The sequence below is a fragment of the Candidatus Omnitrophota bacterium genome (genome assembly GCA_030688425.1).
Lineage (GTDB): Bacteria > Omnitrophota > Gorgyraeia > Zapsychrales > JANLHA01 > JAUYIB01.
In genome coordinates this window covers 1-56,050 of sequence record JAUYIB010000007.1, presented here as the reverse complement: position 1 = coordinate 56,050, position 56,050 = coordinate 1, and the positions used below count along the sequence as shown (strand labels likewise).

55 protein-coding genes, 5 tRNA genes, 1 other RNA gene and 1 pseudogene are annotated in these 56,050 nt (G+C 53.5%); 41 read left to right on the top strand and 21 right to left on the bottom strand.

Annotation, left to right across the window (positions count from 1 at the left end):
- Positions 1 to 17: 17 nt before the first annotated feature.
- The 5 genes from Q8Q08_00355 to Q8Q08_00335 form a co-directional block, all read right to left on the bottom strand.
- A complete protein-coding gene (locus Q8Q08_00355) occupies positions 18 to 386 on the bottom strand; it encodes a hypothetical protein (protein ID MDP2652464.1) in 369 nt (122 codons plus the stop codon).
- A 189-nt stretch (positions 387 to 575) separates the two neighbouring features.
- Entirely contained in the window at positions 576 to 899 is a 324-nt protein-coding gene (locus Q8Q08_00350) for a hypothetical protein (GenBank protein ID MDP2652463.1), read from the bottom strand.
- Between the two features lie 57 nt (positions 900 to 956).
- Positions 957 to 1,337: a hypothetical protein gene (locus Q8Q08_00345; protein ID MDP2652462.1), complete on the bottom strand. Its 381-nt coding sequence runs from the start codon at positions 1,335 to 1,337 to the stop codon at positions 957 to 959.
- Between the two features lie 56 nt (positions 1,338 to 1,393).
- The gene (locus Q8Q08_00340) at positions 1,394 to 1,603 is read right to left on the bottom strand and encodes a class III signal peptide-containing protein (protein MDP2652461.1); all 210 of its coding nucleotides are present in this window, start codon (positions 1,601 to 1,603) and stop codon (positions 1,394 to 1,396) included.
- Positions 1,604 to 2,074: 471 nt separating this feature from the next.
- A complete protein-coding gene (locus Q8Q08_00335; protein MDP2652460.1) occupies positions 2,075 to 3,829 on the bottom strand; it encodes a helix-turn-helix domain-containing protein in 1,755 nt (584 codons plus the stop codon).
- Positions 3,830 to 4,041: 212 nt separating this feature from the next.
- On the opposite strand from Q8Q08_00335, the gene Q8Q08_00330 reads away from it, so the two are divergent.
- On the top strand, positions 4,042 to 4,281 hold the full coding sequence (locus tag Q8Q08_00330; GenBank protein MDP2652459.1) for a hypothetical protein: 240 nt from the start codon (positions 4,042 to 4,044) through the stop codon (positions 4,279 to 4,281).
- 9 nt (positions 4,282 to 4,290) lie between these two features.
- Here the strand turns inward: Q8Q08_00330 and Q8Q08_00325 are convergent, their stop codons facing one another.
- The 15 genes from Q8Q08_00325 to dnaA form a co-directional block, all read right to left on the bottom strand.
- Complete coding sequence (locus Q8Q08_00325; GenBank protein MDP2652458.1) at positions 4,291 to 4,638, bottom strand: DUF192 domain-containing protein; 348 nt, start codon at positions 4,636 to 4,638, stop codon at positions 4,291 to 4,293.
- 9 nt (positions 4,639 to 4,647) lie between these two features.
- A complete protein-coding gene (locus tag Q8Q08_00320; GenBank protein ID MDP2652457.1) occupies positions 4,648 to 6,813 on the bottom strand; it encodes an ATPase, T2SS/T4P/T4SS family in 2,166 nt (721 codons plus the stop codon).
- Between the two features lie 65 nt (positions 6,814 to 6,878).
- Positions 6,879 to 8,813 carry a TonB family protein gene (locus tag Q8Q08_00315; protein MDP2652456.1) on the bottom strand — a complete coding sequence of 645 codons (1,935 nt, stop codon included), beginning with the start codon at positions 8,811 to 8,813 and terminating at the stop codon, positions 6,879 to 6,881.
- A 58-nt stretch (positions 8,814 to 8,871) separates the two neighbouring features.
- Positions 8,872 to 9,678 (bottom strand): Flp pilus assembly protein CpaB, encoded by an 807-nt coding sequence (gene cpaB, locus Q8Q08_00310; protein ID MDP2652455.1) that lies wholly within the window; start codon positions 9,676 to 9,678, stop codon positions 8,872 to 8,874.
- Positions 9,679 to 9,683: 5 nt separating this feature from the next.
- Complete coding sequence (locus Q8Q08_00305) at positions 9,684 to 10,655, bottom strand: peptidyl-prolyl cis-trans isomerase (GenBank protein MDP2652454.1); 972 nt, start codon at positions 10,653 to 10,655, stop codon at positions 9,684 to 9,686.
- A gap of 235 nt (positions 10,656 to 10,890) precedes the next feature.
- Positions 10,891 to 11,880 carry a malate dehydrogenase gene (locus Q8Q08_00300; protein MDP2652453.1) on the bottom strand — a complete coding sequence of 330 codons (990 nt, stop codon included), beginning with the start codon at positions 11,878 to 11,880 and terminating at the stop codon, positions 10,891 to 10,893.
- On the bottom strand, positions 11,877 to 12,710 hold the full coding sequence (locus Q8Q08_00295; protein ID MDP2652452.1) for a carbon-nitrogen hydrolase family protein: 834 nt from the start codon (positions 12,708 to 12,710) through the stop codon (positions 11,877 to 11,879). The genes Q8Q08_00300 and Q8Q08_00295 overlap by 4 nt, the downstream gene beginning before the upstream one ends.
- Before the next feature lie 16 nt (positions 12,711 to 12,726).
- Complete coding sequence (locus Q8Q08_00290) at positions 12,727 to 13,374, bottom strand: glutathione S-transferase family protein (GenBank protein ID MDP2652451.1); 648 nt, start codon at positions 13,372 to 13,374, stop codon at positions 12,727 to 12,729.
- On the bottom strand, positions 13,368 to 14,405 hold the full coding sequence (locus Q8Q08_00285; GenBank protein MDP2652450.1) for an NAD(P)-dependent oxidoreductase: 1,038 nt from the start codon (positions 14,403 to 14,405) through the stop codon (positions 13,368 to 13,370). The genes Q8Q08_00290 and Q8Q08_00285 overlap by 7 nt, the downstream gene beginning before the upstream one ends.
- A gap of 197 nt (positions 14,406 to 14,602) precedes the next feature.
- A tRNA-Glu gene (locus Q8Q08_00280) sits at positions 14,603 to 14,679 on the bottom strand.
- Between the two features lie 66 nt (positions 14,680 to 14,745).
- A complete protein-coding gene (gyrA, locus tag Q8Q08_00275) occupies positions 14,746 to 17,220 on the bottom strand; it encodes a DNA gyrase subunit A (GenBank protein ID MDP2652449.1) in 2,475 nt (824 codons plus the stop codon).
- A gap of 156 nt (positions 17,221 to 17,376) precedes the next feature.
- On the bottom strand, positions 17,377 to 19,833 hold the full coding sequence (gyrB, locus tag Q8Q08_00270; protein ID MDP2652448.1) for a DNA topoisomerase (ATP-hydrolyzing) subunit B: 2,457 nt from the start codon (positions 19,831 to 19,833) through the stop codon (positions 17,377 to 17,379).
- Positions 19,830 to 20,117, bottom strand: a complete 288-nt coding sequence (locus tag Q8Q08_00265) for a DciA family protein (protein ID MDP2652447.1) — start codon at positions 20,115 to 20,117, stop codon at positions 19,830 to 19,832. Before Q8Q08_00265 ends, gyrB begins: the two co-directional genes overlap by 4 nt.
- 116 nt (positions 20,118 to 20,233) lie before the next feature.
- A complete protein-coding gene (dnaN, locus tag Q8Q08_00260; protein MDP2652446.1) occupies positions 20,234 to 21,322 on the bottom strand; it encodes a DNA polymerase III subunit beta in 1,089 nt (362 codons plus the stop codon).
- A gap of 172 nt (positions 21,323 to 21,494) precedes the next feature.
- The gene (dnaA, locus tag Q8Q08_00255; GenBank protein MDP2652445.1) at positions 21,495 to 22,832 is read right to left on the bottom strand and encodes a chromosomal replication initiator protein DnaA; all 1,338 of its coding nucleotides are present in this window, start codon (positions 22,830 to 22,832) and stop codon (positions 21,495 to 21,497) included.
- A 554-nt stretch (positions 22,833 to 23,386) separates the two neighbouring features.
- Here dnaA and rpmH point away from each other — a divergent pair.
- The 25 genes and pseudogenes from rpmH (at position 23,387) to Q8Q08_00130 (ending at position 43,130) form a co-directional block, all read left to right on the top strand.
- Positions 23,387 to 23,524, top strand: a complete 138-nt coding sequence (gene rpmH, locus Q8Q08_00250; protein MDP2652444.1) for a 50S ribosomal protein L34 — start codon at positions 23,387 to 23,389, stop codon at positions 23,522 to 23,524.
- Positions 23,525 to 23,550: 26 nt separating this feature from the next.
- A complete protein-coding gene (gene yidD / locus Q8Q08_00245) occupies positions 23,551 to 23,760 on the top strand; it encodes a membrane protein insertion efficiency factor YidD (protein MDP2652443.1) in 210 nt (69 codons plus the stop codon).
- 6 nt (positions 23,761 to 23,766) lie between these two features.
- The gene (locus Q8Q08_00240) at positions 23,767 to 25,356 is read left to right on the top strand and encodes a YidC/Oxa1 family insertase periplasmic-domain containing protein (GenBank protein ID MDP2652442.1); all 1,590 of its coding nucleotides are present in this window, start codon (positions 23,767 to 23,769) and stop codon (positions 25,354 to 25,356) included.
- A 1-nt stretch (position 25,357) separates the two neighbouring features.
- Positions 25,358 to 25,552 carry a Jag N-terminal domain-containing protein gene (locus tag Q8Q08_00235; GenBank protein MDP2652441.1) on the top strand — a complete coding sequence of 65 codons (195 nt, stop codon included), beginning with the start codon at positions 25,358 to 25,360 and terminating at the stop codon, positions 25,550 to 25,552.
- A 183-nt stretch (positions 25,553 to 25,735) separates the two neighbouring features.
- Positions 25,736 to 26,485: pseudogene (locus Q8Q08_00230) on the top strand (AAA family ATPase).
- A gap of 147 nt (positions 26,486 to 26,632) precedes the next feature.
- Positions 26,633 to 27,505, top strand: a complete 873-nt coding sequence (locus Q8Q08_00225; protein ID MDP2652440.1) for a ParB/RepB/Spo0J family partition protein — start codon at positions 26,633 to 26,635, stop codon at positions 27,503 to 27,505.
- Between the two features lie 15 nt (positions 27,506 to 27,520).
- Positions 27,521 to 28,057 (top strand): nucleoside-diphosphate kinase, encoded by a 537-nt coding sequence (locus Q8Q08_00220; protein ID MDP2652439.1) that lies wholly within the window; start codon positions 27,521 to 27,523, stop codon positions 28,055 to 28,057.
- A 27-nt stretch (positions 28,058 to 28,084) separates the two neighbouring features.
- Entirely contained in the window at positions 28,085 to 28,906 is an 822-nt protein-coding gene (locus tag Q8Q08_00215; GenBank protein MDP2652438.1) for a YicC/YloC family endoribonuclease, read from the top strand.
- 92 nt (positions 28,907 to 28,998) lie between these two features.
- Entirely contained in the window at positions 28,999 to 29,577 is a 579-nt protein-coding gene (gmk, locus tag Q8Q08_00210) for a guanylate kinase (protein ID MDP2652437.1), read from the top strand.
- A 128-nt stretch (positions 29,578 to 29,705) separates the two neighbouring features.
- Positions 29,706 to 29,996 (top strand): DNA-directed RNA polymerase subunit omega, encoded by a 291-nt coding sequence (gene rpoZ, locus Q8Q08_00205; GenBank protein ID MDP2652436.1) that lies wholly within the window; start codon positions 29,706 to 29,708, stop codon positions 29,994 to 29,996.
- A 34-nt stretch (positions 29,997 to 30,030) separates the two neighbouring features.
- Positions 30,031 to 30,585 (top strand): flavoprotein, encoded by a 555-nt coding sequence (locus tag Q8Q08_00200; protein MDP2652435.1) that lies wholly within the window; start codon positions 30,031 to 30,033, stop codon positions 30,583 to 30,585.
- A gap of 31 nt (positions 30,586 to 30,616) precedes the next feature.
- Positions 30,617 to 30,688 (top strand) — tRNA-Cys (locus Q8Q08_00195).
- 91 nt (positions 30,689 to 30,779) lie between these two features.
- Positions 30,780 to 30,862, top strand: a tRNA-Leu gene (locus Q8Q08_00190).
- Between the two features lie 31 nt (positions 30,863 to 30,893).
- A tRNA-Val gene (locus Q8Q08_00185) sits at positions 30,894 to 30,971 on the top strand.
- 299 nt (positions 30,972 to 31,270) lie between these two features.
- A complete protein-coding gene (gene thrS, locus Q8Q08_00180) occupies positions 31,271 to 33,001 on the top strand; it encodes a threonine--tRNA ligase (protein MDP2652434.1) in 1,731 nt (576 codons plus the stop codon).
- Between the two features lie 78 nt (positions 33,002 to 33,079).
- Positions 33,080 to 33,616, top strand: coding sequence for a translation initiation factor IF-3 (infC, locus tag Q8Q08_00175; protein MDP2652433.1), 537 nt, complete (start codon positions 33,080 to 33,082; stop codon positions 33,614 to 33,616).
- Positions 33,617 to 33,778: 162 nt separating this feature from the next.
- Positions 33,779 to 33,976, top strand: a complete 198-nt coding sequence (gene rpmI, locus Q8Q08_00170) for a 50S ribosomal protein L35 (protein MDP2652432.1) — start codon at positions 33,779 to 33,781, stop codon at positions 33,974 to 33,976.
- The gene (gene rplT, locus Q8Q08_00165) at positions 33,969 to 34,349 is read left to right on the top strand and encodes a 50S ribosomal protein L20 (protein ID MDP2652431.1); all 381 of its coding nucleotides are present in this window, start codon (positions 33,969 to 33,971) and stop codon (positions 34,347 to 34,349) included. The genes rpmI and rplT overlap by 8 nt, the downstream gene beginning before the upstream one ends.
- Before the next feature lie 40 nt (positions 34,350 to 34,389).
- Entirely contained in the window at positions 34,390 to 35,037 is a 648-nt protein-coding gene (locus Q8Q08_00160; protein ID MDP2652430.1) for a TrkA family potassium uptake protein, read from the top strand.
- A gap of 54 nt (positions 35,038 to 35,091) precedes the next feature.
- Positions 35,092 to 35,754, top strand: a complete 663-nt coding sequence (locus Q8Q08_00155; protein MDP2652429.1) for a TrkA family potassium uptake protein — start codon at positions 35,092 to 35,094, stop codon at positions 35,752 to 35,754.
- A 144-nt stretch (positions 35,755 to 35,898) separates the two neighbouring features.
- Positions 35,899 to 37,407, top strand: coding sequence for a TrkH family potassium uptake protein (locus Q8Q08_00150; protein MDP2652428.1), 1,509 nt, complete (start codon positions 35,899 to 35,901; stop codon positions 37,405 to 37,407).
- A gap of 16 nt (positions 37,408 to 37,423) precedes the next feature.
- Entirely contained in the window at positions 37,424 to 37,966 is a 543-nt protein-coding gene (locus Q8Q08_00145; protein MDP2652427.1) for a hypothetical protein, read from the top strand.
- Positions 37,967 to 38,001: 35 nt separating this feature from the next.
- The gene (gene pheS / locus Q8Q08_00140; GenBank protein ID MDP2652426.1) at positions 38,002 to 39,036 is read left to right on the top strand and encodes a phenylalanine--tRNA ligase subunit alpha; all 1,035 of its coding nucleotides are present in this window, start codon (positions 38,002 to 38,004) and stop codon (positions 39,034 to 39,036) included.
- 79 nt (positions 39,037 to 39,115) lie between these two features.
- A complete protein-coding gene (pheT, locus tag Q8Q08_00135) occupies positions 39,116 to 41,152 on the top strand; it encodes a phenylalanine--tRNA ligase subunit beta (GenBank protein MDP2652425.1) in 2,037 nt (678 codons plus the stop codon).
- Between the two features lie 49 nt (positions 41,153 to 41,201).
- The gene (locus Q8Q08_00130) at positions 41,202 to 43,130 is read left to right on the top strand and encodes a radical SAM protein (GenBank protein MDP2652424.1); all 1,929 of its coding nucleotides are present in this window, start codon (positions 41,202 to 41,204) and stop codon (positions 43,128 to 43,130) included.
- Here Q8Q08_00130 and Q8Q08_00125 read toward each other — a convergent pair.
- On the bottom strand, positions 43,127 to 43,777 hold the full coding sequence (locus Q8Q08_00125) for a hypothetical protein (GenBank protein MDP2652423.1): 651 nt from the start codon (positions 43,775 to 43,777) through the stop codon (positions 43,127 to 43,129). The two genes, Q8Q08_00130 and Q8Q08_00125, sit on opposite strands and share 4 nt — an antisense overlap.
- A 237-nt stretch (positions 43,778 to 44,014) precedes the next feature.
- Here Q8Q08_00125 and ssrS point away from each other — a divergent pair.
- The 15 genes from ssrS to Q8Q08_00050 all read left to right on the top strand — a co-directional run bounded on the left by ssrS (position 44,015) and on the right by Q8Q08_00050 (position 55,703).
- A non-coding RNA gene (gene ssrS, locus Q8Q08_00120) (6S RNA) lies at positions 44,015 to 44,167 on the top strand.
- Between the two features lie 252 nt (positions 44,168 to 44,419).
- Complete coding sequence (locus Q8Q08_00115) at positions 44,420 to 45,682, top strand: replication-associated recombination protein A (protein MDP2652422.1); 1,263 nt, start codon at positions 44,420 to 44,422, stop codon at positions 45,680 to 45,682.
- A 98-nt stretch (positions 45,683 to 45,780) separates the two neighbouring features.
- Positions 45,781 to 46,389, top strand: coding sequence for a 5-formyltetrahydrofolate cyclo-ligase (locus Q8Q08_00110; protein MDP2652421.1), 609 nt, complete (start codon positions 45,781 to 45,783; stop codon positions 46,387 to 46,389).
- Between the two features lie 156 nt (positions 46,390 to 46,545).
- A complete protein-coding gene (rny, locus tag Q8Q08_00105) occupies positions 46,546 to 48,123 on the top strand; it encodes a ribonuclease Y (protein MDP2652420.1) in 1,578 nt (525 codons plus the stop codon).
- Positions 48,124 to 48,173: 50 nt separating this feature from the next.
- Positions 48,174 to 48,959 (top strand): TIGR00282 family metallophosphoesterase, encoded by a 786-nt coding sequence (locus Q8Q08_00100; protein MDP2652419.1) that lies wholly within the window; start codon positions 48,174 to 48,176, stop codon positions 48,957 to 48,959.
- A complete protein-coding gene (locus Q8Q08_00095; protein ID MDP2652418.1) occupies positions 48,956 to 49,339 on the top strand; it encodes a PilZ domain-containing protein in 384 nt (127 codons plus the stop codon). The genes Q8Q08_00100 and Q8Q08_00095 overlap by 4 nt, the downstream gene beginning before the upstream one ends.
- Positions 49,340 to 49,399: 60 nt before the next feature.
- Positions 49,400 to 50,674: a glutamate--tRNA ligase gene (gene gltX, locus Q8Q08_00090; GenBank protein ID MDP2652417.1), complete on the top strand. Its 1,275-nt coding sequence runs from the start codon at positions 49,400 to 49,402 to the stop codon at positions 50,672 to 50,674.
- A gap of 22 nt (positions 50,675 to 50,696) precedes the next feature.
- Positions 50,697 to 50,819, top strand: coding sequence for a hypothetical protein (locus Q8Q08_00085; GenBank protein MDP2652416.1), 123 nt, complete (start codon positions 50,697 to 50,699; stop codon positions 50,817 to 50,819).
- Between the two features lie 210 nt (positions 50,820 to 51,029).
- Positions 51,030 to 51,103: transfer RNA gene (locus Q8Q08_00080), tRNA-Gln, on the top strand.
- 412 nt (positions 51,104 to 51,515) lie between these two features.
- Positions 51,516 to 52,145: a nucleotidyltransferase domain-containing protein gene (locus tag Q8Q08_00075; GenBank protein MDP2652415.1), complete on the top strand. Its 630-nt coding sequence runs from the start codon at positions 51,516 to 51,518 to the stop codon at positions 52,143 to 52,145.
- A complete protein-coding gene (locus Q8Q08_00070) occupies positions 52,142 to 52,549 on the top strand; it encodes a hypothetical protein (protein MDP2652414.1) in 408 nt (135 codons plus the stop codon). Before Q8Q08_00075 ends, Q8Q08_00070 begins: the two co-directional genes overlap by 4 nt.
- Before the next feature lie 18 nt (positions 52,550 to 52,567).
- Positions 52,568 to 53,305, top strand: coding sequence for a hypothetical protein (locus Q8Q08_00065; GenBank protein ID MDP2652413.1), 738 nt, complete (start codon positions 52,568 to 52,570; stop codon positions 53,303 to 53,305).
- Between the two features lie 107 nt (positions 53,306 to 53,412).
- Positions 53,413 to 54,042 (top strand): hypothetical protein, encoded by a 630-nt coding sequence (locus Q8Q08_00060; GenBank protein MDP2652412.1) that lies wholly within the window; start codon positions 53,413 to 53,415, stop codon positions 54,040 to 54,042.
- A gap of 12 nt (positions 54,043 to 54,054) precedes the next feature.
- On the top strand, positions 54,055 to 54,837 hold the full coding sequence (locus Q8Q08_00055; protein ID MDP2652411.1) for a hypothetical protein: 783 nt from the start codon (positions 54,055 to 54,057) through the stop codon (positions 54,835 to 54,837).
- Positions 54,838 to 54,932: 95 nt separating this feature from the next.
- Complete coding sequence (locus Q8Q08_00050) at positions 54,933 to 55,703, top strand: hypothetical protein (protein MDP2652410.1); 771 nt, start codon at positions 54,933 to 54,935, stop codon at positions 55,701 to 55,703.
- Positions 55,704 to 56,050 lie beyond the last annotated feature (347 nt).

The window sequence follows — 56,050 nt, the reverse complement described above, 5'->3', positions numbered from 1 at the left end:
TGTCATAAACGTTTAAACTAATCGCCCATACGAGGGGATGCTTGGTTGCTAACCCCGCTCATCGCGGACCTTGATTCGCTACCGGCATCGCTGAAAACGTCAATGCTCGTGTTAAAGGTTCCTGTCCAGGTTTTGACTTCTGCGACATCTGTTAACCGATAATAGGTCGTGTTCGTATAATAAGGTTCGTATTGCGTATACATTCTACCGTTGTAAACATTGTCCACAGTCATCAGCGAATAGAGCGTGGCGTCCCGAATGCGCCCCTGGATCGTCCGCTTGAAATACACCGTCATGCCCGTCAGGACCCCCACAACAAAGAAAAAAGTAATGGCGTATTGAACGGCAAACCCTTGCCCTTTATTTTGGCGAAGCGACCGGAACATTGTTTTATCCTAAAGACTACATAACAATATAAATAATATTTCTAATTAAATTATAACATTTTTATTGGCTTATGGACAGACAATCTCTCCAAAAACATAAATTATCAGCCATCACGGGCTATAAAAAAACATGGCTTGCCTGGAGATTCCTCCAAGCAAGCCATGTTTTAAACCAACAGCAGCAACGTGTTATTTGCCCCAGAACTCCTGTTCAGCATTCAGGATTTCCGAGTTGCGCTCCACATACGTCTTTTCATCCGCTAACAACTTGGATTTCGTAACACCGTTGACGAAAGTTTCAGCCGTGTTGCTCTGAACTCTCGTGGTTTTACGGACGTTGGTGTTGCCAGGAGAGTACTGGTCGCCGATGTCGTCGGCGGCGCTCTTCAGGCGGCCTTGCACGCCGCGCTTGATGTACACCTGGATGGACAGGAGAGCACCAATGACAATGATGATCAAGACAGCATACTCAAGGGTGCTCTGCCCTTTCTTTTTTCTCAAGAATTTAAACATTGACCTTTCCTCCTTAATAATAAACGGCTCTTCTGTTGCTGTTTAACAAACAGAACATTAGATTCCGTTAATGAGCCCGTTACCGAACTGTGTGCCGTATTTCGATTCCTGGAAACCGTCTCTAGCGCGGGTTCTGACGGAGTTGTCTTCCATCCGGAACAACCCGCTGTTGTCAGTTCTCCTGTCCTGGATTTCGTCGGTTTCATCATCGCGCAGAACCTGGTAGTTCGTTTCAAGATAATAAGGTTCATACTGCGACGTGGCGCCAAGGGCGCTGGTCTGATCCGTCAGGTATTTCGACGCATCGCGGATACGGCCCTGGATAGTACGTTGTGCATACGTCTGCATCGCGATAATAGCCGCAACGACGAGCGAAATCAAAAGCGCATATTCCGCTGTCTGTTGGGCCTTTTTGTTTTTAAGCAATTTTTTAAACATTGATCACACCTCCATATGACAATTTAACGATTTTATGCTTATCATGCTCCTGGCGCTTACGGCGACTTCGCACGGGAGTTTGCCAAACGATTGGCAAGGTCCTCCATGCCGTTTGTACCAGATGACAGCGTCTTGTTGAATGCCGTGTTAAAAACGCCGGTTTTTGGATTCAAGAAGACAATCAGGATGGCAATAACACCCGTCACCAAGATGATGTACTCCAGGGTGCTTTGCCCTTTCTTCTTTCTTTTCAGGTGTTTAAACATTATAGACTCCTCCTTAGAGTTCTCTTCATAGCAATTCTTGAATATGATAACCTACTGATTTGCGTACTCGTTTTGAATCACCTGCTGGGTTGCCTGGACAGACCGAAACACGTAGGTGCTCATGGCCAGCATCGCAGAAGCCACTAAGGCAACGACAAGGGCATATTCGATTAGGTTTTGACCGTGATTTTTCGGATTTTGAAAATGCCTCATTCGTGCCTGCACCTCCCGTGCCCAGATGATTCGTGCCCACCCCCAAAAACCTCTGGAGTAGAGTCTGCACATCGGGCTTTATTGCCGGAAGGTTTTCCTTTCCGGCATCCACAGGGTCCCTGGACAGCTTTCAGGGTTTTTGTGGAAGAACCCCGCCAAAGGCGGGGATAACTTCAAATGAAAAAGAACTCTCACAGTATTGTGAGGACACAATACATCAGGTAAGAGTATAACACGCCACCCTTTGGTGTCAAGTCTTTATTCCGGAAGTATTAATATTAATTTCTTGTTCCTATAATTATGTATTCCCGTCTCATTTATTTTTTTAACTGCAAAACGGAAGTGATCATCTGGAGCCCCATTAAATTTTAATATAAATTCATTTTCTGTTTCCCGGACAGATCCCCTTTGGGAAAAATATGCCGAAAAATCAAACCCATGCCTATCATAAACATCTGTAAATACTGTCCTTACAAATACAGTAACGAACGAAGACATCATTCGTTGAAAAACCTCATAAACACTAGCGCTCTCATAAATACTTGATATTGATGATGTTATGCCGTGCTCGATTTCCTTTTGCCAAATATGGTTTGTTAGACACGAAATCGCCGAACGGTCTTTCACAAATGAACTATCACCCAATTCTGGCCATCGCTGAAGAAATGCAGTAACAATATCCCTGGTGGAAACGGCTTGGGGAGCATTCGACAAGAGAAAGACAAGCGGTTCGCCTGCAGATTGGCCAAAAACAACCATAAGTCTCTTTTTTGCAATGACTTGATGAATTTTTGATTTTTTTTCAACCGAAACGTCCCGATAATACACCTTTCGTCCCCAGGGCGTTAAGGTTAACGGTGCCATAGTCCCAGAATTACCCAACGAAGACAGCGCATCAAAATCTTCATGAAAAGGCCAAATTCCCGCAATAAACATGCGTCTCTTTTGCGGAATCATGCTGAATGCCGCGATTTCCTGATTGGCGGAATCGATTAGAGAAATGCTACTAATGTCGTATCCTTCTTCCTGATCAAATGCCTTGACCAAGGCACTAAAAGCGTCCATGGGTGCCGCCTGCCAAGGAAGAGAGAAAATGAGGCATGGGTATGCCGCATTTAAAAACCGGGCCGTGACATCTGATAAGATTTTGTTAACAGGCAAAGTGGCCGGCCGAGGGATCATCGGCTGTTCCCACGCGGAAATAAATTCCCCATCCAAGTAAATTTCCATTAAATTCTTCAGCTGAACACGGACGGATGATATGGAGGTATAGAAATACGGGAGGTCGCAGGACAGCTTCAACGCCAGAGATCTGGGCTCGCCCAAAGCCGTAATCGCCTCCTTAAACTGCTCGGCGGGGATAGGCCACTTGCAGCCATGGAGAGCCCACAAACCTTGCCCGCCATAGCCTTGAATATCTGCAACATCATTAATTCCAAATGTTTGCAAATATGGTAAAATTTCGCAAATCTTTTCGAATTCCGGGATGGAAGTCCCCCACCCCGCATCTTGGGCAATGTGCGCCAGGATCGGCCGGTCAAAAACAGCCCATTCAGCGGCTTTAAGAAAAATGCATCCTGCGTGATCACAGACTTGACTAAAGCCTTCGCTTTTTACAACGATGCCGGAATTTTTTTCCGTTTTAAGAGCACTGGGGGGCTTCTGCGGAGAATGGCCATGGACACTTGCGGTTGACTTGCCAGGACCCTTTGTTGCAGGAATATCTATGACAGCATCCGCTTTTTGAGGCGAACCAGGCCCAAAGAGGTGCTTTTTCCTCTCTGCTGGGATCTGAAATTTCTTCCCTCCCTTCCCCCCCCTTGGCGTTCGTCCCACGGGGCTGCTCAACTGAAATTCCTGAAAAACGGCATTCACGGAGGATTTAGAAACTTTAACCTGAAAATTTTCATGGATAATGTCCACGAGGCCACGGCAACTCAATCGCGGATTGCTTCTTTTGCGATCAACGATAAAAGCAACAAGGTTTTCCGTAACTTTATATACAACACCCATTTAAAGGAATCCTTCTGCGAAAAAACTCAGTTTGGACATTTTTACGCCTTCAGTATATCACACTTTTTTTTACAAAAATGATTTATCTCCTGAAAAATCATCCGCCATCCAGAAAGAAAAATGATATTTCCATGACAAAACAGGACACAGGATAGTATAATAAAATAAGAATACATCAATTGCGTAAACCACGCGCTTTGGCGGAGAACAACATGCTCAAATGCCCCTACTGCTACGAACCTTTAACCGAAAAGGTATTAAAGTGCCCCCATTGCGCCCAGTTCATCATCGACGAACCAGTCAACATGGAGTTCCCAAGCGTAGATAAGAAGAGTTGTATTTTCTGCGGGAAAAAGATTCTGCTGGAAGCCAAATTCTGCCGCTTTTGCCGCCGCTGGATTGACGAAGTCAATCGCGCCGCCGGAGACATTGATCCCAAGGATCTGGTTTAACCCTTCCCGTTACCCCTTCACAAAAACAAGCTGATCGCCCTTCTGGGTCCGGCTTGATGCGATAGCCCCTTCCGGCAATTCCACGGCATAACTCGCACGAAAAAAATACGGACTCATGCAAAACGGCTTGATCCGGGAAACAAGCCCCACCGCGCGGTCATGCCTGTCGGCAAAAATGACGTCGATTGCAAACTTCATAAAAAACATGTGAATCGAGCGGCATTGCGTGATGACCAGGGCTTCGCGAGACCCGATCTCCGATCGACCGAGGAGTCCTTTCAGGCGGGAGAAAGCGGTATCGGCCATCACGGCGTTTTCGGCGACGGTCGTGTTGCGGGTTTGATTGAGGATCTGCACGGAGAATGACTATGTCTTGGTGAAAAGATTTTTATCGATTTTGAGGCCGATGGACACAAAATCGTGATAACACTTGGGGACATACCCCGTCGGCTTGTATTCCCCGAGGATGCGCCCGTCCTCGTCGCGCCCTTTGGGGTCGAACATAAAAATATCCTTGACGTCCACCTGGAAATCGGGCGTCAGCCCGATCACCTCGGTGATCCCGGTGATCTTTCTTGATCCGTCGGAAAAACGAGCGATATGCACAAGCACGTCGATGGCGGTGGCGATCATTTCATTGATCGCGCGCACCGGCAGCTCGATCCCGCTCAGCAGAATCATGGAGCTCAAGCGCACCAGCGCGTCCTTGGTGGAGTTGGCGTGCAGGGTGGTCATGGACCCGTCGTGGCCGGTGTTCATGGCCTGGAGCATGTCCAAGACCTCGCCGCCGCGGCACTCGCCGATGATGATCCGGTCAGGCCTCATACGCAGAGAGTTGACAAACAGGTCGCGGATCGTGACGGCGCCCTTGCCTTCGACGTTTGGCGGACGGGATTCCAGGCGACCCCAATGACTTTTTTTCAATCGCAATTCCGCTGCGTCCTCGATGGTCAGGATGCGTTCGCCATCGGGAATAAATTGAGAGATGACATTCAAAAGCGTGGTTTTGCCGGCGCCGGTCCCCCCGGAAACAATGATGTTCTTGCGGCCGAGAACGGCACAATTCAAAAAATCAAACATGGCGCGGGACAAGCTCTGGTATTGTTCCAGCAACTCCTCCGCCTCCAGGCGCTCCACGCCAAATTTACGGATCGTGATCATGGGTCCGTTCAAGGACAGAGGCGGGATGATCGCGTTGAAACGTGAACCGTCGGGCAAACGGGCGTCGACCATCGGCACGGACTCGTCGATGCGGCGGCCCAGGGGAGCGATGATGCGGTCAATGATCGAGCGCATCTGCTGATTGGAAATGAATCGGCGGTTGGTCAGGATCAGTTTACCGGACTTCTCAACGTAAATCTCGTTACGGTTGTTCGCCATGATGTCGGTCACGTCCGGGTCGGCGAGGAATTCTTCCAGCGGCCCTAGCCCCAGGGCCTCGTCGACGATCTCCTTGACCAGCCGGGACCTTTCCTCATGAGACGAAATGATCCCGCCTTTCTCCTCCGCCAAGAGATTGCCGACGATCTGCTGGGCCGACGCCTTGAGCTCCGCAGCTTTTTGAGGATCGCTCAGCGTTTCCGGGGTCATGTCCTCGACATGAAGGCGGGCGACCAGACGTTCATGGATTTTCTTTTTCAAGCCGCTGACTTCATCATCCTCTTCCTTGCCGTAAAGCTTGGCCAGGGGGTTAACGCCCTGCTGCCCGACGCCGAATTTTTCCCAGAACTGCCCCGCCTGCTGGTCGATCTTTTCCGTCGTCCGAACGCGGGCGATTTCCGTCGGCTGAGTGTAGATATCCTCTCTCTTAAGGTCCGTGACCATTTTCAAAAACGCCTCGGCCACCTTGCTCTTGGGGCTGTCGATGACGCAGGGAACCCCGCGGTTGAGGGCCATGCCGACCACCTTGCCGTCGGACGGAATGCGGGCAAAAATCTCGACGGACAGGGCCGTGTGAACCTCCTGCCACCGCACCCCGCCGTAACTCTCGGCCCGGTTAAGGACCATTTGGACCATTTTCATCGGGTAATGCATGCTCTGGAGCAAATCCAGGCACCACTTCAACTGATATACGGCGAGGATGTCCGGGGTGGCCACGAGCAAAATCAAACTGGAATGATCCAGAACGGTCAGCAAGGTTTCGCTGAACAGATTGCCACCGTCCACGATAATAAACTCATAGATGGCCGGGGCCTTCTTGAAAAATAGTTTGACGTTGTCCGGGGTGATGTGTCCAACCTGCTTGGTCTGGAGAATGGCGGGAAGAAAATCCAGGCCCGAAGAATGGGAGGTGACAAATTTCTTGATGATCTCCGGGTCATCGGTTTTCTCGATCTCCGAAAGGAGATTGACCAGGCAATGCGGCGGGGCGACGTTGAGCATCCGCGCCATGTCCTGGCCGGCCTGAAGATCAAGGTCCACCAGCAGGACCTTCCGTCCGGAAGAGGCCAGGGCGGCGGCCAGGTTCACGGCCACGAAACTCTTCCCTACACCGCCTTTATTGCCGAAAATCGTAATGGTTCTTGCGCTCATGGGGGCTTTCAAAAAATGCAACGGCTTTTCCGTCGCGGCGGATTTTGGTTGAACCGCAGGTCCGCTTATTCCTCGAGAGGAGATTCTTCCATCTGGTCGAGCATGGCGTTCTGGCTGTACACAATGGGGACCGTCACAACGATCTCTTCCAGGTCCATTTCGGCGGGAAACGGATCGAACGGCGCCAGGATTTGGGCCGTGTTTTTCGCGTCATTGTCAAATATCATGTGCCCGGAAGACTGCTTCACGTCAACGTCCTGCAGGGTGCCGTCGCTCAAGAGGGTCATGGTCAGGTGCACCGTCCCCTCCCACCCCTTTTCCTTGGCTTCGTACGGAAAAGAAATTGATTCTGAAATTTTCTTCTGGACGGATTTGACATAATCGGTAACGGCCTTCTGGCCGGCCGGGTCCTGGCCCGGGGCTTCAACCATCCATTCTTCCTGTTCAACGGCCATGTCGTCCGCAGAAGAATCGCCTGCCGCGGGGGCCTCGACAGAGGAAGGAAGAACCGCAGCGGGTTTCTTGTCAAAAGCCGGGGCTTCCGCCGGCTTTACGGCGTCTTTCAAGGAGAGATTTTCCTCGCCCATCTCCGGCGACAAGTCTTCGCCCTCCGCCACCGCGTCAGTGACCACGTCCGGCTTGACTTCCAAGAAGCGGTCTTCCTCCCCAGGAGAAAGGGTGGCGGGTGCGGGTTCCGCAGCTGGTTGCGGGACCACCGAAGCCGCCACATCTTTTTTCTTAAATGGGTTTTCTTCCCCCCGCTGAATAATCGTCGGGGTGATGATAATCACAAGTTCCTGGTCAAGGTCCGCGGATGGCGTAGAACGGTTGCGGAACAATGCCCCGATGATGGGGATGGACCCCAGAAACGGGATCTTTTTAAGGCTCTCGCTGCGGTTCTGCTTGATCAAACCGGCAATAACAATTGTCTGCCGGTCGTCTAAGAGGACCTTCGTATTGGTCGACCGGCTGACAAACGCCACGTCATCGCCGACGGCGTTTGAAGCGTCGATATCACTCACGGTAACGCTGATCGTCAAATCAATTTTATTTCCGTCCTTGATGGTCGGGACCGCTGTGAAACTGACGCCGTAAGATTGGTAAGCCACATTCTCCTGGACGCTGCCGCCGCCGACAGCCGTTGTCGTGGTGCGGGTCGGGATCTGGCCGCCGACTTGCACGCTGGCGCTTTGCCCGCTTTGAACAACCAAGCTGGGCCTGGATATGGACCTGGCCCGGCCTTCGGCCTCCAACATGCTCACGGTTAGGGCCAACTCGCTTACCCGATTAAAATCGCCAAGCCTGTACCAATCCGCCGGATAATCCCCGCTAAAAGTCGGCAATGTTTCCGGATAGGTGATGGCCAAACCGCTGTCGCTTCCGGAAACCCAGTCAAACCCATATTCCTTGGCAAGGGTGGTGCTCAATTCCGTGATCTGCACATCGATCTGGATCAGATCCTCCCTCTTTTCCTCCGTTGTCAAATTGATCAGGCTGTCGCTATACCGGGCGACAATTTCATCCCAGGCCGACTTTTTCCGCTCCGGAATCATGCCGGAAGCGACCACCTTACCCTCATAATTATTTTTTTCCAGGGAAACTTCCGTGATATTCGTCACTTCCATCATCCGCTTGAGCTTGGAAATCAAAACATCCAGATCTTCCTTCAAAACCGTAGCCAGGATTTGCCGCTTGCCAAGCTCATCCCAAATATAAATCGGAGTGGACCCCAACGTCTGTCCAACCAGTAGGATTTCGTTGACGTCCGCGTTGGCGATATCAACGATTTCCGGGTTGACCACCGCGATCCGGGTTAAGGAGTAGACCTTAACGACCATGAGGTCGCCCTTATAGATAAAGACCTCCGTCTCGGTCTTTGTGTCGACCTCCTCTTTCATCTGGGCATAACTCAGGACGGGGCGGGAACCGCCGTTAAAAAGAAATCCCCCCAGAACAACGGCCCCTGTCAGCGCCTTCCAAAAAGATAAATTCCTTTTCATAAATAACGACTCCAATGTTTAAAAATCCTCAAGGTGCGTGAAGTTCAGGCCGCCGCGACTACAGCTCACGGCCTCCCCTGAAAATTTGAATGAAAGGCTTGACCTCTTCCTTCCCTTCGGTCTTGACCGGTTCGAGATTGACCTTCCCGCGAGGAATCACAAGCTCCGTGCCCTGCTTCTCAAACACATAGTCCGCCAGAGAACTCCAGCTGGCCGCCTGCATCATCTGGGTCTCCGTCTCGGACGGGGCCCGTAAAATAAACTGCATCCGGCCATGCTTCTGAATAAAAGACATCAAGCTGCACTCTTCCGGGCTCAGCGCGAGCGTCACTTTCAGGGCCCCGGACGCCATCTGTGTTTCATAGCCGCCCGGCTCCTGAAGATTGGTTCCAACCGCCAGGAGCAAAATGTTTTGAAAAACCATGGCCGTGATGTTTTCCGTCTTGCTGTTGACGGGGTCCGGCATGTCCAAATGGCCAATGATGTCTACGTAATCTCCGGGATTGATCAACCCCCCGACGGCCGACAAAGAGTCGAGATTGATCGTATAGGCACGCTTGCCGGCCGGTGTGCGCAGCGCCAAAGAAGACTTGGGGACCGACGGGGTCTCTGTCTTGACCGCCTCTGAAGGTTTTTGCGCGGCGATCTGCTGTTGCTGGGCCGCCAGCTTCTGCATCTCCTTGCGCAGGGAATCGATCTCGCTAACCAGGGGGGCAATTTTTTTGGTTTCATATTCCTGGGAAAGGCGGGCCGTTTCCTGCTTGATGCTCTCCTGGATATGGTTCCCGGTCAAGACCGCAGCCATGAGACCGAGCCCCACAGCCAGGGCGATGATGGCCATCTGTTTTTTATTCTCTAAATTCATATGGACTATTCCTCCAATGCTTTTTCGTTGATTTCGACAACCGTTTTCTGGCGGAGGGTCTCAAGATATTCCATGATTGCCTGCTGCTGTTTCACCAGCGTCAACCCCGCCCTGATTTCTTCTTTGATCTCCGAGAATTCCCTGGGGACTTCGCCGCGCTTTTCTTCGAGCTTCACGATATAAAATCCGTCGGGCCCCTTGAAAACCTTGCTGGCCTGCCCGACCTCCAGAGAGACAAGCTCTTTTTCCATCTGGGGAAACGGAAGCTCGGCAACAAAGCCGGCATCCCCGCCCTTGGCTGCCGTCATGGACTTTGATTTTTCTGTGGCCGTCTGGACAAAATCAGCCCCCTTGAGGATATCCACCAGGATCGACTTGGCGGCATCTTCGTCATTCACCACAATTTCGCGAAAACGCCACTCCACCGGGCCGGCAAAGTCCGCCTGATTCGCCTTGTAATATTCCTCCGCCTCTTGGTCGCTCACCTGGATGTTCTGCGTCAGATTCACGGCGATCTCCCTCACCAAAAGCGTCCGGCGGAACTCTTCGACCGCGTCCACGACATTTTTCTTCTGCGCCAGACCCTGCCGCTCGGCGTCCGCAACCATCAATTGCTGGCGGACAATCTCGTCCAGAACAAGCCGCCGGGACTGTGGGTCATCAACGTTGAACTCCGGGACAAATTCCTTAACCGCCGTGAGCCGCTCGTTAAATCCGTCCCTGGTCAGGGTCCAGTCACCGACCTTGGCGACAAAATCTGATGAAACGGGGGCCGTCACGGCAGAAGATGGCGCGGGGGCAGACGATCCCGTCTCGGGGGAGGAAGACGAATCAGGGGCAGCGGGAAGGGAAACGCGCTGTTCAGGGGAAGGCTTGGAAAATATCCGGTCTTTATACTCTGAAATTTTATCGCAACCGCTCACAGCCGCGGCAAGAACACCGACGCAAATCAATGCCATGTGCTTGGAAGGACGCATTTCGGACAAAGAAAACTCCTTAAATCCTCGTCGGATTTTATACAATATTTTAATTATAATTAAAAGTATACCTTTGTGGCCATTAAAACACAAGAAAAAAACTCTTTTTTTAACCTCCTGTCGGCCAAAGGACAAATAAAAAATCCTTGCTCAGGCCCGGCTTTATCGAAATTCGCTTCTCGCGAAAAAAACGTATCCAGCCCAGAAGGAAACACCCGGAATTCGCGGCCCCGGGTTACTTGAGGACCAGCTCGTGAACCGCCTTGCGCTCGGCCAGCAGCTCCTGATACGTCGCCTCAAATTTTTCTTTGGCAAAAGCGTTGTGTTCGATGCCCTGAACGATCTCCCAGTCACGGCCGTTGCTGCGCAACGGGAAGCCGAACATCACGCCTTTCTCCACCCTGTAACTGCCGTCCGAGGCGACCGCCGCCGAAAAGCATTCGCCGGGCCGCGTCGGGGTCGTCAGGGCCCTCACGGTGTCAACGACCGCGTTGGCCGCGGACGCCGCCGAAGACAGCCCCCGTGCCTGGATGATGGCCGCCCCGCGCTTTTGAACGCTCTCGATAAACGCGGTCTTCAGCCATGCCTCGTCCTTGATCACAGACAGGGCCGGCTGACCGTTGATGGCCGCATGGTAAAAATCCGGAAATTGTGTCGCGGAATGATTGCCCCAGATCACAGCGTTTTTCACCGCCGTGACAGGCGCCCCAGATTTGATTGCAAGCTGGGCCACGGCGCGGTTCTGGTCAAGCATGGTCATGGCGAAAAAATTTCTGGAAGGAATTTTTTTGCAGGTCTCTTTGGCGATATAAGCGTTCGTGTTGCACGGATTCCCGACAACAAGGACCCGGCAGGACGGTTTGGCGTTCGCGTCCAGGGCTTTCCCCTGGCCGACAAAAATCCCGCCGTTGATCTTCAGAAGATCAGACCGTTCCATCCCGGCCTTGCGCGGCACGCTCCCCACCAAAAGCGCCCAATCCGCGCCTTCAAACGCCACGTTCGGGTCCGATGTCCTTACAACGCCGCGCAAGAGGGAAAACGCGCAATCCTCCAGTTCCATCCCGACGCCGTTAAGCGCCGGCAGGGCGGCTTCAAGTTCGAGAAGACGGAGCTCGACGGGGACGTCCCGGCCGAACATCTCTCCAGCCGCGATCCTGAACAGTAAAGCATACCCGATCTGGCCGGCCGCGCCGGTCACAGCGACTTTCAGCGTCTCTTGGCTCATGAAAAGGACTCCTTGTGATGGCGTTTTGGCGAATGAGTTTTTCCAATACCAGGCAAAACATCGCGGCTCTGTTTAATGACGGCGCTGTCCACATCTGCATAAATGACCTGTTCTCTGTCCCCCGAGGCCCTGGCCAAAACCTCTCCCCATGGGCTGACGATCATGCTGTTGCCGTACGAGACAACGCCGCGGTGGTCGGCCCCGACCTGATTCGGCGCCAGGACATAACACAGGTTCTCGATCGCGCGTGCCCGGAGAAGGATTTCCCAATGGGCCTGCCCCGTCTTGCGGGTGAAGGCCGACGGGACAGTCAAAAGATCACAGCCGAGGCGGGAATATCTCTCATACAGCCACGGAAAACGCAGGTCGTAACACACGGTCAACCCGACCTTGAACCCTCCGGCAGCGGCCGCAGCCGGAGCCCGGCCGGCGACAAATCTCAGGGATTCCCGGATCTTCGTTCCTCCGAGCGCCGCATCGAAAAGATGGATCTTGCGGTATTTCGCCGCGATTTTCCCGCGGCCATTGATGAGGACCGATGTATTGTACCCCTTGCCCCGGACAGGGCTTTTTTCAATCACGGATCCGGCAAGAATAAAAATTTTCTTTGCAGCCGCAAACTCACACAACGGTTTCAGCGATTCGCCGGGAATCCTTTCGCACACAAACGGCATCGTCTCGTCGGTCAACGGACCGCGGTAAGAAAAGACCTCGGGCAGGGCGACAAACCTCGCCCCGCGGCCGGCCGCCTCCCTGACCAGCGCCAGCGCCCGGCGGACATTCTCGGCCTTGTCCGGCCCGGCCCCCATCTGCACCGCAGCGACTTTCATGGCCACCCCACCGCTGTTATTTCTGGTTAAATTGTTTCAGTCTTTCGCCGTATGCCTTAAAACATTTCGTGTAAAATTCTTGTTCCTTGAGTTTTTTGCGCCAGCTTACGATCGCCGGGTATTTCGACACATCGATCCCGGCGATTTCCACCGGATCCAGCACCGACAGGAGACAAAAGTCCGCCAGCGTCATGTCCGGGCCGGCCACATACGCGTGCTTGTTCAGCTGCGCCTCGATGATCGGCAGAAACCGGCCCAGGAACGACAGCCCGTCCTGGACGGAACGCTCGTCCGGCTCAACCCCGATGAATTTGACAAAAACCCGGTTGTATAAAACCCGGTCAACCCCGCCGCCGACGTGAAACGACACAAAATCCACCCATTGGTCCACGACAGCCCGCTTTTGCGGATCCGCCGGATAAATGGCGGCCCCGTCCGCATGGGACAAGTACCTGATGATCGCGTTGCTCTCGAACAAAACAAAGCCACCATCGTCAATGGCCGGAATTTTGCCCGCCGGATGCAATTTTAAATATTCCGGTTTGCGGTTGTCTCCATCCCGGATGCTCACCAACTGATATTCGTAGGGAAGATTTAAATAATTGGCCACAAACCGGACCTTGTTCGACGGCCCCGACAGATCGCCTCCGTAAATTTTCAGCATAACTCCTCCTGTGAAGACGGTCTCCGTCCGCCGGGAACCGGCAAAAGGAATCGCCCTGTTTTCAAAAATGTTGTCACGGCCTTTACGGTCTCCGCGGACTTGCGCTCGACGGATTCCCGGGTATTGAACGCGTTGTGCGGTGTCAGGATCACATTGTCAAGTTTTTGAAGACGCGCCAGCGCCGCGATGGATGGATGAGATTTCTTGATGTTCCCGCGCAGACACTCCGCGACCCTGTCCTCGTCTTCAAAAACATCCAGTCCCGCGCCACCCAGGCGGCGTTCCTGCAAAAGCCGGGCCAAGTCCGCCATCGGCGAAACCTCTCCCCGCCCGACGTTGACAAAAACAGCGCCGGGACGAACCTTTCTCAGGGAACGATATCCCAGCATCCCTTTCGTCCGGGTCGTCAGGGGAAGGGCGCACACCACGGCGTCGGCCCACGACAGACCGGTCCCCAGCGGTAAATACTTGAGATCCCGCTCGCGCTTTTCAAGATCGACGCCACGGACATCCATCCCCAGGCCGCGGCCCAGAGCGACAGCCCTCCGGCCGATCCGGCCGACCCCGACGACAAGCAGGCGCGCTCCCCGGAGCTCGCGGCCGGTCATTCCCTCCCGCCGGAAATTCTCAAAATTCCTTGTCTGCGTGGGAAGCTTGCGAAAAAGCGCCAGTGTCATCAAAATCGCTTGCTCAGCCACGGCCCGGGAGCAATATTCCGGGAGGGAACCGCAGGGAACAGCCGCATCCGCCAGGTGGTCATAGCCGGTGCTGCGCGTCAATATTCCGTCAAGAAGAGGGGCCCAGGATTCGGGGATCCGGGATTGGGTGCGGGTGCTGACCAACGGGGCTGGAGGGGTCTTCGCGCAATGCGACTGAACGGTCCGCGCCGTATATCCGGCCTTGATCTTTCGGGGCAGTAACCGTCGGAGGCAATCCTTTTCTTCGTCAAACACTTCATAAAACATGACGTCCACGGCAGCCTCCTGGAAATCCCTCGCCGCGCCGGCGGCTCCATCAAAAAATAAAATCATGCCCCCCGAAGGAAACATGATTGATGAAAAGCGGCAACCCGGTCCGGGGCCTCGGGTCGGATGACCCAGCGGGATTTGAATGGTCTCGCTTTCGCTCAACCACTTCCTCGCTTCGCTCGGTCGCCCGCTATCTCCGCTGGCGGATCAACCGTGAGATCGTCATGATTTTGAGTCCCCTTTCCGGGGACTCAAAATCATGGCGACCCCAGCGGGATTTGAACCCGCGCTGCAAGCTTGAAAAGCTTGTGTCCTGACCAGGCTAGACGATGGGGTCGCGAAATTCGTAAGCAAGATGCCTTATTATAGACAACAACGCCCGACGGTCAAGAGAAAAGAAGTCTCACGCCTCGGCCCCGCCGCCGTTGTCCTCGTCCCTGGCCACAACGTTCGCCACCGAGCTGACCAAGTCGTCCTTGTCCATCGATATCAACCGGACGCCCTGGGTGCTGCGGGACGATTCACGGATGTCGCCGATGGAGCAGCGCACGATCATCCCCTTTTTGGTGACGGCCATGATCTCGTCATCCGCCATCACCGCCAGGGTGCCGACCACGAGCCCGTTTCTGTCGGTCACCTTCATGTTGATGATGCCCTTGCCGCCGCGGGACTGAGTGCGGTAATCGTCGAACGCGGACCTCTTGGCGAACCCCAGTGAGGAAACCGTCAAAAGCGTGCTGCCGGTCTTTGAGATGTCGGTCGGGAAGACCTGCATGCTCACCACGACATCGTCCTTGGACAAATTGAGGCCCCTCACGCCGCGGGCGCCGCGGCCCATGTCGCGGATCTGTTTTTCCGAGAACCGAAGGGCCTTGCCCTGCCGGGTGGCCAGAAGGATGTCATTCTTGCCGCCGCTGAGGGCGGTCCCGATCAAGTAGTCGCCCTTGTCCAGCGTGATCCCGACGATCCCGCCTTTCCGCGGATTGCTGAACGCCGCCAGGCTGGTCTTCTTGATGTTGCCTTTGGCGGTCACCATGACCACAAACTGGTCGGGGCTGAATTCCTTGACGGCCACGATCGAGCTGATGCTCTCGTCGTTGCTGAAAGAGAGCAGATTGACGATGGCCTTGCCCTTGGCGCTGCGGGACGCGATGGGAATTTCATACACCTTGAGCCATCGCACGACCCCTTTATTGGAAAAGATGAGAAGATAATCCTTGGAGGACGCCACAAACAGGTGGCTCACAAAATCTTCCTCCTTGGTGGTCATGGCCGTGACCCCCTTGCCGCCCCGCCGCTGTTTGCGGTAGGCGTCCACCGGAAGGCGCTTGATGTACCCGGTGTTGCTGATGGTGATGGCCATGTCCTCTTCGGCGATCAGGTCCTCGACCTCGATCTCTTCGGCCTTGCCGGCGATCTCCGTGCGGCGCTCGTCGCCGTATTTTTCCGTGAGAAGGGCCAGTTCGTCCTTGATGATACCGTCGATTTTTTTTTCCGAGGCCAGGATGGCGCGGTAATTTTCGATGTCTTTCAAAAGCGCCTTGTATTCCTCCTCGATCTTGCTGCGTTCGAGGGCGGTCAGGCGCTGTAGCTGCATTTCCAGGATCGCCTGGGCCTGGATCTCGGAGAGCTTGAACTTTTTCATTAAGCTGACCTTGGCCTCGGGCGCGCTCTTGGAGGCCCGGATCGCACGGATGATCTCGTCGATCGCGTCGATCGCGATGCGCAGCCCCTCGAGGATGTGCGCGCGCTTCAGGGCGCGGTCCAGGTCAAACTGGGTCCTCCGGCGGATAATGACGCGCCGGTGCGCCACATAATACTGCATCAGCTGTTTAAGATTGAGCGTGCGCGGGCTGTTGTTGACCAGGGCCAGATTAATGATACCGAACGTCGTCTCCAGCTGGGTGTGCTTATAGAGGTAGTTGAGGATGATCTGCGGCTCGACTTCGCGCTTGAGTTCGATGACGATGCGGATCCCGTCCTTGTCCGATTCGTCCCGGATGTCGGAAATCCCCTCGACGCTTTTGTCCTGGACCAGGTCCGCGATCGCGGTGATCAGGTTGGACTTGTTGACCTGATACGGGATCTCGGTAACAACGATCGTGTCCTTGTTCCCCTTTTGCCGCTCAATGACCGCCTTGGCGCGCAGGGTGACCTTGCCGCGGCCCGCGGTATACGCGTCCTTGATCCCGTCGCGGCCGCAGATGATGCCGCCCGTCGGGAAATCCGGCCCTTTCACAAATTTCGCCAATTCCTGAATCGTGGCCTCGGGGTTGTCGAGCAGGTGCGCGATCCCGGCGCAGACCTCCCTGAGATTGTGCGGCGGCATGTTGGTCGCCATACCGACGGCGATCCCGCTCGATCCGTTGACCAGAAGATTGGGAAGGGTGGCGGGAAGAAGAAGAGGCTCCTGGAGCGACGCGTCAAAGTTCGGGCCGAAATCCACGGTCTCTTTTTCAATGTCCCCCAACACGTTTTCGGACACCGCGGCCAGCCGCGCCTCGGTGTAACGCATGGCCGCGGCCGCGTCGCCGTCGACCGAGCCGAAGTTTCCCTGCCCGTCAACGAGGGGATATCGCAGCGAAAAATCCTGGACCATGCGCACCATGGTCTCGTACACCGCGGCATCGCCGTGCGGGTGATACTTGCCCAGGACCTCCCCGACGATACGCGCACTTTTCTTGTAGGGCTTGGTGTGCTCCAGATTAAGCTCTTTCATGGCGTACAGGATGCGCCGGTGGACAGGCTTAAGGCCGTCCCGGACGTCCGGCAAAGCGCGGCCGATAATGACGCTCATCGAATAAGAGAGATAGGAACGCTTCATCTCTTCTTCGATATAAACCGGGATAATTTTTTCCTGTGTCGTTAAATCTTTCATAACTTGGTGGCCTTTCTCTGCTTCGCTAAAATCCGAACTCGCGCCAACAATGCGCTCATTATCCCCTGCTGCCCTAACCGCGCAGCAGGGCAAGGCGGCCGGGGTTAATTCCGGCGTTGACTTGCGTTCGCTCTCGCTCCGATAGTCAAGCCGTCATTAAACATCTAAATTCTTAACATCATGGGCGTTGGACTCGATGAATTCCCGGCGGGGCTCCACCTCATCGCCCATGAGGATGGTGAAGGTCTTGTCCACCTCGACCGCGTCTTCAAGGGTCACCTTGAGCAACGTGCGGCGGGCCGGGTCCATGGTCGTCTCCCACAACTGCTGAGGATTCATTTCCCCCAAACCTTTATACCGCTGGATGTGCATGCCCTTCTGCGCCTGCTCCCGGACAAAATCCAGGGTTTCTTTCAGGGACAAAAACTCATGCGCATCATTCTCCGCCTCAATGGCGAACAGCGGTTTTAAAACAGCTTTTTTCTCGGTTCCCCTGGAGGCCTTCTTTTTGTCCTTTTCCGTAGCGTACGATTCCGGAACATCCACTTTTTTGAACTGCTCGAGACCCAGTCCCCACTTTTCAAACTTGGCATGGATCCCCTGAAGCTCCTGGGACTCAAAAATCTCTATATACTGGGCTTCTTCATCGTCTTTGGTGAGCTCAGCGAGCTCCTTGTCATTATAGACGAAATGGGTCTTCCCACCCACTTTTGCCATGTAAAAAGGAAGTTTTCTGGTCTTTCGATCATAAAAACGAATATATTCTTCGAAATCCACTCCCCTTTTGTGCATAATCTCCGTAATCTTCTCAAGTTCGACCAAACACTGTAAAATATCCTTAAACTGCGCGTTGCTATAATCCTGCCCCTTGATGCGGCTGAACTTCAAGCCCTCCATTCCCAGGTCCAGGACCAGGGCGTTCATCTCCTCTTCGGTTTCAATGTATTCCTCCCGCTTGCCTCTCTTGATTTTATAAAGAGGCGGCTGAGCGATATAGATAAAACCGCCCTCAACAAGCGGCCGCATCTGTCGATAAAGAAGGGTCAACAGCAGGGTGCGGATGTGCGAGCCGTCCACGTCGGCGTCGCACATGATGATCAGCTTGTGGTAACGCAGTTTTTCAATATTGAACTCCGTCCCCACGCTGGTTCCCAGGGCCGTAATGATGGTGCGGATCTCTTCGTTGCTCAAAATTTTGTCCAGGCGGGATTTCTCGACATTGAGGATCTTCCCCTTGAGCGGCAAAATCGCCTGAAAAGTCCGGTCGCGCCCCTGCTTGGCTGAGCCGCCGGCGGAATCCCCTTCCACCAAGTATAGTTCGCACAGAGACGGGTCCCGCTGCGAGCAGTCGGCGAGCTTGCCCGGCAGGCCGCCGCCATCCAGGGCTCCCTTGCGGCGGGTCAGTTCGCGGGCCTTGCGCGCGGCCTCACGGGCCCGGCAGGCCACGATGACCTTGTCCGTGATCTTGTTGGCGACCGACGGATTTTCCTCAAAAAAACTGCTCAGGGCTTCAAACGTCGACGAGGCGACGATCCCCTCGACCTCGGAATTGCCGAGTTTGGTCTTGGTCTGTCCCTCAAACTGCGGATTGGGGACCTTGACGCTGATGACCGAAGTCAAGCCCTCGCGCGTGTCGTCCCCGGCAATGCTCAACGCTTCCTTCTCTTTAATAATGTTTTTGGCCTTGGCGTACTGATTGATGGCCCTGGTCAGCGCCGAGCGAAACCCGCTCAGGTGCGTGCCGCCCTCGGTTGTGTTGATGTTATTGGCGAACGTATAAACATTCTCGGAATATCCGTCTTCATACTGGATGGCCACCTCGATGCCAATGTCATCCTTCTCTTTGGCGAAATAGACGATCTTGTGCAGGACGTTTTTATTGGTATTCAGATATTCCACAAAGGAAACGATCCCGCCCTTGAACTGAAAAATCGATTCTTTTTCCTTGTCGCCGCGCTTGTCGACGAGCTTGATCCAGAGCCCCTTATTGAGAAAGGCCAGTTCGCGCAGGCGCTTGGCCAGGATATCGTAGGAATAGGCGGTGGTCTTGGTGAAAATGGTCTTGTCCGGCTTGAAGGTGACCTTGGTCCCGGTGGCCTTGGTTTTGCCGATCACGGTCAGCTTGGTGACGGTCTTGCCCTTCTCGTAGCGCTGGTGATAAATTTTGCCGTCGCGCTTGATCTCGACCTCCAGCCATTCCGAAAGGGCGTTGACGCAACTTACGCCCACGCCATGCAAGCCGCCGGAAACCTTGTAGGTCCGTTTGTCAAATTTGCCGCCGGCATGAAGCGTCGTCAGGGCCACCTCCACCGCCGGCTTTTTTTCCGTCGGGTGAATGTCCACCGGGATCCCGCGGCCGTTATCGACGACCGTCACAGAGTCATTTTCATTAACGATCACTTCAATCTGCGTGCAGTGTCCGGCCAAGGCCTCGTCCACGGAGTTGTCCACAACTTCGTACACCAAATGGTGCAACCCGCGGCTGAACGTGTCGCCGATATACATCGCGGGCCGCATGCGGACCGCCTCGGTCCCCTCAAGAACCTGGATGTTGGTGGCGTCGTAAGACCCGGCCTTGGACTTGCCCTTTTCTTCAGTTTCGGCTTTGCTCATTGGACCTTCCCTATCTTAAAATAAATTTTTTTGACGTCGGGGACGCTTTTCTGCATGTCTTCCGTGATTTTTTTCCTTTTGAGGTTCAGCTGGTACAACCAGGCGGGAGAATCGATGTGGATATTCAAAACGCCGTCGTGGAATCCGGCGACCCGGGCGTGCTTCAATCCCTGATCTTTGACAATCCTCTCCCAAGCTTTCTGAATTTCCTCCTGAACCGTCGGCTGCGTCCGGGAAGAAAGATTTTTTAAAACAGAATCAACGATATTTCTTATATCATCCACTTCCCGATGTGTCCATAGGGGAATTGAATCTTTTCCGCTTGTCCGAAAATCGCGGCCTCATAAAAGAAACGAAATCCCCAGTCTCCGCGAGGATTTCTCTGTGCCCCTTCCCGCCTTCAAATCCGCATCGGCAGAGCGAGATAAAGATAGTCCGGCATGCGGATGACCCCCGCCTTGTCGGGCCCCAACAACTCCAGGTCGATCGTTTCCGCGTCGATGTTTTTCAACGCGTCGATGAAAAATTGCGGATTGAATCCGACGATCAATTCCTTGCCGCCGTACTCAATCGGGACCTCTTCGCGCGATTCTCCCAAATCCGGCGTTGTCTTTGAAAGGACAAGTTTATTGGTAAAAACCTCGAATTTGACCGCCTGGAAATCCGGCGTCGTCAAAAGGCTGGCGCGGCGGATGGCGCTTAAAAGCGCCTGGGTGTTCACTTTGATTTTTGGCATTACCGGCTTGGGAATGACCTGCTGATAGTTCGGGAATTCCCCTTCAATGATCCGGGTTGCGATCAGAATTTTTTCGACATCCAGGAGCACCTGGTTCGTCCCCACAATAAAGGAGATGTCCTCTTCCCCGTTCAAATTCCGGAAAATTTCCTGAACAGCCTTGATCGGGATGATCACGGAGATGTCTTTTTTGGCCGGGGTCTCCAGCTTTTTTTCGCTTTTCGCCAGCCGGCGGCCGTCCGTGGCCACCACACGGATATCGGCCCCGGAGATTTCCAATAAAACACCGTTGAGCACATACCGTGATTCTTCGTGCGAAACCGCAAACGACGTCAGCCGTAACATCTCTTTAAACATCGGCTGGTTGATTTTAACCACTTCTTTATCTTTAAATTCTGGAAACTTAGGAAACTCTTCCTTGGGCATTCCGATCAGTTTGAACCGGCATTTTTCCCCTTCAATATCCACCTGGTTATTTTTTTTGGCACTGATCACGATATCCCCAGACGGCAGTTCTCTAATTATGTCGCTAAAGCGTTTCGCCGGAATGGTTATAGCACCTTCTTCAACGGTATTCACAGGTATTTCACAGGATATACCGATATCTAAATCTGTTGTGTTCATTTTCATCACGTTGCTTTTTGTCTCCACCAACATATTGGAGAGAATGGGCAAAGTCGCCTTGCTGGATACAACATTCTGTACTGTTTGTATCCCGTTCAATAGGTCGTCTTTTGAAAGTTTTATCTTCATAATTAACAAGCCCTCCGATTTGCACAACCAGGTTGTTTATTTAAAATCTCCCCCAAATAGTCGCCGTCGTTTTAATAGGCGGTGTGGATAAGTGGAACAAATTCGAAAGACATTAAGAAGTCGTTGTTTATGAATAAAATCCCTGTTAATTTCCGGCTAAGTTGCTGTTCACTTACTGTTTGAGCGCAACCATAAGCTGTTCAATAGTATTTTTCAACTCTTTGTTCGTTTGTAAATCTCGATCGATCTTTTTAAGAGAATGAAGAACCGTGGTGTGATCCTTCCCCCCAAACGACTGTCCGATTTCCGGCAATGAAAAATTTGTCAAATGGCGGATCAGATGCATGGCGATTTGCCTGGGAAGTAAAATGTTTTTACTCCGGCGCTTGGCTTTCAAGTCCGAAACGCTCAATTTAAAAAATTCGGCAACCTTTTTCTGGACCATTTCGATACTGATGGTGGGAATCGTTTCCTTCACCATGTCTTTAAGGACCGCCTTGGACATGTCCAGGGAAACCGGACGGTCTTCCAGAAGCGAATATGCCACCACGCGGATCAGGGCCCCCTCCAGCTCGCGGATGTTGGTCTTGATCTGATCGGCGATAAACGTGATGACGGCGTCAGGAACCGGCACGGGTTCTTTTTCGATTTTTTTACGCAGAATGGCGACCCGGGTTTCAAAGTTCGGCGGCTGAATGTCAGCCACCAGCCCCCACCCAAAGCGGGACACAAGCCGTTCTTCCAGGTTTGCGATCTCTTTGGGCGGCCTGTCCGATGAGATAATAATCTGCTTGCGGTTGTTGTGCAGGGCGTTGAAGGTGTGAAAAAATTCCTCCTGGGTGGACTCTTTCCCGGCGATGAAATGAATGTCGTCAATCAGCAAGACATCGATGTGGCGGTATTTTTGGCGGAATTGGCTGGTCGATCTGTGGCGGATGGCGTCGATGAGCTCGTTGGTGAATTTTTCCGATGAGATGTAACAATGCTTGACGTCCGGATGATGGACCTTGATCTGGTGGGTGATCGCCTGCATGAGATGCGTTTTTCCGAGACCCACGGGACCGTAAATGAACAGCGGATTATAGGCCTTGGCCGGCGATTCGGCGACCGCCATACTGGCGGCGTAGGCAAACCGGTTGGACGGGCCGATCACAAAATTGTCGAACGTAAATCGCGGGTTGAGATCTACGGTGCTGCGATCCGCCGGCGCGGCCCCCCTTTTGTCCGCCGGGATCAGGGGATCGTCGATTTTTTCCTTAAGGACATGCGGATCGATCTCGAACTCGACGCGGACGCTTTTTTGCGTCAGATCTTTGAGCACGGCCTCCAGGGAGGACAAGTAATGATCCACAATCCAGTTTTTGAAAAACGTGTCGGGGGCGATGATCGTGAGGGTTTCCGAGTCTTTCTCCTTGACGAGGAGAGTCGAAAACCACGTGTCGTATGTTGTCGGACCGATTTTGTCTTTAAGGAGAGGCTTGGCTGTTTCCCAAATGGTCGATAGGGTCATGGTCAGGGGTGAATATCTTTTTGCCGGGGGGTCATGAAATCAGTGGCCTGGCCCAGCAATAACACAAATCAATGATATTCAAAGGGTTGTGGTATAATTGTTTTCCACAGGTTTTCAACATCTGTGAATTTTGATTTCCGCTGGAGCCAATCCCATTAATATTTCATGGGTTTAAATAGGATCCGGTCGTCCGGCCTTTTTAAGGCCAGGGCTCGCTCTCTTCGCTGGTATTCAGAGGACAGAAAAACTTGCGTCAGGAGTTTGCCGTTCTCGAAGGAAGACGAAAAGCGCAGGTTCATATGCAATGGGATCTCATCACGCCAAAAGTGTTTTTATTATAGCAAACAAAACTGGTATTTCAACTCAAATTTCTGACGGCCTCCAGCAGCGGCGTTCTGGCAGGGGCGGCCGCGGCCGCATTCCCCGGCCCACCCCCTCCCCTCGCCGTCGAGCCCGGAGCCGCTTTTTCACAAACCCTTGCGACACAGAAAATTTTAACTCTGTGAGGTGAAAAAACTTGACTATCGAAAGTTGCGTGTTATAATTTACAAATTATGAAAAAGCATCTTAACACGCCTTCGATCATCAAGGGAAAAAGACGCCACGGGTTCCGCAAAAGGATGTCCACCTCCGACGGCCGGAAAATTCTCAAGCGTCGCCGTGCCAAGGGACGAAAACGCCTGACGGTTTAATGGCCGGCGGTCGTCACAGCGCCTTCATGGGCAAAATTTCCATATCGTTGATAGGTGCATATCAGGTTTTTGCCAGGCATTTTTTGCCGAGGACCTGTCGCTTTTATCCAACGTGCTCTTCCTATGCCAAAGAAGCCATTGAGCGCTACGGCTTCTGCAAAGGCTCTCTGAAGGCCCTCTTTCGCATTATACGCTGTTCCCCCCTGTCTAAGGGGGGTCACGATCCGGTAAGGTAATATTTCATGGAAAAACGATTTTTACTCGCCTTTTTGCTGTCCTTTTCTGTCCTGTTCTTGTGGAGCGCTCTTTTCCCGCCCCCCAAGCCCGCGCACAAGCCACAACCCGTTGTGAATAATGAAGATATTAATGACTCCCGCCCTGTCGTAGATCAGGCTCTTTCGTCCCCCCCGTCCCCTCTGCCGACCGTCCAGGAAATTCCTGTTGAAACCAAACGGCTGGAAAATGATAAACTGATCGCTGAAATTAGCTCACAGGGCGGATCCCTGCAACAGGTCATCATTAAGGATTATGGCGCGCAGCTTCCCGTCAGCGATATTATGGCCATTGCCGGATATGAAAATGCGCATTTTCGTGTGTCCGAATTTACCGATGAAGCAATTTCCCTTGTCTATGAAGATCAGGATATCCGGATTACAAAGGAATATTTTTTGGCCGACAGCGGGTATTTGATGGAAGCCCGGATAAAGTGGCGGAATCTTCGCGAAATGTCCAATCTTAAAGAAATCAAAGCCTTCACATTGGACATTTCCAGATTGGACAAATCAAGCAAGGCTGAGCAAGAAAAAAGATTGTTTGAATATGCTGTTATTTCCAGCGGGAAAACATTTCGTAAAGAAAATGCCAGTAAATTTCATTCTAATGAACAGAGAGACTTGACCGGGGTTGATCCGATTCTTGGTTTTCGCGATCGATATTTTTGTATCGGAATTAAGCCCGAATTTAAAACAGACAAAATTCAGGTAATTCCTGTAAATGAGGAGGTTTTAACCCTGTCGATGCACATCAATGAATCTGATGTTCCACGTGAAGCGGGCATTGGCGCAAAGATATTCTTTGGCCCGCAGAAGTATGACTTGATGAAAAGCTATGAGCTGGGCTTTGAGCAGCTCATGGTTTTCAGTAGCTGGAGGTGGCTGGACGCGATTTCAAAAGCCATCAATTCCATGATAAACTTGTCCTACAAATTCATTCCTAATTGGGGGGTTGCAATAATTCTTGTCAGTTTGCTCATCTATTTGGCTTTATATCCGTTGACGCTGAGCGGCATGTCATCCATGAAGAAGATTCAATTCTTGCAGCCGAAAATAAATGCCCTTCGGGAGCAATATAAGGCTAATCCACAGAGATTGAACAAAGAAATCATGGAATTATACAAGGAAAACAAGGTCAATCCTTTTGGTGGGTGTTTGCCGCTTTTTTTACAAATGCCGATTTTCTTTGGTTTGTATCAAGTTTTGTGGCGATCTGTTTCTTTTAAAGGGGCTCATTTTTTGTGGATTAAAGATTTGTCGGAGCCGGATCGCCTGGTGGTATTTTCATCAAGCCTCCCGTTGGTTGGAAACGAATTGAATATTCTGCCGATTTTAATGATGGTCATCATGTTTGTACAGCAAAAACTTTCGACAAAAAACATGGTCACCACAGACCCATCTCAGGCTGCCCAGCAAAAGATGATGGTTATGATCATGCCCCCGATGATGGGAATTTTGTTTTATAAATTTGCCAGCGGGTTGACGCTTTATTTTACGATTTTTTATTTAATGTCCACTCTGACGCAGTTTAAAATGTCCAAAATGACAAAGGCAAGCTAAGATGGAGCGAAAGAAAAGAAACATCATTGAGGTTGAGGGGGCCACGGTCGAGGATGCGATAAAAAAGGCCATGGATGCGCTACGGGTGAAGAGAGAGGACCTTAGTATAAAAGTTGTTTGTGAGGAACAAAAAGGGCTCTTCGGCATGAGCGGAGCAAAGCCTGCAAAAATCAAGGCCAGCGTTAAAAACCAATAAATTTTCCCTCCGTATTTCTGTTTTCTGATTCTTTGTCGAAATCACTTTTTGAAAAGACATAAATCACCTCGATTTTTTAAAATAAATTCGCTATAATAAATTTAAGAAACTTCTTGATTTACTATAAAAATCGTAGAAAATAGTGTTATGAAGTGTTTCACGTGAAAACCATCACAAAATGATATGGGAAAAACTATAGCAATTTGTAATCAGAAGGGTGGAACCGGGAAGACAACAACAACGGTAAACCTTTCTCATGCCCTTGCTTCAATCGGGAAAAGAGTCCTGATCGTCGATACGGATCCCCAAGGAAATGCAACCAGCGGGGTGGGGGTTAACAAAAGCGAAATTTCCAAGTCCGTCTACGACGTCATTTTAAGCAAGAGTTCCATTGAGGACGCTATTATTTCCGGCGTCTATCCAAACCTCGATATTATCCCCTGCAACATCAATTTGACCGGCGCAGAGATTGAGCTCGTCGGAGCTCTGTCGCGGGAAACCCGTTTGCGCAAGGCCATTTCCTCAATAAAAGAAAATTATGATTTTATTTTCATTGATTCGCCGCCGTCGCTGGGATTGCTTACGCTGAATGCCTTGGTGGCCAGCGACTCGATTATCATTCCTATCCAGTGTGAATTTTATGCCCTGGAGGGAGTTTCTCAATTGCTTAACACGATCAATCTTATCCGCGATGGGCTTAACCCGTCCTTGGCCATTGAGGGGGTCTTGTTAACAATGGCAGATTTCCGGACGAATCTGACGACAGAGGTCATCAATGAAATTAAGAGTTATTTCAAAGAAAAGGTTTATAAAACAGTTATCCCGCGTAATATCAAATTGAGTGAGGCGCCGAGTTTTGGAAAGCCGATCTTGCTTTATGACCGTCATTCGATTGGTGCAAAAAAATATTATGAATTTGCCCACGAAATTATCGGAGATAAAATATATCATAAATCATTTAATGGCAGCGACTTAGATTCTTCGCGGGGAGAGCCAATCCAGCAGCCGCAACCTGCCCCGGAAGCCGCATAACATTAAGACAAGGGTTGATTCCCGTAAATCTTCGTTAGGAGATAAAATATGGAACATCGGGCATTGGGGAAGGGGTTGTCGGCTTTGATTCCGGAGAGGGCCAGCTTACCGGAAGAGTTTTCTGCCCAAGGGAAAGCAGTCCAGACAATCAAGACGGAAAAAATCAAGGACAATCCTTTCCAGCCCAGAACCAGCTACCCGCAGGAAAAGCTGGAGGAGCTGGTCGCGTCGATCAAAGAGAAGGGGGTTCTTCAGCCCATCCTGGTGAGGGAGTCTTCCGACGGAAATTTTGAGGTTGTCGCAGGGGAGCGGCGCTTGAGGGCCGCGCGCGCATTGCAACTGACCGAAGTCCCGGCGGTCGTAAGAAATGTTTCGGATAGCGAGGCGCTTGTTCTGGCGCTGGTGGAAAACATTCAGCGCGAAGAGCTTAACGCTCTGGAAGAAGCGCAGGCCTTCCAGCGGCTGATCAGCGAGTTCCATCTTTCCCAGGAAGACGTTGCCAGGTCCGTCGGGAAAGACCGGTCCACGGTGAGCAACACTCTCCGGCTTCTCAATCTCCCCGAAGAAATCCAGCAAAGCCTTTTATCCGATGAAATCACCATGGGGCATGCCCGGGCGCTTTTGGCCGTTTCCGACGGGGAGGAGCAGAAGCAGATTTTTGAACTGCTTCGCACCAAGAAGCTTTCCGTGCGGGAGCTGGAGAATTTGATCAAGACCGGGCTCAGGCATCCTGCCCGCCGGAAAAAAACCAACCCCGCTGACCGGAATCACGACCTTGTGGCGCTCGAGGAAGATCTGCAGCAGGTTCTTGGAACAAAAGTTCGGATCCAGCCGCAGAAAAAGCGGGGGAAGATCGTTATTGAATACTATTCTCTGGACGATCTGGACCGCGTGCTCAGCATCATCAAAGGTCAGCCCTAATCCACCGCCGATCCCATGAAAAAGACATCACAGGCCCGTTCTTTAAAAAAGAAGGAAAGTGTTCTTGTTTTTATCAAGCCCGACGGCATGTCCCGGGGGCTGGCGGGAATCGTTCTTGAAAAGTTTTTCGCCGCTGGTCTGGAGCTTGTCGCGGCCCGGCTGGTCACCGTTTCCCGGCGGATGGCAGAGGAGCACTACCGCCATCTTCGGGGGAAGCCGTTTTATGAGGGCGTGATTCAGCATATTCTGGGCACGGGGTATCCGGAGAAACGGATCTTGGCCTTTGTTTTTGCGGGGCCCGGAGCGGTTTCGCGCTGCCGTCTCATCGCCGGAGCCACCAATCCGGAAGAGGCCGACCTTTTGTCGATCCGCGGGGCCTTCGGGCGGATCACGACCAAGGGGGTTTTTGAGAACGTGATCCACGTTTCCTCGGACACCGTCGAGGCCGAAAGAGAAATCAAGCTGTGGTTTGAGCCGGAACAGATCGATGCGCGGCTGTATCCCGTCAAGACGATCCCGGCCGGGAAATTTTCTAAAAAAGTTTGGGCGTAAGAAAAATACGTAAGGAAAGAGGACGATATGATCACAGGCATGACAGGGTTTGGGAGTTCCGCTTTTTCCGCAGGCAAAGTCAAGGGCGGCATTGAAATCCGGACGCTGAACCACCGGTATTTCGATTTGGTCTTTTATCTTCCCGTCGGATTCGGGGCGCTGGAAAACAAGATCCGCGAATTGGTCAACAAACAGATCGACCGGGGCCGCGTCACGGTTTCCGTCAAGATCATGGAAAAAGAGGCGATTTCCCTGACTTTTAACAAGGCGGTGGTCAAAGAATACCTCAAGTACGCCCGCGAGCTGGAAAAGGAGTACGGGTTTGACAATGATCTGGCGCTTTCGGATCTGATCCGCTTGCCCGGCGTTGTGGAGGCCAAAGATTCCACCCTTGATCCGGAGCAGCTTTGGCCGGCGGTCGAAAAAGCGCTCAGCCGTTCGTTAGCCAGCGTTGTTCAGATGCGGGAGAGGGAAGGCAAGAGCCTGGCCAGCGACATTTCCAGCGTCCTCAAACGCATGGCCCACCATATTCAGAAGATCAAGGCCCGTTCCGAAGCCATTTTGAAGGAGAAGAAGAGGAAGCTCACCGACGACGAATTCATGTCTTTGCAAAAAGGCAACGACATCAATGAGGAGCTGGCCCGCCTGGAACATTATATCGACGAATTCAAAGCGCTTCTGCCCGCGAACGTTAGCGTCGGGAAAAAGCTCGACTTTGTGGCCCAGGAAATGCAGAGGGAAACCAACACGATTGGCTCCAAGCTTCAGGACAAGATGGTGGCCAACGCCGTGATCGCCCTGAAAAGCAAGGTGGAAAAATTGAGGGAGCAGGCGCAGAATATTGAATAAGACCGGCGCAACTCTTTGCCGCAAGCGAAGTTTGCGTCCGGCGTTACGCATCCTCCGCCGTTTCGGCGGGGGATGTGTTCTTTAGGAGAGTCATGAAAAAAGGCCGCATCGTCATCATCTCCGGCCCCTCGGGATCGGGAAAGACGACTCTTCATAAAATGCTTTTGGAAAGCCCCCGTTTTCGGGGCCGGCTTGTGAAGTCCTTGTCCGCGACAACGCGGGCGAGGCGTCCCGGCGAGCGCCATGGGCGGGATTATCTTTTTTTGACCGAGAAAGAATTTTTAAGGAAGATCAAAGCCGGCCAGTTTCTTGAGTTTCAGAAGGTTTTCGACCGTTATTACGGTACGCCGCGCAAAGCGGTCATGGATTTGTTGCGCCGGGGAAAGCATGTCCTTCTGTGCATTGACGTGAAGGGGGCCCGGGTGGTCTGGGAACAGTATCCGCAGGCCCTGAGAATTTTTGTCAAGACCCCGTCTTTGACGGAATTGAAGCGGCGGCTGAAGAGCCGGGGGACGGAAAACCCGAAAGACCTTAAAATTCGTCTTCAAACAGCCCGGGAGGAGTTGCGGGAGACCAGGCATTATGACCGGGTGGTTGTCAATGACCGTTTGGCGGCTGCCTATAAAAGGCTTGAAAACATTGTTTGCCGGGAATTGTCCCCTTTGGGGTAATCCGGATCCGGCCTTATAAAAATTGACAATACGGGCCTGCTGTGATATAAGTATTTTTCGCATTTCATTATGAAATAACCAGTTAGATATCGAATTCAGTTCAAACAGACAGGGGAGGTCGAATGGTTATGGGATACCAACCGTTAGAAAGACTCTTGCCAAAAACCGGTTACAGCATTTACCGGCTTGTCCGCTTGGCTGCCAACCGCGCCATGGAATTGGCGGACGGCCAGCCCAAGCTCGTTGAGAATGTCTCGTCGGAAAAGGTGACCACCATCGCCCTGGAAGAGATCATGCAGGGCAAGGTCGTCCTCAAGGACGTCGCCGACAAATTCAAGCCCGAAAAGACGAAAAAAGCCGAATCAAAGCCCGAAGATGAGTCCGCGGATCTGGTCGCCAGCGAAGAACCCAAGGCCTGAGCCCCTCGCGAGGCCGTCGCGGCAGGGACAAAACGTGAGCTCCCCGAAGAAACATGTGATTTTAGGCGTGACCGGAAGCATTGCGGCTTATAAGGCCGCGGACGTGATCCGGCTTTTGCAAGAGCACGGCTTTGAGGTCTCGGTTCTCATGACCGGGGAAGCCAAGAAATTCATTGCGCCGATGACCCTGGCCGCCCTGTCCGGCCGGCCGGTTTTAAGCGACATGTTTTCCGGCGATGAAAAAGGCTGGGAGATGCCGCACATCCGGCTGGCGAAAGAGGCGGCCGCCCTGGTGATCGCCCCGGCGACCGCCCATACGATTGCCAAGCTTGCCTGCGGGATGGCCGACGACGTGTTGACGTGCACGGCCCTGGCCACGCGGGCCCCGTTGGTGATCGCCCCGGCCATGAACGAAGAGATGTACCTTCATCCGGCTGTTAAGGAAAATTGCCTGAAGCTCAAAAAAATGGGCGCGCGCTGGGTCGAGCCGGTCAAAGGGCTTTTGGCCTGCGGCATCGTCGGCCAGGGGCATTTGGCCGCTGTCGAAGACATTGTCAAGGCCGTCGTCGCGGCGGTCAAGGCGAAGTGATTTTTGAAATATCCGCGGTTCCGGACTTCCCGGCGTGGTAGCCAAGTGGTAAGGCAGAAGTCTGCAAAACTTCTATTCAGCGGTTCGATTCCGCTCCACGCCTCTGATTGGTGCACAGGACGGTTGGTGGGTCATTTTGCGTGTTTCCAATTCTCGCGTGAATGGGTGTGCGCTTCATGAATTCAGCGCTCATTGGGCAAGTGGTGGAATGGCATACACGCAGGACTTAAAATCCTGTGACCGCAAGGTCGTGAGGGTTCGATTCCCTCCTTGCCCATTTGGCAAGATAATGGTTCGAATAGATACGTGGGTTCATAGCTCAGCTTGGTTAGAGCGCTTCCTTGACATGGAAGAGGTCAGAGGTTCGAGTCCTCTTGAGCCCACCATTAATTTTGGTACGTTTTCGTCGAGGGGAGTTCGCAGACGAGGACAAATGCCGGGTTAAGGACGAGAACCCAGGGGTGCGGGGACGGAGTCCCCGCGCTTTCGGGGTAACACCCCTGCGGATTCGTTTTGATGAGCCGTGCGAATCAAAACGGCAGGGGGCCATAGGGGCAGAGCCCCTTGGGGAGCCCCGCTCCTGGCGAAGCCGCGGGGCGACAGGTTCGAGTCCTCTTGAGCCCACCATTGATCTTAAGCAGAAACCCCGTCGGTAGCATGCGGGGTTTCTTTTCTGAAGGAAACCATGGACTATAAAACAGATCTTGATAAACTGCGGCACAGCTGCGCGCACGTCATGGCCCAGGCGGTCAAGGAGCTTTGGCCGGAGACCAAGATCACCATCGGTCCGGCGATCGACAACGGGTTCTATTATGACTTCGACAAGCCCGAGCCGTTTTCCAATGACGATTTGAAGAAAATCGAAGATGCGATGCGCAAGATCATCCGGCGCAAGCCCGTATTCCGGCAGAGTTCCATGCCGCGGGACGCGGCGATGGCGCTTTTCGCCGGAATGAAAGAGGAGTACAAGGTCGAGCTCATCCAGGGGATCCCTGATGCAGAGGTCTCGATCTACAAAACCGGCGACGAGTTTCTGGACCTCTGCAAAGGTCCCCACGTGGACAACGCCGGGGAGATCGGCGCGTTCAAGCTGTTGTCCGTGGCCGGCGCTTACTGGCGCGGCGACGAGAAGAACAAGATGCTCCAGAGGATTTACGGGACCTGTTTTTTCAAAGAAGAGGAATTGAAACAGTTCCTTCACATGCTGGATGAGGCGGAGAAGCGGGACCACCGCAAGCTCGGGACCCAGCTGGACCTGTTCAACATTTATCATGAAGCCGCCGGCGCGGGGCTGGTGTTTTATCATCCCGACGGCGCGATGTTACGCAAGGTCATTGAGGATTATCTCCGCGAGCAGAACATCAAGCGCGGCTACGATCTCGTCATGACCCCGCACATCCTCAAAGGCAAGCTCTGGGAGCAGAGCGGCCATTCCGGGTATTACCGCGAGAATATGTATTACTTCAAAGTTGACGACGAGGAATACGCGGTCAAGCCCATGAACTGCCCGTGCCACATTTTGATTTATAAGTCGAAACTGCGCTCTTACCGCGATTTGCCGATCCGGTTTTTCGAGCTCGGCACGGTCTACCGCCAAGAGAAGGCCGGGGTCTTGCACGGGCTTTTGCGCGTGCGCGGCTTTACCCAGGACGACGCGCACATCTTTTGCCGGGAAGACCAGATCCAGTCCGAGGTCATGCGGGTCATCGATTTTGTTTTTGACATGATGAAGGACTTCGGGTTTAACAACCTGGAGATTGAGCTCAGCACCCGTCCGGCCAAATATATCGGTTCTTTAGAGGCATGGGACACCGCCACCCGGGCGCTGGAGGCTTCTCTTAAAGAAAAGAACATCAATTTTCAGATCAATGAGGGTGACGGCGCTTTTTACGGCCCCAAGATCGACATCAAGCTCAAGGACGCCATCGGCCGCTCCTGGCAGTGCGGGACGATCCAGTGCGATTTCGCGCTTCCCCAGCGTTTTGAGATGTCTTACATCAGTGAAAGCAACGCGCCCAGCCAGCCCGTCATGATCCACCGGGCCATTCTGGGCAGCGTGGAGCGCTTTATCGGGACCTTGATTGAGCACTATGCCGGCGCGTTCCCGGCGTGGCTGGCCCCGAACCAGGTTTTGATCATTCCCATCAAGCCCACCCACGAGGAGTACGCAAATCGGGTAAAAGTTGATTTACAAGGCCGGGGATTGCGGGTTATAATTGACGCAAGAAACGAGAGTCTTAACAGAAGAATCCGGGAAGGAACGATGAAGAAAGTGCCCTACCTGTTGATTCTCGGCGACAAAGAGGTTGCCGGCGGCACTGTGGCCGTGCGCAAGCGCGCTGCGGGCGACGAAGGCAGCAAGCCTGTCGGGGAATTTATCAAGCAGATCCTGCAGGAAGTCCAGGATAAAGCCTAAAGATCCGCGGTTTAGCCCGTCCTGCCGGGCGGCGGATCACATTTCAGGGAGGTGGTTCTTATTTACAAGAATATCCGCGTGAACGAACGGATCCGGTGCCCGGAGGTGCGCGTCATCGGCCCGAATTCGGAGCAGTTGGGAGTGGTCGTGATTAAAAGAGCCCTTGAGCTGGCCCAGGAACACGAACTGGACCTGGTGGAAGTGGCGCCCATGGCGAAACCGCCGGTGTGCCGCATCATGGATTTCAGCAAATATAAGTACGACCAGGAAAAGAAAGAGCGCCGGGTCAAGAAACACCAGCACGTCGCCCACTTGAAGCAGATCCGCATCAAGCCGCATATCGACGAGCACGATTATCAGGTAAAATTGCGCCAGGCGATCGGTTTTCTGGAGAAGAAGGACAAGGTCAAGATCAACCTGTTTTTCCGGGGCCGCGAAATGGCGTTCCGCGACTTGGGACAGAAGGTTGTGGACCGTTTTGTCGTGGATCTGGGTGAGCACGGGCTGCCGGAAGGGTCCCCGAGTTTTGAAGGGCGCGTTTTGTCGATTTCAATCACCCCCCGCGCGGAGAAGGGGAAGGTCCCGGACAAGGAAAAAGCCGATTCGGTGAAGTGATATAAGGGTGCTGTTTGTAAAGGCAATGAACCCCTTCCATAATTCAAATTTTGGAGAAGGGGTTCATTCCCTTGTGGATTGCCGGTCATTCGGCATAAAAGATAATGCTGCCAACCCAAATAGATTCGGCAGAGCCACACAGTTAAAGGAAAGGAATCACAGATGCCAAAATTGAAAACAAACCGTTCGGCTGCCAAGCGGTTTAAGATCACCAAAAAAGGGAAGATCAAATACCGCAAGGCCGGCCGGCGACACATCCTCGGAAAAAAAACCCGCAAACGTAAACGCCAATTAAGGCACAGCGCTTACGTCTCCAAGACGGACGTGAAGCGTTTAAGGAGGTTGTTGCCCTATGGTTAGAGTCAAGCATGCAGTTTCCACGCGCCGCCGCAAGAAGCGCGTTATGAAGATGGCCAAAGGGCAATTCGGGCATCGGAGCCGGCGTTTCCGCCAGGCCAAGAAGTCCGTTGTCAAGGGGCTCGTTTATGCGTACCGCGACCGCAAGGCCAAGAAGCGCGTATACCGCAGACTGTGGATCGCCCGGATCAACGCGGCCTGCCGCGGCGCCGGCATCGCCTACAGTCGTTTCATCAAGGGCTTGACCGCGGCGAACGTCGAGATCGACCGCAAGATGCTCGCGGACCTGGCTGTCAGATCGCCGGAGGGCTTCAACAAGCTTGTGCAGATCGCGAAGAATAGCGTCGCATCAAAACCCGCCGCCAAGACAGCCTGAGCCGAACGGGGCCTTGAGCGTTTGAAAGCGAGTCTTTGGCATGTACATCATCATCGTTGGATGTGGACGTGTTGGAGCTGAGCTGGCGCGACTGCTCTCCTCGGAAGGCCATGATGTCGTCGTTATAGACAAGAAAGACGGCTCTTTTGAGCGGCTGGGTGAGGCCTTTAACGGCCTCACCGTGAAGGGCAACGGCGTCTATCCCGGCGTCCTGCAGGAAGCCGGGGTGGAGAAGGCCGACATCTTCTGCGCCCTGACCAATTCCGACAACATCAACATCATGGCCTCGCAGGTCGCCAAGGGGCTTTTCAAGATCCCCCGCGTGATCGCCCGCGTTTATGACCCCCGCAAGGCCGCCATCTACCGGACCCTGGGGCTCGACGTCCTGTCGGAGACGTCCCTCTTCGCCTCCATGATCCGCGACAAGATCACCGACAAACTCCTTTCCAGCTTCCTCATTGAAACCAACGAGCTCGGCATCCTTGAATTTCCCGTGCCGGAGGATTCCATAGGCAAGACCGTGAGCGCCTTCAACGTTCCGGGCGAAAGCATCATCGCGACGGTGCGGCTTGGCGGAAAATCGCCGATCATTCCCGAGGCCACCACCAAGCTCCGCAAGGGCGACGTCCTGGTCGCGGTCGTCAAGGTCGGGCATATTGACAAAATCAAACGGATGTTCAATTTGTAAGCCGTCCCGCGGATCGCGGGGAGGAGTCTTTTTGAGACCAGAAGGAATGGATCTATGCATATCGTGATCATCGGCGGCGGACGGATCGGGATGTTCCTGGCCAAGCGGCTGCTGAAGGAAAACCACACCCTTGTGATTGTCGAGAAGGAAGAGGAGCGGGCCCAGGAAATCGCCAAGGAGCTCGATCTCCTCGTCATCCACGGTGACGCCTGCGAGCCCAGCATCCTCGAGCAGGCGGGCATCGAGCGCGCGGACGTGATGGTCGCCGCCACCGGGAAGGACGAGGACAACTTCATTGTCTGCCAGATCGCCAAGGAGCAGTTCAAGGTCAAACGCACCATCGCCCGCGTCAACGATCCGGAAAACGAACGCGCGTTCAACGAGCTGGGGGTCGACGTTCCCATCGGCGCCACCGTGATCCTCGGCAAGATCATCGAGGAGGAAGCTTCGTTCGCCGACGTTGTGGATCTGTTCAGCTTCAAGCGCGGCAAGCTGGCCCTCATCCGCGTCGACCTTCCGGAAAACTCGCCCGTCATTCACAAAAAACTGCAGGAATTGCAGTTCCCCGCCAACTCCGTGCTGGTCTCGATCATGCGCGGCGATGAGATCATCGTCCCCAAAGGCGACACCACCCTGCAGCCGATGGACGACATCCTGGCCCTGACGTTTGTGGAACAAAAACAGCAGCTGCTGAATTTTTTGATCGGGAACGTTTGATCCCCCGTCAGGAATCCTTCTATGTTTGAGAAAATGAAAAATATTGCCCTGGGTATTTTCACGGAGTGCCTGTACGCGGCGTTGATCATCGCCGGGGGATTTATCCTGGGAGCTGTTTTGCTTTGGCTGCGGTGAGGAGAGCCGATGCTGCTTAAGCCGGATGTTGTGAAAGACGTCAAAATCGTCGGGTTTTATCTCGGCCGCGTGATCTCCGGGATCTCAGTGTTCATGGCGGTTCCCCTGGCCCTTTCTTTGTCGCTGGGGGAGACGGACCCGGCCGCAGATTTTATCATCGGGATACTGTCGTGTCTGTTCTTTGGGCTGCTGATGTACATCCTCTGTTACACCAAGCAGGAGCCCCGCTGGATCCACGGGATGATGGTCGTGGCCCTGTCCTGGCTGGCGGCGGCGGGATTTTCGGCTGTGCCGCTGTTCTTGAGCGGACACTTCGCGTCGTTTCTCGACGCGTACTTCGAGGCCATGTCCGGCATCACCACCAGCGGGCTGTCCCTGGCCAACGATCTTTCCCACATGTCGTACGGTCATAACCTCTGGCGGCATTTGATCATGTTCATGGGCGGCCAGGGGATGGTCGTGGTTGTCTTGAGTTTTTTCTTGTTCGGTTCGGCCGGGGGGTTCCGGCTTTACGTCGGCGAAGGCCGGGACGAGCGGGTGATGCCCAACATCCGGCAGACCAGCCGCGCGATATGGACGATCAGCATGGTTTTCCTTGTCCTGGGGACGGCGCTCCTGGCCGCGATCGCGTTCCAGGATGGGATGTCGTTCAAGAACGCCCTGTTTCACGGGGCCTGCATCTTCATGGCCGCCTTTGATACCGGAGGGTTCTCTCCCCACCATCAAAGCATTGTGTACTATCACAGTTGGACATTTGAGCTGGCCACCATCCTGATCATGGTCTTGGGCGCGATCAATTTCCGCGTCCATTATGTGGTCTGGATGGGCAAGCGGGCTGAGATCTGGAATAACGTGGAGTTGCGGGCGCTGTTGACGACGATCCTGGGCGCGTATTTCCTTGTGGCCCTGGGGCTGACGTTCCATTGGCAGGTCTATCCGGACGCCGTCTCTTTGTTCCGGCGGGGATTTTATCAGTTGATCTCCGCGCACACCGGGACCGGGTTCCAGACGATCTATTCGGACCAGTTCCTGGGGGAATGGGACCAGCTGTCCCTGTTCGCGCTGATCGTGGCCATGGTGCTGGGCGGGGCGATCTGCTCGACCACGGGCGGGATCAAAATGATCCGGCTGGCGATCATTGTCCAAGCCTTTGCTCTGGAGATCAAACATTTCATTGCGACCGAGGCCTCTGTTTTTTTCAAGAAGGTTCATCATATCAAGACGGTGATCCTTAATGAGAAGCAGATGTTGTCTTCCTGTTTGATCCTACTGGCGTATGTGGTCACGGTTTTCATCGGCAGCATGGTCGGGATGATGTGCGGGTATCCGTTCCTGGACTCGTTGTTCGAATCGGCGTCGGCCACGGGCAACGTGGGCTTGTCCTGCGGGATCACGGCCGTGACCATGCCGTGGGTTTTGAAGATATCTTATATTGTACAAATGTGGGCCGGCCGCTTGGAATTCATGTCGGTCTTCGCGGTGCTGGGGTTTGTGTTCGCCCTGTTCCGGGGGCGATGAAGGAGGAGGAGCTGGAATGCGAGGGGATGTGCTCAGATGGGAACGAAGCGGATGGATCGCCGGGATGATCGGGTGCTTTTGCCTATTGTTGGTCTGCCGGGCGGCGGCGTCGCAACAGGACGCCGCGGTCCCGCCGCAACGTTTTTCCAGCGCGCAGTTGATCAAAAACGCCAAGGCCGTTGACGGCTTTTCTGTTGTATTTTCCGGCGAGGTTGTGGGTGATGTGTTGCGCAGAGACGATCACGCCTGGGTCAACCTGAGAGATGATGCCGGTTTTATCGGTGTTTGGATGCCGCTGGAACTGGCGGACAAGGTGGCTTTGCCGGGGGACTATTTTCATGCCGGAGATACGGTGGAAGTCACCGGGCGCTTTTTTCGGGCGGATGAAAGGCTGGGCGGGGAGCTTTGCATCCGCGCCGATACGCTGACCGTGCTGGCCCCGGGCTTCGCGATCCCTCGCTCCCTCAATGCAACCAAGATCCAGGCGGCGGCCGCATTGTTATTGGGAATCGCGGTCTTGGGGATTTTTCATTTGATAACCAAGAAACGTTACGTATAATAAAGTTTTCCATCTTTATCTAAGGGCGACGCCTCATGAGTTGGAATTTTGAACAAATCACGCTGGAAGCGGAAAACGATGTCCAAAGCGCCGCGGATCCCAAAGGCCTGGAAGCGGTCCGGGTGAAATACCTTGGGCGCAAAGGCCTGCTTCCGCAGATCTATGCCGCCCTGGCCGAGATCCCCGAACAGGACCGTCCCCTGGCCGGGAAAAAGGCCAATGAATTCCGCGCCTCCCTGACGCGCCTTTTGGATGAAAAGAAAAAAGAACTGGAATCCGCGCCGGTGCAGGGGGCTGCCGCGGGCGGCCGCGATGTGACCCTGCCCGGGGTCGCGGCTCCTCTGGGGCACAAGCATGTCTTGACGCAGACCATCGAAGAGATCTGCCGGATCTTCGAGGGTATGGGGTTTGCCGTCCAGGAAGGCCCGGAGATCGAGACCGAGTTTAACAATTTCACGGCCCTCAATATTCCCGTTGACCATCCGTCTCGGGACGCGTTCGACACGTTCTATTTACAGAAGGAAGACCCGTCCAGCAAAGGCCGGAGCCTTCTTCTGCGCAGCCAGACCTCGCCGGGCCAGATCCGCGCCATGCAGGCCCACAAGCCGCCGCTGGCCGTGGTGATTCCGGGCAAGGTGTACCGTCCCGACGCCGTTGACGCCACACATTCCTTCATGTTCCACCAGATCGAGGGGCTTCTGGTGGACAAGGATGTCAAATTTTCTGACCTCAAGGGCCTCTTGACGGTTTTTTGCCACCGCTTTTTTGGAGAAAATATCAAGATGCGGTTTCGGCCTCATTTTTTCCCTTTCACCGAGCCGTCCGCCGAAGTGGACATCTCCTGCGATTTTGGGCTCGGCAAGGGAGCTTCGACGAGCAAGAAATGGCTCGAGATCATGGGCTGCGGCATGGTGCATCCGCGCGTCTTCGAGCACGCAGGGTACCCCAAAGGCAAATACTCCGGGCTTGCGTTCGGGATGGGGGTCGAACGCATCGCCATGCTGAAACACGGCATCACAGACATCCGTTTGTTTTTTGAGAACGACGTGAGGTTTTTAAAGCAGTTTTGACAAGAAGGACACACGTCACAAGGACACAGGTCACATGGTTAAGCGTGTGACGTGTGTCGTGTGACATGGGACGTGCCATATGAAAGTTTCCATCAACTGGTTAAAAGATTACGTTGCCATCGGCCTCCCGGCCGAGAAGCTGGCCCACCGTCTCACCATGGCCGGACTCGAGGTCGAGCACGCCGCGGCCGTCGGCCACGACACCGTTTTTGAGATCGAGGTCACGCCCAACCGCGTGGACTGCCTGAACGTCTTGGGCATCGCCCGGGAAGTCTCTGCGATCCTCAACAAAAATTTGAACCCGCCCAAGGTCCGCAAGATCCATTATCCTTCGCAGAAGTGTGACATTGAGATCCTGGACCGGGACGCCTGCCCCCGCTACATCGGCACGGTGATCCGCGGAGTTAACGTAACACCGTCGCCGGAATGGCTCGCCAAGCGCATCTCCTCCGTGGGCTTAAGGCCGATCAACAATATCGTGGACATCACAAATTTCAGCCTGCTGGAGAACGGCCAGCCCCTGCACGCTTTTGATTATGACAAGCTGAACGGCGGCAAGGTCATCGTGCGACGGGCCCGGCAGGGCGAGACGATCGTCACGATCGACGGCGTGGAACGCAAACTCGATCCTTCGGTCCTGGTCATCGCCGACAGCAAGCGTCCGGTCGCCGTGGCCGGCGTCATGGGCGGAAAAGACACGGAAGTCACGTCCGCGACCCAAAATATCCTTCTGGAGAGCGCGTATTTTGAGCCGGTCTTGATCCGCAGAGCCTCGCGGCTTTTGGGTCTGTCCACGGATTCCAGCTACCGTTTTGAGCGCGGGGTGGACGTCCATACCGTGGAAAGCGGCGCCAACCGGACCGTGGCCCTGATCCGCGAGCTGGCCGGCGGACAGATCGAAAGCCGGACCGACCTGTTCCCGGGCAAAAAAGGCACGGCCCGCCGGCAGATCCTGATCTCCAAGAACACCATCGACAGCGCTCTGGGAGAAACGGTCACTCTTCAGCTGTGCAAGACCATCCTCAAGCGGCTCGGGTTCGATGTGGAGATCGAGAACAAAACATTGATCAAGGCTGTCCCGCCGACGGTCCGTCTGGATATTAAGGAAGGCGTGGATATCATTGAGGAGATCGCGCGCGTCATCGGTTACGACAATTTGTCCCAAAGTTTGCCGACGGTGAACATGGGGAAGGCCATGACAAGCCCCCAGTATCTGTTCAAGTCCCGCCTGCGCGAGGCGTTGACCGGGCTGGGGCTGGACGAGATCATCACTTACACCATGACCAACCGCGGCGCCCTGGCCAGGGCCGGCCAGGACGGGCTTGAGGGGATCGCGATGAAAAACGCGCTGACATCCGAGCACGATCTTTTGCGCCCGAGCCTTCTGCCGGGCGCCCTGTCCGTCGTCCGGTTGAACTTGAACCGCGGGCAGCGTGACCTGCGTCTTTTCGAGATCGGCAAGGTCTACGGTCCCGACGGGGAAAAAGAGGCCCTTTCGTTGATCTTGACCGGGACCCGGCAGGACGACTGGCGCGCCGCGGACCGGGAGCCGGTAGATATCTATGATCTCAAGGGGATCATCGAACGCGCCCTGGGGCGGTTCGGTCTGCTGGAGCACATCCGTTTTTCTTCCGAGGACGCCTCTGATGTTTTTTCATCCGGTGAAGCCGTCCGGGTCCTCTGGGGCACAACACCGGCCGGCCATCTCGGCAAGGTCCGGCGCGACATCCTTCAGGGATGGGACATCAAACATGAGCCGGTCTTGTTCGCGCAAATCTTGATTGAAGGTCTCGCCGCGCGCCAGCCGGCTGTCCGTCCGTATGAGCCGCTTCCGGAATATCCGACGGTTGTGCGTGATGTGAGCCTGGCTGTCCCGCAGGGCGTGACGTTCGGCCAGATCAAGGAAACGGTCGGCGCCCTGGGCCAGGGTTATGTGGCGGACGTGAAATTCCTCGAGCAATACCTCGGCGAGAAAATCCCGGCCGGCCAGCGGGGACTGGTGTTCTCGGTCGTTTACCGCTCCTTCGAAAGAACATTGACCGAACAGGAAGTCCAGGCCGTCCATGAGCGGATCTGCCGGGCCATTCAGGAGCGGTTTTCGGCGGCCCTGCGGTAAGCTTTTTTGAAGATCGCCTTGCCGGTGGAAAGGAAGGCGCTGCGAATCCATGTCGACCCACCGTTCGTCTTTCGGAAAATCATTCGACATCTTCCTCTCGTTTTTTTCTCCTATTGTTGTCGTTTTTCTTCTGGAACCGTCCGTTGCCACGATCTACTTCGGCGATGCCGTGGCGCAGTCTCCCTGGGCTGGACTCGTGTTCATCCTGCTGTTTTTGGCCAAGACGCTGTTTGTGGCCGGTGTTTACGGCGTCCTGGTCCGGATCGCGGCGGGGGAGGACGACCTTTTCAATTGGAAGGTTTTTTCCGGTCAATTTTTGAAGAACTGGCCGGTTTGCCTGGGGGTCGGCCTGCTGCCGCTGGTCCTTCACTTTTTGGCGTTTGGGCTTTTCCCGGGGCGGGACATTGAGTTGGCGTCGATCCAGACGTTCGGGGACCTGGTCTTTTGCTATCTGTTGGCCTCGGCGGTTGTCTCCTCGGAATATCTGCGGCCGATGGGGCAGGGCCGCAGACGCATCCTGATATCGTTCCGGGAGGCCGGCGTTCTTCTCGGGCTGTTCGGCCTGTCCGCGGTTGTTTACGGGGCCGCGAAGGTCCCGGCCCCGGGGCTCGTGGATTATCCCCGGATCGCCTTCCTTCCCCTGAAGGCCATCCATTTTTTTACTTTTATTTATCTTGCGCAGTTGATCCTCGACGCTTATCCGGAGATCCGGGCCCGGTTCCTGTCCGACCGGGAACTGGTCCTCATCAATCCCGTCGGGCCGGGGATACTGGAAGGGATCGCCTCGCTGGTCGTCTATTCTCGGACCTACCCCCCGGTGTTTGTTGTCCTCAGGGCCCTCACGCCGAAGAGTTTTCGTGTCCGCGAATTCAATCGCGCCCTTTGGAATGACCGCTATTACACCGACCACGGGCTTGTGGCTATTACAGCGTTTACGTCCAACTGCAGCGAAGCTTACAAACTGGCCAAGGAGTTTAAGCGCCGCGGGGCCAGGGTGGTTATGGGCGGACCGCATGTTAGCTATCTGCCGGACGAGGCCCTGGAATACTGCGACAGCGTGGTGACCGGCGAGGCCGAGGGGATCTGGCCCCAGGTGGTCGCGGATTACGAAGCCGGAACGCTCAAGCCCCGCTATGACGGCGTTCCTTCCGAGGAAAACCATCAGATCGTGCATCAGGAGCTTTTGAATTCTCCTCCGGCGGTGATCAAGGATTTTCTGGAAACCACGCGCGGATGCAAATTCAAGTGCCATTTTTGCACGATCCCGTCCTTCAGCGGAGAGCGGGTCAGGAAAAAGCCCGTTTTTGAGGTCGTCGAGCTTCTGGAAAAGGTGCGGACAAAATACCGGAATGTGACGTTCATCGACAACAATATTTATTCCGACCCTGCCTACGCCCGGGAACTGTTCAGGGCGCTCAAGCCGCTGAGGATGCAGTGGAGCACGCAGTGCACCATCGACATTGCCAAGAACGACGAGACCCTGAAGCTGGCCAAGGAGGCCGGGTGTACGGGGTTTCTCTTTGGATACGAAATTTACGACAAGTCGCAGGAGCATCAGCAGGGCGGGAAATACGCGATGGCGGAAAATTATCTGCGTTATACCGAGAAGATCAAGGCGGCGGGGCTCCTGATCAAGGCACATTATATTTTTGGTTATGACACCGACACGTTCCGGAGCCTGTTCTCCATGTGGAGGTTCTGTTTTTCGGTCATGCCGTACATGACGGTCGTTTCGTTGCTCACGCCTCTGCCGGGGTCGGCGCTGTATGTCGACATGCTCAAGGCCAACCGCATCACGGACCTCAACTGGCACAACTACACGTGCCATTCCCTGGTTTTCCGTCATGAGCGGATGAACAACGCGGTCCTGGCCGCGGTGTACCCGTTCATTTACGTGTTTTTTCTGTCGACCACGTCCCAGGAAGGGTTTGTGGTCCTGTGGCTTTTGATCGCGGCCAACGTGATTTACTTTTTCTAAATTTTGTGGGGGAGAGGGGCCAGAAGAGTTTTGAGAAGGGATATCGTGTTGATCGCGTGGAATACGATATAGGCCGCCGTGACGATACCCAGGAACACGGGAAAGAAGGGGGCGCGGTCGATCTTGAGGATGACGGCGATCAGGCACGCGGCGATGATCCCGGCGGAGATGACAACGATCCTCGCACCGTAGTCCCACCGGTAAATGTGGTCCACCAGCGAAGGGATGCTGTAGGCCCGGCTCAGGTGTTCGCTGATCTGGTAAAGGGTCTTTTCCCGGAGGGTTTTGTCGCCGATTTCGCGCAGGACCGTCCGCATCCCGATATCACGGACGCAGGACTTGAAGGGCTTGCGCGTCAGAAGGGCGCCCGCCCCGCAGAGGCCCGCGGCCAGGATTCCCCAGGGACTGCGTGTCGCCGCCGCGACGGCCAGCGCTGTCCCGGCCGTGACGACGAGGAGCGCGCGCGCCCAGAGGAGGGACGAGAGCGTCCGGTACCGATTTTCCACCGCGTCGTCGCCCGCCCAGCTTGCCCTGACCTCTCTCCGGGCAATGAGGAAAGAGAACCACCTCAGCGAATAGTGGTCGTTGCCGATGGTGTTCCTCAAGGCCTCGGGCGATGTGACGGATTTATAGGAAGAGATAGACATATTTGTGGGCGAATTTGAAGCCAGTTCATTGTATCCTGACGCTATGGTTGGTGCAAGCCAAAAGGGGCTAACGGTGAAGCCCGCAGCCGTTTGAGATCATGGGGCCGTGGCGTTCGATGACGCCGCCTTTTCCACCCGTCAATCCGCCTCTCCGCATAAAGATTTTTTATTCAAGGATTGAAGCCGATCCGGCGCAATGCCTGTTTGAAGAATCACGCGAATCGTGTTAGACTGATTTTGTCCCTGCGGTGCGCGTGAGGGTCAAGTTAAAAAGAACCAACACTCTAAAAATGGGAGCTAACGTCTAATTGCCCTTGGGCACTTTAGCCATGTTCCCACCTGGTGACTCGGTTCACCTTTAACTTTTCCCAACGGCATTGCGGGGATTTTCTATGACGGCTTAACTTGCGGAGCGATAGCGAACGCAAGTTAATGCCGGAACAGACCCCGGCGTCTTGCTTCGTCTCCGAAATCGGTTTTTGATTTCGGAGCGGTTGAAGCAGCCGGGGTCAATGAGTTCGTAACCCATCGCAGGATCTTCTTCTCATGAAAAAGAAACTTCCCGCCAGAGATAATTCCAACACCATCTTCTCCGAAATCGAGAACGAAGTCCTCTCCAAAGACGCCCCCCTGAGCGCCCGGATGCGGCCGCGGTCGCTGGAGGAGTATGTCGGGCAGGCGCATATCCTCGGCCCCGGCAAACTCCTGACGCGCGCCATCGAAGCCGACCGGCTGAGTTCCCTGATCCTTTATGGCCCGCCGGGGTCCGGGAAGACAACCCTCGCCCAGTGCATTCAGCAAAAAACGAGCACGGTTTTTGAACGGGTCAACGCTGTCTCGTCCAATGTGGAAGAGCTCCGCAAGATCATCGCCGGGTCGCAAAACCGCCGCCTTGCCACCGGCCGCAAGACCGTGCTCTTCATCGACGAAATCCACCGTTTCAATAAAGCCCAGCAGGATGTGCTTATGCCCGACCTGGAGGAAGGCCACTTGATCCTGATCGGCGCCACAGTGTTCAATCCGTTTTTTTCGCTGGTCGGGCCGCTGTTGTCCCGGTCGCTGGTCTTTGAGCTCAAGCCGTTGTCCCCGGAAGATATCAAGACCATCTTGACCCGGGCCCTTCAGGACAAGGAGCGCGGGCTGGGGAACATGAATATCCGGCCGGAGGCCGAGGCGCTGGATTTCCTTTCCAACATTTGCGACGGCGACGCGCGCAAGGCCCTCAACGCCCTGGAGGTCGGCTGCCGGACAACCCCGACGGACAAAGACGGCGCGGTGCATCTGGACATCGCCGTTGCCCAGGAATCCATCCAGCGCAAACAGGTCAATTACGACAGAGACGGCGACGCGCATTACGACACGGCATCGGCCTTTATCAAATCCATGCGAGGGTCAGACCCGGACGCGGCCCTGTACTGGATGGCCAAGATGATCTATGCCGGGGAAGACCCCCGGTTCATCGCGCGGCGCATCTGCATCTGCGCGGCCGAGGACGTGGGCAATGCCGATCCCCGGGCCCTGATGCTGGCCACCGCCGCCATGCAGGCCGCGGAATTCATCGGGCTTCCCGAGGCCAGGATCCCGCTGGCCCAGGCCGCGGTGTATGTTGCCTGCGCGCCCAAATCCAACGCGGTCTACCTGGGAATCGATCAGGCACTGAAGGACGTTGCCGGCGAAAAGACCCAGGAGGTCCCGGCCCACCTGAAGGACGCTTCGTATTCCGGCGCCAAAAAGCTCGGCCGGGGCAAGGATTACAAATACGCTCACGACTTTCCCGGGCATTATGTGGACCAGGAATACATGCCGGAGAAAAAAACGTATTACCAGCCAACCGACCAAGGCCTGGAAAAAGCGGTCAAGGAACGCCTGCAAAGCCGTTCCCGGCCCTCGCCCCCGGCAAAATAGGGTTGCCCGCTTTTATAAAAAATGATAGTATATAAAGGTTTACAATTTCTAAAAATTCGGTGTTCAGAGGGTTTTGTCATAACCCGACCGGATATCTTATGTTGCGTTTGTTGTGTTTACCCGTTTGGGCCAGGTTCTTGAATGTGGTCTCTGAAACCAAAACAATAATTCGAAATCGCGCACTCAACTTATTAAGAAACCAGAAGGAGGAAGATCGTCGCCATAAAAGTCTGGTGATTTTAGAAAAGTTGTTTGCCCTGAAAGAGTTTGTGAAGGCAAACACGATTCTGTTTTATGCGGCGTTTGATGGCGAAGTGGAAACCGTTGAGATGATCAATCGAGCCCGGAAGTTAGGCAAACAAGTGGCAATTCCGACAATCATAAAAGAACGCACAATGATCGTTCCCACATTGATCGACGATTATGAGAAAGATTGTGAACCCGGCCCGTACGGCGTGCCTGTTCCCAGGCCCGAATGCGGCCGGGTCCTTTCTTTGGAAGACATTGACCTGGCGGTCGTGCCCGGCGTCGCTTTCGACGCGGCCGGCCGCCGCCTCGGCCGAGGCGCCGGTTATTATGACCGGTTCCTGGCCCGTCTTCCCAAGGACACGCCCACTGTCGGACTCGCCTTTGACTTCCAGGTGGTTGACTCCCTACCGCGGGACAACCACGACCTCCCGGTTTCCATCCTCGTCACCAATTCCTGATTTTGAAAAAACGGTCACGGTGTGATCGTCAGGGCCATGACCTTGGGCCCTGGAAGCTGTCTCGTTTGCATTCAACGAAGGCCGAGCAATCTTAGTTTCAACCATATCCGTGGAGCAGGGCGGTTGTCCTGTTCCTGACATAGAGGGAGAGGAACCATGTTCGAAGATCAAAATATCTATATCCAAAGCTTTGTCATGTTTTCCCTGTTCTGCCTGGTGTTTTTCGCGGGGTATTTGATCCGGTCCTTTTTTGCCGGCAAAAAACTCCGGGAAGCGGAACAGAAGGCAAAAGAATTGACGGAATCCGCTTCGCGTGAGGTCGAAAGCCGCCGCAAAGAGGCGGAGCTGGCCGGCAAGGAATTGATGCTGAAACTCCGGCAGGATTTCGAGCGCGAGACCAAGGAGCGCCGCGACGAGCTGGTGCAGACCGAAAAACGCATTCTGCAGAAGGAGGAAAACCTGGACAAGCGGGTGGACCTCCTGGAGAAGAAAGAAAAGGATATCAACGCCCGCCTGACCCAGGTGAGACAAGAGGAGGACTCCCTGCGGGGCCGCAAGGACGAATTGGCGAAGATCATCGAAGAGGAAAAGAAGCGGCTGCAGACCATCTCTTCCATGACCTCGGAAGAGGCCAAGGCCCTGCTTCTCGCCAAAATGGATGAGGAATTGACCCAGGAAAAATCCACCCGGATCCGCCGGGCCGAGGAAGAGGTCAAGGAAAACGTGGACAAGATCGCCCGCAACATCATCGCCACCGCCATCCAGCGCAGCGCCTCGGACCACACGGCCGAGACCACGATCAGCGTCGTGGCCCTGCCCAGCGATGAGATGAAAGGCCGGATCATAGGGCGCGAGGGCCGCAACATCCGCGCCCTGGAAATGGCCACGGGAGTGGACGTCATCATTGATGACACGCCGGAAGCGGTCACCATCTCGGGTTTTGACATGATGCGCCGCGAGATCGCCCGCATCGCCCTGGAGAGCCTGATCGCTGACGGACGCATTCATCCGGGCCGCATCGAAGAGGTCGTGGAAAAGGCCAAGAAGGAAATTGAGAACAAGATCAAGGAAGAAGGCGACAAAGCCGCTTTTGAACTGGGGATCCACGGCATGCACCCGGAGCTCCTGAAACTCGTCGGCCGCCTGAAATACCGCACCAGCTTCGGACAGAACGGTCTTCAGCACACCAAAGAGGTCGCGCACCTCATGAACCACATGTCCGCGCAGCTGGGGCTTGACCCCAAACCGGCGATCCGCGCCGGGCTTCTTCACGACATCGGCAAGGTTGTCAGCCAGGAAGTCGAAGAAGGCACACACGCCATTGTCGGGGCGAACCTGGCCCGCAAGTACGGTGAGATCGAGATCGTGGTCAACGCGGTGGCTGCGCACCATAACGAGGTGGAGTCCAACTCCATTTACGGGACCCTCCTGTGCGCGGCGGACGCGATCAGCGCCGCCCGTCCGGGGGCCCGCGCCGAAACGCTGGAAACCTACGTGAAGCGCCTGGAGAGCCTGGAGAAAATCGCCAACTCGTTCAAGGGCGTGGAAAAAGCCTTCGCCCTGCAGGCCGGCCGCGAGGTCCGCATCATGGTCATGCCGGACAAGATCAATGACGACGAAGCGATCGTGATGGCGCGCGATATCCGCAAGCGCGTCGAGCAGGAAATGGAATATCCCGGGCAGATCAAGGTCGTGGTCGTGCGCGAGACCCGGGCGATTGAATACGCGAAATAGAAAGTCCGGATTTTTCTGTTTGCCATTAACCATTAGCCATTGGCTGGTCCATGAACATCCTTTGCATCGGTGATTTGGTCGGCAAGGCCGGCCGCCAGGCCCTGATCGAGCTGTTGCCGGCCGTGAAGCAGGAGTACAGCATCGACCTGACGATCGCCAACGCGGAAAATTCCGCCGGAGGCGCCGGGCTCACCCCCCGTATCGCCGAACAGCTCTTTCGCGAGGGGTGCGATATTCTGACCATGGGCGACCACACCTGGGACCACTTCGAGATTATTGAATACCTTGGCAAGGAAAATCCGATCATCCGTCCGGCCAATTTCCCTCCCGGGACCCCGGGCCGCGGCTGGCGCGTTGTCACCATGCCTTCGGGGGCCAAAATCGGTGTAATAAATCTTTTAGGCCGGGTTTTTATGCGTTATAATGTCGAATGTCCTTTCCGCGCGCTGGACGCGATCGTCGAGGAGATCCGGACGCAGACGAACATCATCATTCTGGATTTTCACGCCGAGACCACGAGCGAGAAGGTGGCCATGGGGTTTTACGCCGACGGGCGGATCACGGCCATGGTCGGCACGCACACGCACGTCCAGACCGCGGATGAAAAGGTCCTGCCCAACGGCACCGGCTACATCACGGACCTGGGGATGACCGGGCCGTACGATTCCGTGATCGGGCAGAACAAAGAAAAAATTTTGCAGCGATTTTTGACCAGCATGCCCGTGCGGTTTGAGGTCGCCACGGACGATGTCCGGCTGCACGGTGTGGTCGTTTCCGTCGATGAAAAGACCGGCAAGACCCGGGACATGATCCGCGTACAAAGGAGATTGCCATGAGCGCCTGGGACGGACTGAACCGCAGGAAATTTCCCCGCGTCAATTATCCCTGCCTGATCGTCCTGCGTTATGACGAGGGCAAAAAGGAATCCCTCCTGACGCACACCGACAACGTCGGCGTGGGAGGGATCAGCGCGGTCATCAAGAAGAACCTCAAAGTGTTTTCCCTGGTCGATGTCGAGCTGGACCTGATGGACCTGGGCGCCCACATCAAATGCCAGGGCAAGGTCGTCTGGTCCATCCGCCGCAAGAACGAGGATCCGGCAAAGCCGATGTTTTACGACGTCGGCATTGAATTCGTGGACGTGAGCGCCGAGGACAGGGCCCGTGTTGAGCGGGTGGTCGTCAAGCTCGCGAAACAAATCGGGGTTGTCCCGTAAGAGCGGAAGGCCTTCGCGTTTTCCTCCCGCACCGTCTGTCATTCCCAGAAGAGCAAATATATGATTAAAGTTCGATTCGCCCCGAGTCCGACGGGGTTTTTGCATATCGGCGGGGCCCGGACAGCCCTGTTCAATTGGATGTACGCCCGGTCCCAGGGCGGCAAATTCGTCCTGCGCATCGAGGATACCGACCGCGAGCGTTCCAAGCCGGAGTATGAGGAGGAGATCCTCCGCAGTATGACCTGGCTGGGACTCAACTGGGACGAATTTTACCGCCAGAGCGAACGCTTCGACATTTACCGGCAATACGCCGAGAAACTTATCAGTGAAGACAAGGCCTACTGTGACGGTCCGGCCGTCATCCTCAAGATGCCGCTCGAGCAGGTCAAGATTTTTGACCTGATCCGCGGCGAGATCCAGTTCGACACCGAGACGCTCAAAGACCAGGTACTGATGAAGTCCGATGGCGCACCAACGTACAGTTTTGCCTGCGTTGTGGACGACGCGTTGATGGAGATCTCGCACGTTGTCCGCGGCGAAGACCACATTTCCAACACCCCGAAACAGATTATCATTTATCAGGCCCTGGGTTTCAAGCCGCCCAAGTTCGCGCACCTGCCGCTGATCATGGACCCGGAAGGCGGCCGTATGTCCAAGCGCACCGGCGCCACGGCGGTGAGCGAGTACCAGAAGGACGGGTTTTTACCGGGGGCGATCGTGAACTATCTGATGCTGCTGGGCTGGTCGCCGGGGAATAACCAGGAAATCGTCAACCTGGACGCGGCCGTGAAAAATTTTTCCATCAAGAAGGTGAACAAGGCTGCGGCCGCCTTTTCCATGGACAAATTGCTATGGATCAACGCCCAGTATATCAAGCAAATGCCGTTGCCCGAATTGACGGAGATCCTCATTCCTGTCCTGCGCGAAAAAGGCTGGCTCGGAGAGGCCCCCGACCGGAAACATCTGGAAGGCATCGTGAAATTGTATCACACGCGGATCTCCACCCTGATGGAGTTCGCCGACTGGACGGCGTATCTGTTCACCGGCGAGGTCCAGGTCTTGCCGGAGGACCGGCAGAAGTATTTGACCGCCGACAAGACTGCGGCTTTTGAAGGGCTGGCCAAACGGCTGGACGGGGTCGCGGATTTTAGCGTCGCGAATACCGAAGCCGCCTTTCGCGGCGTGGTCGAGGAGCTGGGCATGAAGGCGGGTGACCTGGTCCACCCCGTGCGGGTGGCGTTGACCGGAAAGTCCGTCGGACCGGGGCTTTTCGAGACCATGGCGGTTCTGGGAAAAGAGAAGACGATCCTTTTTTTGCAAAAGACCTTCGCATAACCTGTTTCCGAAAGGATACGCGATGCGCAAAAACCGGTTGCTTTTGATTCTCCTGTTGTCCGGCGTTGTGGCCTTGAGCGGCTGTGAAACGGTCGCCCAAAAAGTCGCAGATTTCGACGCTTGGTTCCAAAGGGTCCTCTGGTAAGTCCGATCAGCCGCCCCTGACGGAAGCGTTGATTTTTTGAGGGATTTTGGTATACTTGGGGGCTGTGGCGGTGGTTTGGCCCTGCCGGCGGCAGCAAGTCATAATATATAGAGAAAGATTGTTAAGACTCTTGCCCTGCCCTTGTCAAAGGCAACAAGGGCTAGGGCAAAAGTTTTCTGAATATAAGATTTGGTAGTTTAGTGGTACTTTTGCCCTGTCGTCTAATGGTAGGACATGAGATTCTGGATCTCAGTATCTTGGTTCGAGTCCAAGCGGGGCAGCCATACAATTCTCTTGATTTCCCCGTTGAGAGATAATAAAAACCCTGATCGAGCATATCGGTCGGGGTTTTTTTATTGCTTAGCGTGTCAAAGGGTTAGGGCGTTATATTTTTGAACTCCTCGACCAAATAAGCCAATGCACAGGGTTTGATAAATGCTTGCCACATATTCGCCTATTTTTCTATCGAACGTATCTTTTTATCTCTAAAGTGCCAATTTTTTAATCGGCAGTGTTTAATCGATTTTCGAACCCATTTAATCGAATGCTTCTGGCAAGGTATCTCTCTTTGGGGCTTGGCACAAAATCGTTATCTTGGTGGACAAAATACACCAACCTTTTAAATTTGACAAACGGCAACTTTTGGGGTATTATCTGTTTACTTAGGTAAACAGATGTTTACATTAGGAAACGTATATGCGATTGAATAATCCCCTAGACAAGATTTTGAATAGCGAGGTTAAGGTTCGGGCTCTCCGTATTCTTTGCCGGACGGCAGGAGAGTTAAGCGGCCGCCAAATGGCAAAGATGGCCGGAGTAACCCCTAAAACGGCACATGAAATCCTGCAGGGCCTTCTTCAAGAAGGTGTGTTGGTCATGCACGCAGTCGGGAAGACCCACCTATTTCGCTTGAATGAAGAGCGGGCGATTGTTTCTGAAGTTTTAAAGCCACTCTTTTCGTTCGAGAGTGCTTTAAGCGAACGGTTATTTGATAATATCCGCATGTCCATAAAGAAATCGGCGCTTAAGGACGATATCGTAAGCGTCGCACTTTTTGGGAGCGTCCAAGCTAAGACAGAGCGGGCGGCCAGCGACGTGGATCTTTTTGTCGTTGCAAAAACCTCTGACCTTAAGAAAAAAGCCGAACTACTTTTTGCTGACATAGATCAAGGGCTGTCTTCCTCCTGGGGGAACCTCATTTCTCCTTATATCAACAGCATTTCCGAATTTAAGGCTAATGCCAAGAAGAAAACAGGTCCCGTTCCCAACATTCTCAAATCCTATCAACTCATTTATGGTGATAGATTGGAGAAAATCTTACGATGATGAAACATTTGAAAACGCGTTCCGTTGACCAAGGCGAATATGTGGTCTATTGGAATAAAGCAGAAGAGTTTTATGAAACCATGCAGCACGCTTTTAAAAACCGTATGTGGACCGCTGTTGGATTGAACGCTGTGCATTGCGTGATTTCTTCGTGCGATGCTTTATTGGTTAAATCTCAAGGCTTGCGTTCATCCGGAGAAGACCACATGCAGACAGTGGATTTGCTAGGACGGGCGTCAGTTGCGGGCGTTGAAAAACAGGTTGCGTCTGTCCGCCGCATCATTGCTAAGAAGAACGCCATTGCCTATGACAATCGTGAGTTTCGTGAAAGCGATGCGTCGGATATCTTTAAGCAGGCGGAGCGTTTTTACCTTTGGGCGTTTGAGTATTTGAATAAAAAATAAAATCAAGGAGGCGCAAAGATGGTTTTCCGAAAAGAATTATTTATTTCTTTAGCGTGCTTCTTTCTGGTGATTTTTTCTCAGATAGTTTCTGCAGAAACTTTAGTAGGTCCCGCACAGTTATCAGGAAAATATTCTTTTGGAGACGGTTTGGGTGTTAACAATGACTTAAATTTATCCCAAGATGGGACCTTTTCTTTTAAGTGGCGAGGTTGCCTGGGAACGTATGATGAGAATGAGGGGCCGTATACGTTTAAAGACGGGATTTTGATTTTGTCTCCTAAGAGGCCTAATATTCAAAAGGGTTTCCAAGGTACACCAACCCGGTTTTTACCGATAAATTGGGGAGATCGACTTTATTTGGTTTCTGAAAATCAAGTTCTTGATTTTGTAAATAAAATTAATCAGGGTAACGAGCCTCGAAATAATCGTTTCGGTTATTTCTATCTTCGCGAGGGGGATGAAAATAAGAAAGTAGACGGGTTTCCGAAGCTGTCAGCTCAATGGCAAGAGTTCCTTCTGAAGGAGCCAATTTCAGGGGAAGTGGTAAAAAAAGTAAACAGGAAGAAAGGGATTGTGAATAGAGGTAAAAAAGACGGCCTAAAGGTCGGAATGGAACTTACTGCTCGGGACGCCAAAGACACCCGCTTTACTCAGCTTAAGGTAATCGCAGTAGAAGAGGAAACGGCAAAAGTGGAAACATTGTATAAAGATTACAAGGTTTATAAGGGAGATATAGTTTCAACAAGATTTTATTAGGTTTATAGGATTCCAGCCCATCCCGGGCCCCCTATTGTTTCTAGAAATGGCATTTTGAGAATGATATACTTTAGATAAATTCGTGGAGATAAATAGAGAGGAAAACAATGAAGACAATCTGCTTGATTTTCGGTTTTTTTCTAATATTTTACCCTACTCAAACGTACGCTAAAAGAATCGCCCCACCCCAGGTTCCGCCGCTTTCTTTTAAAGGGCTCATGGTCAAGGCACCCAACAACGACGGCCGCGTCGGCCGGATCGAGGTGTGGGATAAATCCAATAAAAAAGTTTGGGAAAGGGAAATTTATTCCGTTCAAATCAATCCCCTGGAAGAAGAAGACGTTCAATGGGTTTTCATCACTTCGCTTAAGGAGAAAGACGGCAAGGTGATCGTCTTGGACGAACGTGGCAGACAATATTCGGTTGTGATCCCAAGAAATCTGGAAGCTCTTTACTTGACCAAGGAAGAATGTGCAACGCTCAATGGTAATTGGGGGCGTTGGGGTTTGGGGCCAGAGCGGTGCAATCTTAGGACTGACGACAAAGGGAATGTTTGTCAGGACGCAAGGGACTGTCATGGCCACTGCATTGCTGAGTTGACTCCGGAACAAAAGGCTCAGATTGTTAATGGGCAAGCCTTGATCATCAGTGGACGATGTTCAGAGTTCGCGATGAACTTTGGCTGCCACCCCTTTGTTGAGAATGGCAAAGTTGAAGCTATTATGTGTGCAGATTAAAGGGAGGATTGAATGCCGAAAAATATTTTCTTAATGATCATTGCCATGTTTTTGTCGACTGAGGCGTTCTGTCAGGCTTCAACTCCTGTCTTATCTGTTGTGAACGCGGACGGAAAGAGCTATTCAGTTGACTATCGGGAATCCAGCTTTAAAACAAGGAGCCGGTCAGGGGTATATTTTGACGCATTTCTTCAGGCTGAAGACCAGGCCAACGGGCAGCCGGCTTGGGAAGAGAGACTTTACCGAATTGAAATTGCTGGCAAGAAAAATGTTGAAATCCACCGGATTTTTGTTAAGGACCTTTCGATTAAAGACGGATGTGTCGTAGCGGTCGACGAGAAGAACAATGTTTACACGGTTGATATAGGGGAACGCACGCAGACAGGATTCCGCATTCAGCTTGAACGGGAACAGTTTAATGTCGGGGATCAGGTCAAAATTACGCTTTTTAATGATCTCACCCAAAATGTTGATTTGTATCCACTTTCCATTGACAAGTTTGTAAATAATAAATGGGTTGAATGGGCGTTCGATGTCGTGTTTCCATGCACAAGCTGTGTCAACCATATGGGCGAGACGCTGAAGCCGGGGATAGCCACCACTATCATTTATGACCAGCTAGGCCATGATTTTGAGTCTTCGAATACAGGATGTACATCTCCAAAGAAGGGGACCTACAGGGTCAGCGCCATGATCAGGTATCTTGAGTCAGAGCGGAAGCTTCGAGAGGTCACCTATTTTAAGGAATATAAAGTAACAGGCGAGCAGAGCCCAATGATGGTACGATACCAATAAGCCACCCCGCGGTGGTCAGAGATAAGCCCAGAGATTGACTATGGTTCGAGTCCATGCGGGGCAGTTTTTGCATATTCTTAAAGAAAGAGTTACGAATGATAAAGCCGATTTTATTAACCGTTTTTTTGTTGCTACATAGTTCGTTGCTGTTCGCTGATTCACAATATGACGCCATTGAGGATTTGAAACGACCAATCTATGACGAGCTAGCTGATATAATTCAAAAGAATAAACAGAATCCGCAAGAATGCCTTGCGCAAGTTGAAAGTTATTATCAAAAGAATATAGAAAGAATTAAGAAAATAGATGCGATGACACGGGCATTGATGGCTAAGTATGATGAAACCGTGATGCAAGCCCTAAAAGAGCATATGGACCATCCTGCCCCGCCGGCAAGGTCGCAGGAGATACGGGCGAGATTGGAACTGTATTCAAGGGATGCAAAAAAGGAGCGCGCCAATGCTGCAAACAAAAAATATGAAGAAGTGCTTTTTGAATTGGAGGATTTAGGAGTTGCCCAAGCCATTATGGAAAGGGAAATCAAATATCACTTAGTTTATTCCACGGCGCCGGTCTTAGCTAAACCCAGCGACGCGTCCGGTTCGGAAAAACCAATTATTCGGATTCTAAGAGCCGCATCAAACAGCACCGAAGGTTATGCAACAGAGCACATGGGTAACTTCCCCAGCGACTTTAGTGATTTAAATTTTGGCCAAGCTTTTTGTGGTCAAATTATCGAGGGATTTAAAATTACGTGTGTGAATAAAAGCATTTCCTACAAATATATTGCCACTCCTACTATGGCGGGAAGCCAAGTCGGGTATCAGATTGAAACGGGCGGTCACTTATCCGAAGTTAAAAGGTAAAATAATGCATTGTTTACCGTAAACTCATCTGCGCGGAAACTCATTTGACCATTTTGCTCGATTGGTCATTTCTACCAGGTTGACATAGAGCTGAACTACATTAACCAGTTGCGAAACTCGTCCAATTGGGGCAGTTGATATGCAAAAAGGGTTCCCGGTTCTCGGGAGCCCTTTTTGCGTATAGACCGTTTGGGCTCGAACCCAAGTGTAATGCCACTATTTAAGCAAGGGCAAAATTTGTTAGAACGGGCTCCTTGGGTTGAGCGTTAAACGATTCAAAATACTGTTTAGGCGTCATGTTGTTCAAGGACTGATGCGGATAGTCGGTGTTGTAGGCGACGATCCAG

What these genes read in the sequence shown, in the direction of transcription:
- Q8Q08_00355 (MDP2652464.1), bottom strand. Translation starts at nt 386, where the DNA reads ATGTTCCGGTCGCTTCGCCAAAATAAAGGGCAAGGGTTTGCCGTTCAA.
- Q8Q08_00350 (MDP2652463.1), bottom strand. Translation starts at nt 899, where the DNA reads ATGTTTAAATTCTTGAGAAAAAAGAAAGGGCAGAGCACCCTTGAGTAT.
- Q8Q08_00345 (MDP2652462.1), bottom strand. Translation starts at nt 1,337, where the DNA reads ATGTTTAAAAAATTGCTTAAAAACAAAAAGGCCCAACAGACAGCGGAA.
- Q8Q08_00340 (MDP2652461.1), bottom strand. Translation starts at nt 1,603, where the DNA reads ATGTTTAAACACCTGAAAAGAAAGAAGAAAGGGCAAAGCACCCTGGAG.
- Q8Q08_00335 (MDP2652460.1), bottom strand. Translation starts at nt 3,829, where the DNA reads ATGGGTGTTGTATATAAAGTTACGGAAAACCTTGTTGCTTTTATCGTT.
- Q8Q08_00330 (MDP2652459.1), top strand. Translation starts at nt 4,042, where the DNA reads ATGCTCAAATGCCCCTACTGCTACGAACCTTTAACCGAAAAGGTATTA.
- Q8Q08_00320 (MDP2652457.1), bottom strand. Translation starts at nt 6,813, where the DNA reads ATGAGCGCAAGAACCATTACGATTTTCGGCAATAAAGGCGGTGTAGGG.
- Q8Q08_00315 (MDP2652456.1), bottom strand. Translation starts at nt 8,813, where the DNA reads ATGAAAAGGAATTTATCTTTTTGGAAGGCGCTGACAGGGGCCGTTGTT.
- cpaB (MDP2652455.1), bottom strand. Translation starts at nt 9,678, where the DNA reads ATGAATTTAGAGAATAAAAAACAGATGGCCATCATCGCCCTGGCTGTG.
- Q8Q08_00305 (MDP2652454.1), bottom strand. Translation starts at nt 10,655, where the DNA reads ATGCGTCCTTCCAAGCACATGGCATTGATTTGCGTCGGTGTTCTTGCC.
- Q8Q08_00300 (MDP2652453.1), bottom strand. Translation starts at nt 11,880, where the DNA reads ATGAGCCAAGAGACGCTGAAAGTCGCTGTGACCGGCGCGGCCGGCCAG.
- Q8Q08_00295 (MDP2652452.1), bottom strand. Translation starts at nt 12,710, where the DNA reads ATGAAAGTCGCTGCGGTGCAGATGGGGGCCGGGCCGGACAAGGCCGAG.
- Q8Q08_00290 (MDP2652451.1), bottom strand. Translation starts at nt 13,374, where the DNA reads ATGCTGAAAATTTACGGAGGCGATCTGTCGGGGCCGTCGAACAAGGTC.
- Q8Q08_00285 (MDP2652450.1), bottom strand. Translation starts at nt 14,405, where the DNA reads ATGATTTTATTTTTTGATGGAGCCGCCGGCGCGGCGAGGGATTTCCAG.
- gyrA (MDP2652449.1), bottom strand. Translation starts at nt 17,220, where the DNA reads ATGAAAGATTTAACGACACAGGAAAAAATTATCCCGGTTTATATCGAA.
- gyrB (MDP2652448.1), bottom strand. Translation starts at nt 19,833, where the DNA reads ATGAGCAAAGCCGAAACTGAAGAAAAGGGCAAGTCCAAGGCCGGGTCT.
- dnaN (MDP2652446.1), bottom strand. Translation starts at nt 21,322, where the DNA reads ATGAAGATAAAACTTTCAAAAGACGACCTATTGAACGGGATACAAACA.
- dnaA (MDP2652445.1), bottom strand. Translation starts at nt 22,832, where the DNA reads ATGACCCTATCGACCATTTGGGAAACAGCCAAGCCTCTCCTTAAAGAC.
- rpmH (MDP2652444.1), top strand. Translation starts at nt 23,387, where the DNA reads ATGAAAAAGCATCTTAACACGCCTTCGATCATCAAGGGAAAAAGACGC.
- yidD (MDP2652443.1), top strand. Translation starts at nt 23,551, where the DNA reads ATGGGCAAAATTTCCATATCGTTGATAGGTGCATATCAGGTTTTTGCC.
- Q8Q08_00240 (MDP2652442.1), top strand. Translation starts at nt 23,767, where the DNA reads ATGGAAAAACGATTTTTACTCGCCTTTTTGCTGTCCTTTTCTGTCCTG.
- Q8Q08_00235 (MDP2652441.1), top strand. Translation starts at nt 25,358, where the DNA reads ATGGAGCGAAAGAAAAGAAACATCATTGAGGTTGAGGGGGCCACGGTC.
- Q8Q08_00225 (MDP2652440.1), top strand. Translation starts at nt 26,633, where the DNA reads ATGGAACATCGGGCATTGGGGAAGGGGTTGTCGGCTTTGATTCCGGAG.
- Q8Q08_00220 (MDP2652439.1), top strand. Translation starts at nt 27,521, where the DNA reads ATGAAAAAGACATCACAGGCCCGTTCTTTAAAAAAGAAGGAAAGTGTT.
- Q8Q08_00215 (MDP2652438.1), top strand. Translation starts at nt 28,085, where the DNA reads ATGATCACAGGCATGACAGGGTTTGGGAGTTCCGCTTTTTCCGCAGGC.
- gmk (MDP2652437.1), top strand. Translation starts at nt 28,999, where the DNA reads ATGAAAAAAGGCCGCATCGTCATCATCTCCGGCCCCTCGGGATCGGGA.
- rpoZ (MDP2652436.1), top strand. Translation starts at nt 29,706, where the DNA reads ATGGGATACCAACCGTTAGAAAGACTCTTGCCAAAAACCGGTTACAGC.
- thrS (MDP2652434.1), top strand. Translation starts at nt 31,271, where the DNA reads ATGGACTATAAAACAGATCTTGATAAACTGCGGCACAGCTGCGCGCAC.
- rpmI (MDP2652432.1), top strand. Translation starts at nt 33,779, where the DNA reads ATGCCAAAATTGAAAACAAACCGTTCGGCTGCCAAGCGGTTTAAGATC.
- rplT (MDP2652431.1), top strand. Translation starts at nt 33,969, where the DNA reads ATGGTTAGAGTCAAGCATGCAGTTTCCACGCGCCGCCGCAAGAAGCGC.
- Q8Q08_00160 (MDP2652430.1), top strand. Translation starts at nt 34,390, where the DNA reads ATGTACATCATCATCGTTGGATGTGGACGTGTTGGAGCTGAGCTGGCG.
- Q8Q08_00155 (MDP2652429.1), top strand. Translation starts at nt 35,092, where the DNA reads ATGCATATCGTGATCATCGGCGGCGGACGGATCGGGATGTTCCTGGCC.
- Q8Q08_00150 (MDP2652428.1), top strand. Translation starts at nt 35,899, where the DNA reads ATGCTGCTTAAGCCGGATGTTGTGAAAGACGTCAAAATCGTCGGGTTT.
- Q8Q08_00145 (MDP2652427.1), top strand. Translation starts at nt 37,424, where the DNA reads ATGCGAGGGGATGTGCTCAGATGGGAACGAAGCGGATGGATCGCCGGG.
- pheS (MDP2652426.1), top strand. Translation starts at nt 38,002, where the DNA reads ATGAGTTGGAATTTTGAACAAATCACGCTGGAAGCGGAAAACGATGTC.
- pheT (MDP2652425.1), top strand. Translation starts at nt 39,116, where the DNA reads ATGAAAGTTTCCATCAACTGGTTAAAAGATTACGTTGCCATCGGCCTC.
- Q8Q08_00130 (MDP2652424.1), top strand. Translation starts at nt 41,202, where the DNA reads ATGTCGACCCACCGTTCGTCTTTCGGAAAATCATTCGACATCTTCCTC.
- Q8Q08_00125 (MDP2652423.1), bottom strand. Translation starts at nt 43,777, where the DNA reads ATGTCTATCTCTTCCTATAAATCCGTCACATCGCCCGAGGCCTTGAGG.
- Q8Q08_00115 (MDP2652422.1), top strand. Translation starts at nt 44,420, where the DNA reads ATGCGGCCGCGGTCGCTGGAGGAGTATGTCGGGCAGGCGCATATCCTC.
- Q8Q08_00110 (MDP2652421.1), top strand. Translation starts at nt 45,781, where the DNA reads ATGTTGCGTTTGTTGTGTTTACCCGTTTGGGCCAGGTTCTTGAATGTG.
- rny (MDP2652420.1), top strand. Translation starts at nt 46,546, where the DNA reads ATGTTCGAAGATCAAAATATCTATATCCAAAGCTTTGTCATGTTTTCC.
- Q8Q08_00100 (MDP2652419.1), top strand. Translation starts at nt 48,174, where the DNA reads ATGAACATCCTTTGCATCGGTGATTTGGTCGGCAAGGCCGGCCGCCAG.
- Q8Q08_00095 (MDP2652418.1), top strand. Translation starts at nt 48,956, where the DNA reads ATGAGCGCCTGGGACGGACTGAACCGCAGGAAATTTCCCCGCGTCAAT.
- gltX (MDP2652417.1), top strand. Translation starts at nt 49,400, where the DNA reads ATGATTAAAGTTCGATTCGCCCCGAGTCCGACGGGGTTTTTGCATATC.
- Q8Q08_00085 (MDP2652416.1), top strand. Translation starts at nt 50,697, where the DNA reads ATGCGCAAAAACCGGTTGCTTTTGATTCTCCTGTTGTCCGGCGTTGTG.
- Q8Q08_00075 (MDP2652415.1), top strand. Translation starts at nt 51,516, where the DNA reads ATGCGATTGAATAATCCCCTAGACAAGATTTTGAATAGCGAGGTTAAG.
- Q8Q08_00070 (MDP2652414.1), top strand. Translation starts at nt 52,142, where the DNA reads ATGATGAAACATTTGAAAACGCGTTCCGTTGACCAAGGCGAATATGTG.
- Q8Q08_00065 (MDP2652413.1), top strand. Translation starts at nt 52,568, where the DNA reads ATGGTTTTCCGAAAAGAATTATTTATTTCTTTAGCGTGCTTCTTTCTG.
- Q8Q08_00060 (MDP2652412.1), top strand. Translation starts at nt 53,413, where the DNA reads ATGAAGACAATCTGCTTGATTTTCGGTTTTTTTCTAATATTTTACCCT.
- Q8Q08_00055 (MDP2652411.1), top strand. Translation starts at nt 54,055, where the DNA reads ATGCCGAAAAATATTTTCTTAATGATCATTGCCATGTTTTTGTCGACT.
- Q8Q08_00050 (MDP2652410.1), top strand. Translation starts at nt 54,933, where the DNA reads ATGATAAAGCCGATTTTATTAACCGTTTTTTTGTTGCTACATAGTTCG.